This is a genomic window from Actinoplanes sp. NPDC051388 (genome assembly GCF_055586225.1).
The window spans coordinates 204,254-259,074 of record NZ_JBVJIP010000007.1; the positions used below are offsets into that span (position 1 = coordinate 204,254).

Annotated in this window: 54 protein-coding genes and 2 pseudogenes (1 of these 56 cut by a window edge); 32 read left to right on the plus strand and 24 right to left on the minus strand. The window is 71.9% G+C overall.

Annotated features, from left to right (window positions below; genetic code table 11):
* The 3 genes from ACZ6TI_RS19560 to ACZ6TI_RS19570 form a co-directional block, all read right to left on the minus strand.
* Positions 1–609: lytic polysaccharide monooxygenase auxiliary activity family 9 protein (locus ACZ6TI_RS19560; RefSeq protein WP_465346499.1), on the minus strand; the 609-nt coding region annotated here is incomplete at its 3' end.
* A 112-nt stretch (positions 610–721) separates the two neighbouring features.
* Entirely contained in the window at positions 722–2,050 is a 1,329-nt protein-coding gene (locus tag ACZ6TI_RS19565) for a sensor histidine kinase (protein ID WP_465346500.1), read from the minus strand.
* Positions 2,047–2,733 (minus strand): response regulator transcription factor, encoded by a 687-nt coding sequence (locus tag ACZ6TI_RS19570; RefSeq protein WP_465346501.1) that lies wholly within the window; start codon positions 2,731–2,733, stop codon positions 2,047–2,049. Before ACZ6TI_RS19570 ends, ACZ6TI_RS19565 begins: the two co-directional genes overlap by 4 nt.
* 47 nt (positions 2,734–2,780) lie before the next feature.
* Between ACZ6TI_RS19570 and ACZ6TI_RS19575 the strand changes: the two genes are divergently transcribed.
* Entirely contained in the window at positions 2,781–3,413 is a 633-nt protein-coding gene (locus ACZ6TI_RS19575) for a DNA mismatch repair protein MutL (protein WP_465346502.1), read from the plus strand.
* Here ACZ6TI_RS19575 and ACZ6TI_RS19580 read toward each other — a convergent pair.
* Genes ACZ6TI_RS19580 through ACZ6TI_RS19590 form a run of 3 tightly spaced genes read right to left on the minus strand, consistent with a single transcriptional unit; the run spans position 3,410 to position 5,166 of the window.
* The gene (locus tag ACZ6TI_RS19580) at positions 3,410–4,036 is read right to left on the minus strand and encodes a GOLPH3/VPS74 family protein (RefSeq protein ID WP_465346503.1); all 627 of its coding nucleotides are present in this window, start codon (positions 4,034–4,036) and stop codon (positions 3,410–3,412) included. The two genes, ACZ6TI_RS19575 and ACZ6TI_RS19580, sit on opposite strands and share 4 nt — an antisense overlap.
* Before the next feature lies 1 nt (position 4,037).
* Positions 4,038–4,250: a type II toxin-antitoxin system antitoxin gene (locus tag ACZ6TI_RS19585; protein ID WP_465346504.1), complete on the minus strand. Its 213-nt coding sequence runs from the start codon at positions 4,248–4,250 to the stop codon at positions 4,038–4,040.
* Between the two features lie 4 nt (positions 4,251–4,254).
* On the minus strand, positions 4,255–5,166 hold the full coding sequence (locus tag ACZ6TI_RS19590; RefSeq protein ID WP_465346505.1) for an SPFH domain-containing protein: 912 nt from the start codon (positions 5,164–5,166) through the stop codon (positions 4,255–4,257).
* 128 nt (positions 5,167–5,294) lie between these two features.
* Between ACZ6TI_RS19590 and ACZ6TI_RS19595 the strand changes: the two genes are divergently transcribed.
* A complete protein-coding gene (locus ACZ6TI_RS19595; protein ID WP_465346725.1) occupies positions 5,295–7,610 on the plus strand; it encodes a beta-L-arabinofuranosidase domain-containing protein in 2,316 nt (771 codons plus the stop codon).
* Here ACZ6TI_RS19595 and ACZ6TI_RS19600 read toward each other — a convergent pair.
* Positions 7,607–8,146, minus strand: a complete 540-nt coding sequence (locus ACZ6TI_RS19600; protein WP_465346506.1) for a TIGR03086 family metal-binding protein — start codon at positions 8,144–8,146, stop codon at positions 7,607–7,609. The two genes, ACZ6TI_RS19595 and ACZ6TI_RS19600, sit on opposite strands and share 4 nt — an antisense overlap.
* A gap of 64 nt (positions 8,147–8,210) precedes the next feature.
* On the opposite strand from ACZ6TI_RS19600, the gene ACZ6TI_RS19605 reads away from it, so the two are divergent.
* On the plus strand, positions 8,211–8,975 hold the full coding sequence (locus tag ACZ6TI_RS19605; protein ID WP_465346507.1) for an AraC family transcriptional regulator: 765 nt from the start codon (positions 8,211–8,213) through the stop codon (positions 8,973–8,975).
* A 90-nt stretch (positions 8,976–9,065) separates the two neighbouring features.
* Here the strand turns inward: ACZ6TI_RS19605 and ACZ6TI_RS19610 are convergent, their stop codons facing one another.
* Together ACZ6TI_RS19610 and ACZ6TI_RS19615 are read right to left on the minus strand one after the other, a co-directional pair.
* A complete protein-coding gene (locus tag ACZ6TI_RS19610) occupies positions 9,066–9,698 on the minus strand; it encodes a response regulator (protein ID WP_465346508.1) in 633 nt (210 codons plus the stop codon).
* Positions 9,695–10,822 (minus strand): sensor histidine kinase, encoded by a 1,128-nt coding sequence (locus tag ACZ6TI_RS19615; RefSeq protein WP_465346509.1) that lies wholly within the window; start codon positions 10,820–10,822, stop codon positions 9,695–9,697. The genes ACZ6TI_RS19610 and ACZ6TI_RS19615 overlap by 4 nt, the downstream gene beginning before the upstream one ends.
* Positions 10,823–10,941: 119 nt before the next feature.
* Between ACZ6TI_RS19615 and ACZ6TI_RS19620 the strand changes: the two genes are divergently transcribed.
* A complete protein-coding gene (locus tag ACZ6TI_RS19620) occupies positions 10,942–11,523 on the plus strand; it encodes a hypothetical protein (protein ID WP_465346510.1) in 582 nt (193 codons plus the stop codon).
* 23 nt (positions 11,524–11,546) lie between these two features.
* Here ACZ6TI_RS19620 and ACZ6TI_RS19625 read toward each other — a convergent pair whose 3' ends face one another.
* Entirely contained in the window at positions 11,547–12,719 is a 1,173-nt protein-coding gene (locus ACZ6TI_RS19625) for a serine hydrolase domain-containing protein (protein ID WP_465346511.1), read from the minus strand.
* A gap of 233 nt (positions 12,720–12,952) precedes the next feature.
* Between ACZ6TI_RS19625 and ACZ6TI_RS19630 the strand changes: the two genes are divergently transcribed.
* Positions 12,953–14,212, plus strand: coding sequence for a ThuA domain-containing protein (locus ACZ6TI_RS19630; protein WP_465346512.1), 1,260 nt, complete (start codon positions 12,953–12,955; stop codon positions 14,210–14,212).
* Between the two features lie 35 nt (positions 14,213–14,247).
* Positions 14,248–14,883 (plus strand): HAD family hydrolase, encoded by a 636-nt coding sequence (locus ACZ6TI_RS19635; protein WP_465346513.1) that lies wholly within the window; start codon positions 14,248–14,250, stop codon positions 14,881–14,883.
* Positions 14,884–15,046: 163 nt separating this feature from the next.
* Here the strand turns inward: ACZ6TI_RS19635 and ACZ6TI_RS19640 are convergent, their stop codons facing one another.
* From ACZ6TI_RS19640 to ACZ6TI_RS19650, 3 genes are read right to left on the minus strand one after another with little or no spacing between them, the layout of a single operon-like run.
* Positions 15,047–16,051 carry a DUF695 domain-containing protein gene (locus tag ACZ6TI_RS19640; protein ID WP_465346514.1) on the minus strand — a complete coding sequence of 335 codons (1,005 nt, stop codon included), beginning with the start codon at positions 16,049–16,051 and terminating at the stop codon, positions 15,047–15,049.
* A gap of 37 nt (positions 16,052–16,088) precedes the next feature.
* Positions 16,089–17,030 (minus strand): NAD(P)-dependent oxidoreductase, encoded by a 942-nt coding sequence (locus ACZ6TI_RS19645; protein ID WP_465346515.1) that lies wholly within the window; start codon positions 17,028–17,030, stop codon positions 16,089–16,091.
* A 21-nt stretch (positions 17,031–17,051) separates the two neighbouring features.
* On the minus strand, positions 17,052–18,290 hold the full coding sequence (locus tag ACZ6TI_RS19650) for an NAD(P)/FAD-dependent oxidoreductase (protein WP_465346516.1): 1,239 nt from the start codon (positions 18,288–18,290) through the stop codon (positions 17,052–17,054).
* 84 nt (positions 18,291–18,374) lie between these two features.
* Here ACZ6TI_RS19650 and ACZ6TI_RS19655 point away from each other — a divergent pair, with 84 nt between their 5' ends.
* The 4 genes from ACZ6TI_RS19655 (at position 18,375) to ACZ6TI_RS19670 (ending at position 22,579) form a co-directional block, all read left to right on the plus strand.
* Complete coding sequence (locus ACZ6TI_RS19655) at positions 18,375–18,986, plus strand: helix-turn-helix transcriptional regulator (RefSeq protein ID WP_465346517.1); 612 nt, start codon at positions 18,375–18,377, stop codon at positions 18,984–18,986.
* 65 nt (positions 18,987–19,051) lie between these two features.
* Positions 19,052–19,375 carry a hypothetical protein gene (locus tag ACZ6TI_RS19660; protein WP_465346518.1) on the plus strand — a complete coding sequence of 108 codons (324 nt, stop codon included), beginning with the start codon at positions 19,052–19,054 and terminating at the stop codon, positions 19,373–19,375.
* Positions 19,372–21,027 (plus strand): C1 family peptidase, encoded by a 1,656-nt coding sequence (locus tag ACZ6TI_RS19665; RefSeq protein WP_465346519.1) that lies wholly within the window; start codon positions 19,372–19,374, stop codon positions 21,025–21,027. Before ACZ6TI_RS19660 ends, ACZ6TI_RS19665 begins: the two co-directional genes overlap by 4 nt.
* Positions 21,028–21,097: 70 nt before the next feature.
* The gene (locus tag ACZ6TI_RS19670; RefSeq protein ID WP_465346520.1) at positions 21,098–22,579 is read left to right on the plus strand and encodes a glycoside hydrolase family 43 protein; all 1,482 of its coding nucleotides are present in this window, start codon (positions 21,098–21,100) and stop codon (positions 22,577–22,579) included.
* Here the strand turns inward: ACZ6TI_RS19670 and ACZ6TI_RS19675 are convergent.
* Entirely contained in the window at positions 22,569–22,898 is a 330-nt protein-coding gene (locus ACZ6TI_RS19675; protein ID WP_465346521.1) for a nuclear transport factor 2 family protein, read from the minus strand. The genes ACZ6TI_RS19670 and ACZ6TI_RS19675 overlap by 11 nt on opposite strands.
* A 47-nt stretch (positions 22,899–22,945) precedes the next feature.
* Between ACZ6TI_RS19675 and ACZ6TI_RS19680 the strand changes: the two genes are divergently transcribed.
* The 5 genes from ACZ6TI_RS19680 (at position 22,946) to ACZ6TI_RS19700 (ending at position 28,391) form a co-directional block, all read left to right on the plus strand.
* Positions 22,946–23,725, plus strand: coding sequence for a MerR family transcriptional regulator (locus ACZ6TI_RS19680; protein ID WP_465346522.1), 780 nt, complete (start codon positions 22,946–22,948; stop codon positions 23,723–23,725).
* 257 nt (positions 23,726–23,982) lie between these two features.
* Complete coding sequence (locus ACZ6TI_RS19685; protein WP_465346523.1) at positions 23,983–25,188, plus strand: serine hydrolase domain-containing protein; 1,206 nt, start codon at positions 23,983–23,985, stop codon at positions 25,186–25,188.
* 185 nt (positions 25,189–25,373) lie between these two features.
* Positions 25,374–26,909 carry a phytoene desaturase family protein gene (locus ACZ6TI_RS19690; protein ID WP_465346524.1) on the plus strand — a complete coding sequence of 512 codons (1,536 nt, stop codon included), beginning with the start codon at positions 25,374–25,376 and terminating at the stop codon, positions 26,907–26,909.
* 20 nt (positions 26,910–26,929) lie between these two features.
* A complete protein-coding gene (locus tag ACZ6TI_RS19695; RefSeq protein ID WP_465346525.1) occupies positions 26,930–27,412 on the plus strand; it encodes a nucleoside deaminase in 483 nt (160 codons plus the stop codon).
* 97 nt (positions 27,413–27,509) lie between these two features.
* Positions 27,510–28,391: an alpha/beta fold hydrolase gene (locus ACZ6TI_RS19700; RefSeq protein ID WP_465346526.1), complete on the plus strand. Its 882-nt coding sequence runs from the start codon at positions 27,510–27,512 to the stop codon at positions 28,389–28,391.
* On the opposite strand, the gene ACZ6TI_RS19705 is transcribed toward ACZ6TI_RS19700, so the two are convergent.
* A complete protein-coding gene (locus tag ACZ6TI_RS19705) occupies positions 28,373–29,629 on the minus strand; it encodes an outer membrane protein assembly factor BamB family protein (protein ID WP_465346527.1) in 1,257 nt (418 codons plus the stop codon). The two genes, ACZ6TI_RS19700 and ACZ6TI_RS19705, sit on opposite strands and share 19 nt — an antisense overlap.
* A gap of 109 nt (positions 29,630–29,738) precedes the next feature.
* Here ACZ6TI_RS19705 and ACZ6TI_RS19710 point away from each other — a divergent pair, with 109 nt between their 5' ends.
* A complete protein-coding gene (locus ACZ6TI_RS19710; protein WP_465346528.1) occupies positions 29,739–30,905 on the plus strand; it encodes a cellulose-binding domain-containing protein in 1,167 nt (388 codons plus the stop codon).
* Here ACZ6TI_RS19710 and ACZ6TI_RS19715 read toward each other — a convergent pair.
* From ACZ6TI_RS19715 to ACZ6TI_RS19730, 4 genes are read right to left on the minus strand one after another with little or no spacing between them, the layout of a single operon-like run.
* A complete protein-coding gene (locus tag ACZ6TI_RS19715) occupies positions 30,902–31,585 on the minus strand; it encodes an SDR family NAD(P)-dependent oxidoreductase (protein ID WP_465346529.1) in 684 nt (227 codons plus the stop codon). The two genes, ACZ6TI_RS19710 and ACZ6TI_RS19715, sit on opposite strands and share 4 nt — an antisense overlap.
* A gap of 10 nt (positions 31,586–31,595) precedes the next feature.
* Entirely contained in the window at positions 31,596–32,777 is a 1,182-nt protein-coding gene (locus tag ACZ6TI_RS19720; protein ID WP_465346530.1) for an RNA polymerase sigma factor, read from the minus strand.
* 3 nt (positions 32,778–32,780) lie between these two features.
* The gene (locus ACZ6TI_RS19725; RefSeq protein ID WP_465346531.1) at positions 32,781–33,137 is read right to left on the minus strand and encodes a YciI family protein; all 357 of its coding nucleotides are present in this window, start codon (positions 33,135–33,137) and stop codon (positions 32,781–32,783) included.
* Positions 33,138–33,164: 27 nt separating this feature from the next.
* Positions 33,165–33,596: a DUF6069 family protein gene (locus ACZ6TI_RS19730; RefSeq protein WP_465346532.1), complete on the minus strand. Its 432-nt coding sequence runs from the start codon at positions 33,594–33,596 to the stop codon at positions 33,165–33,167.
* Positions 33,597–34,024: 428 nt separating this feature from the next.
* Between ACZ6TI_RS19730 and ACZ6TI_RS19735 the strand changes: the two genes are divergently transcribed.
* The 4 genes and pseudogenes from ACZ6TI_RS19735 (at position 34,025) to ACZ6TI_RS19750 (ending at position 36,925) form a co-directional block, all read left to right on the plus strand.
* Complete coding sequence (locus ACZ6TI_RS19735; RefSeq protein ID WP_465346533.1) at positions 34,025–34,393, plus strand: hypothetical protein; 369 nt, start codon at positions 34,025–34,027, stop codon at positions 34,391–34,393.
* Entirely contained in the window at positions 34,390–35,889 is a 1,500-nt protein-coding gene (locus tag ACZ6TI_RS19740) for a caspase family protein (RefSeq protein WP_465346534.1), read from the plus strand. Before ACZ6TI_RS19735 ends, ACZ6TI_RS19740 begins: the two co-directional genes overlap by 4 nt.
* A gap of 110 nt (positions 35,890–35,999) precedes the next feature.
* Positions 36,000–36,149: pseudogene (locus ACZ6TI_RS19745) on the plus strand (hypothetical protein); the annotation flags it as partial.
* A gap of 554 nt (positions 36,150–36,703) precedes the next feature.
* The gene (locus ACZ6TI_RS19750; RefSeq protein ID WP_465346730.1) at positions 36,704–36,925 is read left to right on the plus strand and encodes a hypothetical protein; all 222 of its coding nucleotides are present in this window, start codon (positions 36,704–36,706) and stop codon (positions 36,923–36,925) included.
* Between the two features lie 3 nt (positions 36,926–36,928).
* Here ACZ6TI_RS19750 and ACZ6TI_RS19755 read toward each other — a convergent pair whose 3' ends face one another.
* Together ACZ6TI_RS19755 and ACZ6TI_RS19760 are read right to left on the minus strand one after the other, a co-directional pair.
* On the minus strand, positions 36,929–38,095 hold the full coding sequence (locus ACZ6TI_RS19755; RefSeq protein ID WP_465346535.1) for an RtcB family protein: 1,167 nt from the start codon (positions 38,093–38,095) through the stop codon (positions 36,929–36,931).
* A 65-nt stretch (positions 38,096–38,160) separates the two neighbouring features.
* The gene (locus ACZ6TI_RS19760) at positions 38,161–38,877 is read right to left on the minus strand and encodes an HD domain-containing protein (RefSeq protein ID WP_465346536.1); all 717 of its coding nucleotides are present in this window, start codon (positions 38,875–38,877) and stop codon (positions 38,161–38,163) included.
* 69 nt (positions 38,878–38,946) lie between these two features.
* Here ACZ6TI_RS19760 and ACZ6TI_RS19765 point away from each other — a divergent pair, with 69 nt between their 5' ends.
* Genes ACZ6TI_RS19765 through ACZ6TI_RS19785 form a run of 5 tightly spaced genes read left to right on the plus strand, consistent with a single transcriptional unit; the run spans position 38,947 to position 43,395 of the window.
* Positions 38,947–39,876 (plus strand): LysR family transcriptional regulator, encoded by a 930-nt coding sequence (locus ACZ6TI_RS19765; protein WP_465346537.1) that lies wholly within the window; start codon positions 38,947–38,949, stop codon positions 39,874–39,876.
* Between the two features lie 9 nt (positions 39,877–39,885).
* Positions 39,886–41,451 (plus strand): hypothetical protein, encoded by a 1,566-nt coding sequence (locus ACZ6TI_RS19770; protein WP_465346538.1) that lies wholly within the window; start codon positions 39,886–39,888, stop codon positions 41,449–41,451.
* 22 nt (positions 41,452–41,473) lie between these two features.
* Entirely contained in the window at positions 41,474–41,821 is a 348-nt protein-coding gene (locus ACZ6TI_RS19775; protein ID WP_465346539.1) for a metalloregulator ArsR/SmtB family transcription factor, read from the plus strand.
* On the plus strand, positions 41,818–42,297 hold the full coding sequence (locus ACZ6TI_RS19780) for an SRPBCC family protein (protein ID WP_465346540.1): 480 nt from the start codon (positions 41,818–41,820) through the stop codon (positions 42,295–42,297). Before ACZ6TI_RS19775 ends, ACZ6TI_RS19780 begins: the two co-directional genes overlap by 4 nt.
* An 18-nt stretch (positions 42,298–42,315) precedes the next feature.
* Entirely contained in the window at positions 42,316–43,395 is a 1,080-nt protein-coding gene (locus tag ACZ6TI_RS19785; RefSeq protein ID WP_465346541.1) for a serine hydrolase domain-containing protein, read from the plus strand.
* A gap of 295 nt (positions 43,396–43,690) precedes the next feature.
* Here the strand turns inward: ACZ6TI_RS19785 and ACZ6TI_RS19790 are convergent.
* Positions 43,691–43,840 (minus strand): annotated as a pseudogene (locus ACZ6TI_RS19790) (LexA family protein); the annotation flags it as partial.
* A 189-nt stretch (positions 43,841–44,029) separates the two neighbouring features.
* On the opposite strand from ACZ6TI_RS19790, the gene ACZ6TI_RS19795 reads away from it, so the two are divergent.
* From ACZ6TI_RS19795 to ACZ6TI_RS19825, 7 genes are all read left to right on the plus strand, one after another.
* Positions 44,030–44,992 carry an ABC transporter substrate-binding protein gene (locus tag ACZ6TI_RS19795; protein WP_465346542.1) on the plus strand — a complete coding sequence of 321 codons (963 nt, stop codon included), beginning with the start codon at positions 44,030–44,032 and terminating at the stop codon, positions 44,990–44,992.
* Positions 44,989–45,771: an ABC transporter permease gene (locus tag ACZ6TI_RS19800; RefSeq protein ID WP_465346543.1), complete on the plus strand. Its 783-nt coding sequence runs from the start codon at positions 44,989–44,991 to the stop codon at positions 45,769–45,771. Before ACZ6TI_RS19795 ends, ACZ6TI_RS19800 begins: the two co-directional genes overlap by 4 nt.
* Complete coding sequence (locus ACZ6TI_RS19805) at positions 45,768–46,541, plus strand: ABC transporter permease (RefSeq protein ID WP_465346544.1); 774 nt, start codon at positions 45,768–45,770, stop codon at positions 46,539–46,541. Before ACZ6TI_RS19800 ends, ACZ6TI_RS19805 begins: the two co-directional genes overlap by 4 nt.
* Positions 46,541–47,311, plus strand: a complete 771-nt coding sequence (locus tag ACZ6TI_RS19810) for an ABC transporter ATP-binding protein (protein WP_465346545.1) — start codon at positions 46,541–46,543, stop codon at positions 47,309–47,311. Before ACZ6TI_RS19805 ends, ACZ6TI_RS19810 begins: the two co-directional genes overlap by 1 nt.
* Before the next feature lie 77 nt (positions 47,312–47,388).
* On the plus strand, positions 47,389–48,696 hold the full coding sequence (locus tag ACZ6TI_RS19815; RefSeq protein WP_465346546.1) for a hypothetical protein: 1,308 nt from the start codon (positions 47,389–47,391) through the stop codon (positions 48,694–48,696).
* Positions 48,697–48,702: 6 nt separating this feature from the next.
* On the plus strand, positions 48,703–49,437 hold the full coding sequence (locus ACZ6TI_RS19820; protein WP_465346547.1) for a CHAP domain-containing protein: 735 nt from the start codon (positions 48,703–48,705) through the stop codon (positions 49,435–49,437).
* 94 nt (positions 49,438–49,531) lie between these two features.
* Positions 49,532–52,891: a 3-keto-alpha-glucoside-1,2-lyase-like domain-containing protein gene (locus tag ACZ6TI_RS19825; protein ID WP_465346548.1), complete on the plus strand. Its 3,360-nt coding sequence runs from the start codon at positions 49,532–49,534 to the stop codon at positions 52,889–52,891.
* Here ACZ6TI_RS19825 and ACZ6TI_RS19830 read toward each other — a convergent pair.
* Both ACZ6TI_RS19830 and ACZ6TI_RS19835 read right to left on the minus strand, forming a co-directional pair.
* Positions 52,861–54,012 carry a glycosyltransferase 87 family protein gene (locus ACZ6TI_RS19830; RefSeq protein WP_465346549.1) on the minus strand — a complete coding sequence of 384 codons (1,152 nt, stop codon included), beginning with the start codon at positions 54,010–54,012 and terminating at the stop codon, positions 52,861–52,863. The two genes, ACZ6TI_RS19825 and ACZ6TI_RS19830, sit on opposite strands and share 31 nt — an antisense overlap.
* Positions 54,009–54,821 carry the 3' portion of a hypothetical protein gene (locus tag ACZ6TI_RS19835; protein ID WP_465346550.1) on the minus strand. Its footprint extends 219 nt past the window's final position, so 813 of the gene's 1,032 nt are visible here — the last part of the coding sequence; its start codon lies beyond the right edge, outside the window; it ends in the stop codon at positions 54,009–54,011. Before ACZ6TI_RS19835 ends, ACZ6TI_RS19830 begins: the two co-directional genes overlap by 4 nt.

Consider the following 54,821-nt stretch of genomic DNA (forward strand, 5'->3'; position numbering starts at 1 on the left):
GTGGCGCTGGGCTACCCCCCCAACGGGGGGGGGGGTGGGGGGGGGGGGGGGGGGGGGGGGGGGGGGGGGGGGGGGGGACCCCCCCCCCCCCCCCCCGCCTCCGACGTTCACGTCGACACAGCTGTAGAACGCGTTCCCGGTGTCGCCGATGTTCCAGACGGCGAGCACCGTGTGCCGGCCGGGGAACGCGCTCAGGTCGACGGAGTGGTTGACCACCGCGTCCGGCTGCTCGTTGCGGCCGTCCTCGGTGGCGACCTTGCGGTCGTCGACGAAGTACTCCCAGTTGCTCGTCCGGTGCCGCGCGGTCATCACCCAGGTGAAGGTGACCTTGCCGCTCACCGACTTGGCCGGCCAGTTGCGGCCCTCGTCGCTCAGCACCGAGAACTGGCCGAGGCCGCCGTCGCAGGATTTCAGGCCCTTCGGACCCTCCACGCTCTGCGGCTCGAACTGGATCTGCCCGCAGCCGGCGACCGCGCCGGAGGCACACAGCGCCTGGCGGCTGGGCGGTGAGGAGACGTATCCGTGCGCGAGCGCCGGTGAGGCGACCACGACGGTCGAGGCGGCGGCGGCTCCGATCGCGACCAGTGGATAGGCGATCGCTCTGCGCATGACTGGGGTCTCCCTGCGTGAGGTCCGGTTACTGACCGCAGGAAGCTATCCAGCCCATTCATAAAGGAGCCTTAAAAGTGCCCGAGGGGATCATGAAACCCCGGACCACCAGTCATCGGGTACGCCGGCGGCGCCGTCCCGCCGGCCGCACGGACGCTTCCCCGACCGCCGGCGGCGGCGTCCCGAGCAGCAGCCCGATCCGGGCCCCGCCCAGCGGACTGCGATCGACCGCCAGCCGCCCGCCGGTCGCCTCGGCCACCCGCCGCACGATGTCCAGGCCCAGCCCGGTCGACCCGGCGCCGCTCACCCCGCGCCGCACGGCGGTGGCCGGGTCGGCGATGCCCGGACCGGCGTCGTCGACCAGCAGCCCGGCCGGTGAGACGCTCAACCGGAACGCCGCGCCCTCCGGGGTGTGCGCGAACACGTTGCCCAGCAAGGCGTCCACGGCCAGGATCAGCTCGCCACGCTCCACCGGCACCCACACCGGACGCTCGCCGCCGCGCACGTCGTACGGCCGCCCCTGGTCCTCGGCCAGGGCCGACCAGAAGGCCAGCCGGTCGGCCAGCACCTCGACCAGGTCGGAGGTCTGCCCGTCGCGGGAGGCGACGCCCGACCGGGCGGCGGTGATGATCTGCTCGAGCTCGTCGTCGAGCATGTCGCAGGCCTGCCGCATCCGATCCGCCACCGGCCCGGGCGGCATCGAGTCGGCGTCCAGCCGCAGCGCGGTCAGCGGGGTGCGCAACCGGTGGGACAGGTCGGCGGCCAGCTCGCGCTCGTTGTCCAGCAGCCGGCGCAGGTCGTCGGCCATCGAGTTGAACGCCTGCGCGGCGTCCTGGAACTCGGGCGGGCCGGACGGCACCACCCGCACCGTCAGGTCGCCGGCGCCGAGCCGGCGGCTGGAGCCGGCGAGCTCACGGGTGGCCCGCACCAGCCGGGCGCCGAGCCGGTCGGCCATCAGCAGGGACCCGGCGACCAGCACGACGGCGAGACCGGTCAGTGCCAGCCAGGCCGGCCAGACGCCGCGGGACATCTCCTCGTCCGGCACGTACACCTCGATCACCACCGCCCGGCCGTCGCTGAGCACGCTGGGCTGCAGATAGGCCAGGCCGCCGACGGCGGTCGCGGTGACCGGGCGGCGGGCCCGGTCGGCGAGCGACACGTCCTCCTCGGTGACGTGGGTGGCGCCGATCGGCGGCACGTCCGGCAGGTGCACGGCGAGCCGCCCGGCGCTGCCCGCCACGGTGCTGGCCACCGCGACGGTGAGCAGCTGCGGGTCGGCCTGCACGGCCAGCGCGGCGACCATCGCGGAGGCCTGCTGCCGGGCCTCGCCGATCGCCCGGTCGTGGGCGATCTGCCGGGTCACGACGATCAGCGGCACCAGGAAGGCCAGCGCCACCATGCCGGTGATGGCCAGCGCCAGCCAGTTGAGCGCGCGCCTCACCGCGGCTCGGCCATCATCACACCGACCCCGCGCACGGTGTGCAGATATCGGGGGGCCGCGGCGGTCTCGCCCAGCTTGCGGCGCAGCCACGAGACGTGCACGTCGATGGTCTGCTCCTCGCCGAAGTGGCTCTGGTTCCACACCTCGGCCAGCAGTTCCCGCCGGGTGACCACCTCGCCGACCCGCTCGGCCAGATAGGTCAGCACGTCGAACTCGCGCCGGGTGAGCTGCAGCGGGACGCCGTTCAGCGTGGCCTGCCGCTGCCGCGGGCTGATCGCCAGGTCACCGACGGTGATCACGGCGGGCGCGGTGTCCGGCGCCGTGCGGGCCCGGCGCAGCACCGCGGAGATCCGCGCGAGGATCTGCCCGGCCGAGAACGGCTTGGTCACGTAGTCGTCGGCGCCGGCGTCCAGCAGGCTGATCATGTCCGCCTCGGTGCGCCGCGCGGTGGCCACGATGACCGGCACCGCGGACACCTGCCGCATCATCCGCAGCGCGTCGGCGCCGTCGATGTCCGGCAGGCCGAGGTCGAGGATGACCAGGTCGGGCTGCCGCTCGGTGAGGATCTTCAGCGCCTCGGTGGCCTGGCCGACCGGGTGCACGACGTGCCCGGCATCGCCGAGCGCGCGCACCAGCGCGCCGGTGATGTTCCGGTCGTCCTCGACCAGCAGGATCAGCGCCATGGCACACACCCTAGGACTCTCCGCGATCAAGGTGAGAGCATGGCCCGGTGCGATCTCCCCGGAGGTGGGCGCCGCTCGCCGGCTGGCTCGCCGCGACGTTGACCAGCATCGTGCTGGCCTCGGTCGCCATGCTGCCGGTGCTGCGCACGGCCACCGGTGACGACAGCGGGCTGATCTCCGCCGACCAGTTGCGCCGCTCCGGGGCGGGCAGCCCGATCCCGTTGCCGCCGGTGCCGTCCCCCTCGGTGCCCACCCGGCCCGCGGCCACCACACCCCCGGCCCAGTCGCCGGCCGCCCCGGACGATGACGAGACGTCGTCGCCCGCGAAGACCTCCCGGCCGACATCGCCCCCGTCGTCGTCACCGCCGCCCACCACGTCCCGGACCTCGGAGGTCGAGACGCGGGTGGTGGACGGCTGGACGGTGACCACCGACGGCGCCGGCGTGGACACCTATGTGCGGTCGTTCCAGGTGGACGGCGGGCAGACGGTGATCCGGATCCGGGAGGGGCGGGTCACCGTGGTCACCGCGACCCCGGCCAACGGCTTCGAGGTGGCCACGGTGCAGAACAGTCCGGACAACCTGGCGGTCTACTTCAACGAGCCGAACCACAGCTTCATCATTCACGTGGCCTGGAACGTCGACCGCCCGTTCGCCCAGGTCGACGAGATCGGTGATTAGCCGGCGGCGGCCGCGGCGGCGTCGCGGATCGAGGCGCGCACGGCCGGGCCGATCGGTCCGCTGCGGTGGATGAGTTGCTTGATGCGTTGCTTGTGTGCTCGCCGGGTGCCGCGGTCGAGGACCAGCTTGAGGTCCGCGGCGGAGATGATGGCCACCAGCGCGACGTCGGCGGGATCGACCCGGTCGACGGGGGTCTTCAGGGCGCCGCTGACCCGGCCGAGGAGCGCCTTGCGCACGCGGGTGTCACGGATCGTCACCCGGGTCACGGGGAACAGCCCCAGGATCCGGCGAGACTCGAGGCGGACCCAGCCGCCGTCACTGAGTTGCGTGCGCACCGCGCGGACCGTGGCGCTCTGGCGGCGGTCGAGCCAGTATTGCCATTTGCGCGGCTTCGAGGCCGCGATCTCGTCGAGGAGCGCGTCCAGGACGGGATCGTGGGTGGCGCGCCGGGCCTTGAGGGTGGCGCGCCCGCGCTCGTCGGTGAGGTGGCCCTGGAGGCGGAGGTCGGCGGCGGCCGCGGCGCGGAGCATCAGGCCGAGGTGGGTGCCGAAGCGGACCCGGCCCCGCTCGGGGTCGTAGGCCAGCAGATAGATGCGCTGGGGCGTGCTCTCGGGTATGGCCATGTCATTCCTCCGGGTCGGTAGCGGCCGGGGGCCTGCCGGGTTTGCGGATCCGGCCGACTCCCCCGGGCAGGCGTCCGGCGTCGGCGAGCGCCTGGCGCAGGAGATATTCGATCTGGGCGTTGGTGCTGCGGAACTCGTCGCCGGCCCAGCGCGCGAGCGCGTCGTGCACGGCGGGGTCCAGCCGGAGGAGGAGCTTCTTGCGTTCGGTGGCCATCTGGTCAGGCGTAGAGCGTGCCCGCGTTGACGACCGGCTGGGCGTCCCGATCGCCGCACAGCACCACCAGCAGGTTGCTGACCATCGCCGCCTTGCGCTCCTCGTCGAGGTCGACGACGTGGTTCTCGGCGAGGCGCAGCAGGGCCATCTCGACCATGCCGACCGCGCCCTCGACGATGCGGGCGCGCGCCGCGACGATGGCGTTCGCCTGCTGCCGGCGCAGCATCGCGTGGGCGATCTCGGGTGAGTAGGCGAGGCGGGTCAGCCGGGACTCGATGATCTTCACGCCGGCCGCGGCGACCCGCACGCCGATCTCCTCGGACAGCCGCGCGGTGATCTCGTCGGCGTTGTCCCGCAGCGACATCAGGGTCGTGTCGTGCGAATCGTACGAATAGCTGTTGGCGATGTGCCGGACCGCGGTCTCGGTCTGGATGGCGACGAACTCGATGAAGTCGTCGACCTCGAAGACGGCGCGGGCGGTGTCCTCGACGTGCCAGACGACCACGGCGGCGATCTCGATCGGGTTGCCGTCGGCGTCGTTGACCTTGAGCACGTCGGTCTCGTGGTTGCGGATGCGGGTGGAGACCTTGCGCCGGGCGGTGACCGGGTTGACCCAGCGCAGCCCGTCGGTGCGGACGGTGCCGGTGTAGCGGCCGAGGAGCTGAACGACGCGGGCCTCGCCGGGCGCGACCGGGGTGAGACCGGCCGCGGCGATGAGGGCGCCCAGCACGAGCAGGACGCTGAGTCCGACGAGGCTCAACACGACGGCCGTCTCCGCCTGCCACACCCCGATGAAGAAGACGGCGACGCCGAGGACGAACACCACGACGGAGACGACGAGGATCGGCCAGCCCGAGACGCCCCGGGCAACGCGCTCCCGCACCTGCGGCGTGGGCAGATCGAGGTGTTCGGTCATGGCGGCCTCCGTCGTGTCGATGATTTCTAGACAGTATCAAAGTGATATCACATTCTCAAGCGTGAACGGCCGTTCCCACATTCGTGGGGGCCGCCGGGCCGGAGCGGGGTCAACATAGACGAATGCCTATGGAAGCGCTCCCACCCATCTCCCGACGTCATGTCCTGCAGCTGGCCGCCATCGGCGCCACGGCCTCCGCCGCGGGAGCCCTTGCCGAAGCCGCACCCGCGTTCGCCGACGAGCTGCCGCCCGCCCGGCCCGACCTCGGTGTCTCGGCCTACCCCTTCCCGCTCGGCCAGGTGCGGCTGACCGCGGGCCGGTTCCAGGACAACCAGTCCCGGACCCTGAGCTATCTGCGCTTCGTCGACGAGAACCGGCTGCTCTACAACTTCCGGGCCAACCACCGGCTGTCCACCGGCGGCGCCGGGGCGACCGGCGGCTGGGACGCGCCCACGTTCCCGTTCCGCACCCACGTGCAGGGGCATTTCCTGACCGCGTGGGCACAGGCCTACGCGGTGCTGGGCGACACCACCTGCCGGGACAAGGCGAACTACGTAGTGGCCGAACTGGCCCGCTGCCAGGCCAACAACGCCGCCGCCGGGTTCACCGCCGGCTACCTCTCCGGGTTCCCGGAGGCCGACATCACGGCGGTGGAGAACCGCACGCTGACCAACGGCAACGTCCCCTACTACTGCATCCACAAGACCATGGCCGGCCTGCTCGACGCGTGGCGCTACCTGGGCAACACCCAGGCCCGTACGGTGCTGCTCGCGCTCGCCGCCTGGGTCGACACCCGCACCGGGCGGCTCAGCTCCGCGCAGATGCAGGCGATGCTGGGCACCGAGTTCGGCGGCATGAGCGCGGTGCTGACCGACCTCTGCCAGCAGACCGGCGACACCCGCTGGCTGACCGTCGCGCAGCGGTTCGACCACGCCGCCGTGCTCAACCCGCTGGCCGCCGGTCAGGACCAGCTCAACGGCCTGCACGCGAACACCCAGGTGCCCAAGTGGATCGGCGCCGCCCGCGAGTTCAAGGCCACCGGCACCACCCGCTACCGCGACATCGCCGCCAACGCCTGGAACATCACGGTGAACGCGCACACCTACGCGATCGGCGGCAACAGCCAGGCCGAGCACTTCCGGCCGCCGAACGCGATCGCGGGCTACCTGACCATCGACGCCTGCGAGCAGTGCAACACCTACAACATGCTCGAGCTGACGCGGGAGCTGTGGCTGCTCGACCCCGGGCGGGCGGCGTACTTCGACTACTACGAGGCGGCGCTGCTCAACCATCTGATCGGCGCGCAGAACCCGGCCGACGGGCACGGTCACGTCACCTACTTCACGCCGCTCAACCCGGGCGGCCGCCGCGGCGTCGGGCCGGCCTGGGGCGGCGGCACGTGGAGCACCGACTACAACTCGTTCTGGTGCTGCCAGGGCACCGGGCTGGAGACCAACACCAAGCTGATGGACTCGATCTACTTCTTCAGCGGCACCACGCTGACCGTGAACCTGTTCGTGCCGTCGGTGCTGACCTGGGCGCAGCGCGGCATCACGGTCACCCAGACGACCACGTACCCGGTGAGCGACACCACCACGCTCACGCTGTCCGGGGCGCCGAGCGGGTCGTGGAGCATCCGGGTGCGCATCCCGGCCTGGACGTCCGGCGCCACGGTCAGCGTCAACGGGCAGGTGCAGAACATCGCCACGACGCCGGGCAGCTATGCCACCGTCACCCGCACCTGGGCGGCCGGCGACACGATCAGCGTGCGCCTGCCGATGCGGGTGATCATGAAGTCCGCGAACGACGACGCGGGCGTGCAGGCGATCACCTATGGGCCCGCCGTGCTCTGCGGCAACTATGGGAACACGGCGCTGAGCACCCGGCCGGCGCTGGATGTCGCGTCGATCTCGCGTACCGGAAGCGGCAGTCTGGCCTTCACCGCGACCGCCGGCGGCGCCGCGGTGAACCTCGGACCGTTCCACGACGCGCAGGGTTTCAATTACGCGGTCTACTGGAACACCGCGGCGACCTACCGGCTGACCAACGCCGCGTCCGGGCTGGTGCTCGGCGTGCAGAACATGTCCACAGCGGACGGTGGCCTGGCGGTGGTCTGGGGCGACACCGGGACCGCGGACCACAACTGGGTGCTGGTCACCGACGGCGGTGCGGTCCGGTTCCGCAACGTGCACAGCGGCAAGGTGCTGGGCGTGGAGAACATGTCCACCACCGACAACGCCCGGGTGCTGCAGTGGGCGGACAACGGCACCGCGGACCACCGGTGGACGCTGGTCGACAACGGCGACGGCACCCACCGGATCCGCAACGTCAACAGCGGCAAGCTGCTCGGGGTGCTGAACGGCTCGGCCACCTGGGGCGCGCAGGCGGTGCAGGACCCGGACAACGGCAGCGCCGACAACCGCTGGCGGCTGGTCCGGAACTAATTGGTCCAGTGCGGGTCGCGGCCGCTGAGCAACAGCGCCCGCTCGAAGGGCGACGTTTCGTCGGTGACCGGCAGCGCGGCCGCGAAGATGCCCATCTGCCGGCCCTGATCGCCGGTCTCGGCGACGAACCGGTGGGCGGTCTCGGCGGTCTCGTCGTCGCAGCGATAGCTCTGCCCGGTGGCCCGGGCCAGATCCCAGCCGTGGATGGCCACGTCGCTGACCAGCATCGCGGCCACCACGCGGGCGGGCATCGGGTAGTCGCCGAAGCGCACCTCGCCGTCCCACGCCGCGGGTTGCGCCCAGGCGGCGACCGCGGCCTTGGCCACGTCGTCGAAGGACTCGGCGGACAGGTCGCGCTGCCACAGATCGCCCGGCACCGGCTCGCCCCGGCCGGAGAGGGCGAGCGCGGTCGCGACCTGGTGCAGGTGGTTGACCAGGGTGCGGACGTCCCAGTCGCGGCACGGGGTCGGTGCGTCCAGGCGGGCGGGGTCGACGCCGCGCAGCACGGTCGCGGTCTCGGTGAGCGCTTCTTCCATGGCCGGAAGGCTAGGCGGGGCCACGCCGGGCGCTCTTGAAGAAACGCGACGGTAGCCTGAACGGATGCCGGCGATCCTCAACCCCGGCGAGGGCCTGCGGAAGTTCCGGTTCAGCACGATCGACGCGGCGCCGCCGCTGTGGCCGTTCGTCGCGCACTACTGGATCGTCGCGTGGGACCTGCGCGGCCGGCAGCCGCACCGGCAGCCGGTGCTGCCCTACCCGGCGGTCAACGTGACCTTCAAGGCCGGCCGCTGCCGGGTCGCGGGCGTGCCGCGCGGGCCGTTCCACGAGGTGCTCGAGGGCGCCGGCCGGGTCTTCGGGGTGCGCTTCCACCCGGCCGGCTTCCACCCCTTCCTCGGCGCGCCGGTCTCCTCGATCACCGGGCGGTTCCGGCCGGTCGAGGCCGTCTTCGGCGCCGCCGGCTCGCGGCTCGCCGACGCCGTGCTCGCCGCCGACGACCGCGCCGCGGCCGCGCTGCTGGACGAGTTCCTGGCTGCCCGGGCGCCGGCCGAGCCGGACCCGGCCGCCGTGCTGGCCGCGGCGATCGTGGCGCGCACCGGGGTCGGCCGGGTGGACGACCTGGCCCGCGAGTTCGGGCTGAGCGTGCGCGGACTGCAGCGGTTGTTCTCCGACTACGTGGGCGTCAGCCCCAAGTGGGTGATCCGGCGGCACCGCCTGCACGAGGCCGCCGCCCGGGCCACCGAGGGCACGCCGGTCGACCTGGCCGCGCTGGCCGCCGAGCTCGGCTACAGCGACCAGGCGCACCTGACCCGCGACTTCGCCGCCATGGTGGGCGTGCCACCGGCGCAGTACATCAAGGCGCAGTAGATCCCCTTCAGTGGCCGGCTCCCCTGCCGATGGTCCGACGCGGTGGACTATCACGGGCTCGACGACGCCGTCATCGACGGCCTGACGGCTTCAGATCAGGCCGTTGTCGCGGGCGTAGAGCGCCGCCTGGGTGCGATCACGCAGGCCGAGCCGGGCCAGGATGTGCGAGACGTGGTTCTTCACCGTGCCCTCGCTCACGAAGAGCTCGCCGGCGATCTCGCGGTTGCTCGCGCCGCGGGCGATCAGCCCGAGCACGGCGAACTCCCGCTCGGTCAGCTCGGGGCGCGGACCGGCCGGCGGCGCGGACCGGTCCAGTGCGGACACCAGCCGGCGGATCGCCGCCGCGTCGTGCTGATCCACGCCCGCGTGCGCGAGCCGGACGGCCTGCGCCAGCTCCCGCGCGGGCAGGTCCTTGAGCAGGTAGCCACCGGCGCCGGCGCGCAGCGCGCTCAGCACGTATTCCTCGTCGTCGAAGGTGGTCAGCATCAGCACCCGGCAGGACGGCAGGCGTTCGCGCAGCAGCTCGGCCGCGCGGATCCCGTCGAGCCGCGGCATCCGCACGTCCATCAGCACCACGTCGGGGCGGGTCCGCACGGCCAGTTCGACCGCCGCCGCGCCGTCCGCGGCGGTGCCGACCACCTCGATGCCCGGCTCGATGCTCAGCAGCGACGCGATGCCCTCACGGATCAGCGCCTGGTCGTCGACGACCAGCACCGTGGTCACGAGCCACCCACCCGGGCCGTCACCCGGGTGCCGTGGCCGGGCGCGGAGTCGATGGCGAGCCGGCCGCCGAGCGCGGTGACGCGCTCCCGCATGCCGCGCAAGCCGTTCCCGGTCGCTTCGGCTTCGGCGAACCCGCGGCCGTTGTCGGCCACCTCGAGCACCGCCGCGTCGGCGAACCGCAGCGCCACCCGCACCGCGTCGGCGTCCGCGTGCCGGCGGGCGTTGGTGAGCGCCTCCTGGGCCACCCGATAGAGCGCCTCCAGGTCGGCGCGGGCGTGCCCGGTCTCGCTGCCGGTGAGCTCGACGGAGACCCGGAAGCCGGCGTCGTCGAGGCCGTCGGCCAGTGTGGTGACGGCGGTGACCAGGGAGAACGGCTCGGCTTTCAGGGCGCTGACGGACTCTCGTACCTCTCGGAGGGCCCGGCTCGCGGCCTGACCCGCGTCGCTCACCGCGCGGTCCGCGACGGCCGCGTCCCGCTCGCGGAACGCCTCCGCCTTCGCCAGCTGCACGCTGATCGCGGTCAGGTGGTGGCCGACGCTGTCGTGGATGTCGCGGGCCAGCCGGTTGCGCTCGGCCGCCGCGCTCAGCTCGGCCACCTGCCGCTGCGCCGCGCTCAGCTCGGACACCAGCTCCTCGGCCCGCAGCCGGCTGCGCCGCTGCTCGGCCGCGACGGCCGCGGTCGCCACGGTGATCACCAGGCCGATGAAGAACATCAGCAGGTCGGACACGATCTCCGGATCAGAGCTCCACCCCGGGGTACGCGACGCGCGGACCACACCCGCAACCAGGTATGCCGCCGCCAGCCCCACACTCCACCGCCGCCCCAGCGAGAAGTAGGCGAAGAAGGGCACCACGATGGCCAGCGCCACACCGAATCCGGTCGTGTCGCACACCGCGACCACCTCGAGCAGCACGATGCGCGCCACCAGCCGCTTGACGCCCCGCCCCGGCCGCTCGACCTGCTCGATCGCCAGCAGGCCGAGCAGCGCCGCCACGAACCCGGCGAGCGCGGCCGCCGACCAGTCCGGCGCCAGCCCGGCGGCCTTGAAATAGAGCCCGGTGAGCAGCACGGCGCCGTAGAGCGTCGACGCCATCCAGCGCAGCGGAGGCGCGGTCCCGGCCATGTCCATGAGGCTAGCCTCTGTCTTCGCGGAGGCCATGTGCCGATGGTCATGGTCGCCGGCCGGCAGTCTTGGCCGGACGGCACTGTCCGCACCCCACGCGGCCCCGGCACGGTGACCGCATGCCAACCCACACGCTCTACCGCCTCGCCGGGATCGCCGGCCTGATCGGCGGTTTCCTGACCATCGTCGCCGCGGCCCGCCGGGCCGGCCTGCTGCCCGAGAACGCCTTCACGCACGCGCTCGCCCCGCCGGCCACCGCGCTGCTGCTGTTCACCCTGACCGCGTTCTACCTGATCCAGCGCGTTCCGGCCGGGCGGCTCGGCCTGGCCGGCTTCGTGCTCAACCACCTCGGGCTGAGCGGCCTGTTCGCCATCGAATTCCTCACCCACGCCGTGCTGCAGTTCCAGGACGCCGCCGGCCGCGAGCAGATCCTGACCGGCCCCGGCCGCCCGTACTTCCTGGTGGTGGCCCTGATCTTCCTGGCCGGGGTGCTGACCTTCGCGGTCGCGTCGTGGCGGGCCGGGGTGCTCCCCCGCGGCGCGATCGTGCTCTACGCCGCGGGCCTGAGCGCCGCGGCCCTGCGCACGACGGTCCCCGAGGGGGTCTATCTCGGCGGCCTGCTGATCGGCTCGGCCGGCGTGCTCTGGCTCTCCACGGCGCTCCTGCAGCGCGCCCCAGAGCCCGCTCACGCCACGTCGTAGACCGTGACCGGCGAGTATGCCGGTCACCCGCAGATGATGTCGTCCACGAGCTGGAGGACGCGGGTGTCGACGGCCGCCGCCGTCGCCTGGTCGGCGAAACCGGTGGTCCGGTAGAGCACCACGGCCTTGCCGCCGTCGCTCGTCACCCCGTTGAACGTGCTCACGCCGGGCACGTCGCCGGGGTGCGCCCAGTAGCCGCCGCAGCGGTTCGGCAGGTGGAAGATGCCCAGCCCGTACCGGAGGCCCGGCAACTGGTCCTGCATGCCGTCGGCGAGAACGGTCCGGTGCATCTCGGCGAACTGCGCCGGGCGCAGCAACTCGCCGCCCTGCAGCGCACGCCAGAAGCGGGTCAGGTCCGCGGTGCTGCTCACCATGCCGCCGGCCGCGTCCGCGGCGGTGGCGTTGAACACGGTGACGTCCACGGCCGGGCCGCCCGGCGCGAACTGCTGATAGGCCCGCGCGAAGGGCCGGGCGGGTGTGGGCCGATCACCCGGATAGTAGGTGTCGTGCAGGCCGAGCGGCCGCACGATCCGGTTTCGCACCTCGGTCGCCCACGGCCGCCCGGTGACCCGCTCGATGACCATCCCGGCCAGGATGTAGTTCGTGTTGGAGTACTCCCAGCGCTCGCCCGGCTCGGACGTGGGCGGGTGCGCCATCGCGATGGCCACGAGGTCCCCGGGTTCGTAGTGATCCATCCGGTGCTCGCGATAGGCCTCGGCGGAGGTCAGCGCCACCAGGTCCTCGGTGTAGTTGTGGATGCCGCTCTGGTGCTGCAGCAGCTGCCGCAGGGTGATCCGCGCGCCGTCGTTGCCGTTGCCGGACACCACGCCGGGCAGCCAGCGCTCGACCGGGTCGTCCAGCGACAGCTTGCCCTCGCCGGCCAGTTGCAGCAGCACGACCGCGACGAAGGTCTTGGTGTTGCTGCCGATCCGGAAGTTCCCGTCCATCGGCATCGGCGTGTGCGTGCCGCGCACCGCGACCCCGCTGCGGGCGACGACGTCCCGGCGGCCGGCCGAGATCTCCCCCTGCGCGCCGACCACGCCCAGATCGGTCAGGTCGTCGAGCGCGGCCCGCAGCCGGCCGCGCTCCGATCCCGTGGCGGTGGCGGTGGCGGTGGCGGGCACGGCACCGACTGCCGAGACAGCCAGGGTGGCGGCGGTGATCAGGGCGAAGGCCCGGCGTCGAGAGAAGTCCATGAAGTCCTCGTTCCACATCGGATGGGGACTCCAAGTCTGGGATTCCGGGGCCGGACCCCACCAGCCTGCTGACCCGCCGGCCCGTGGGGGTGCTAGCCCCCGCGCGGAAGAGATCGGAAGTTAATTTAACTATTAGGCTTGTTTACCTTGTGATGCCGGGGATCGATGACCGAGGATGTGTGCCAGCGGCGCCGCGCTCCCCCCACCGCTCTCATCCCCCGAGGTGTGCCACCGTGCTCCGACATCTGCTCCGGCCAGTTCTCGCCGCCCTTCTCGCGTTTGTGGGCGCTGTGTTCGTACCGGTCGCCTCTGCCGCCTGGGCGGCGCCTTTCAAGGTCCTGGCGTTCTACAACGGAACGTGGGACGCGGCGCACATCGACTTCACCAAGGAGGCCAAGGAGTGGTTTCCGGCGGCGGGCGCCCAGAACGGTTTCACCTGGGAGGCGACCACCGACTGGAGCCGGCTCAGCGCCACCGGCCTCGCGCAGTACAAGGTCATCATGTTCCTGGACGACGGGCCGCCGGCCGATCGGCGCGCGGCGTTCCAGCAATACATGCAGAACGGCGGCAGGTGGCTCGGTTTCCACGTGAGCGCGTTCACCACCGACGCGAACTCGTGGAGCTGGTATCACAACACGTTCCTCGGGTCCGGGAACTTCGCCACCAACACGTGGGGGCCGACCGCCGAGACGTTGCGCGTCGAGGACCCGGCGCACCCGTCGATGGCCGGCCTGCCGGCCACCTTTCCGTCCGCGGTCAGCGAATGGTATTCGTGGAGCCGCGACCTGCGGCAGAACCCGGACATCGACATCCTGGCCTCGGTCGACGCGTCCAGCTTCCCGGTCGGCACCGACCCGAACCAGCAGTGGCGCAGCGGTTTCTATCCGCTGATCTGGACCAACCGCAACTACAAGATGCTGTACACCAACTTCGGCCACAACGACATGAACTACGAGACCAACACGCGTAAGTCGTCGACCTTCGCGAGCGCCCAGCAGAACCGGTGGCTGATCCAGGGCATCAAGTGGCTGGCCGGCGAATCCGGCGAGACGCCACCGCCGCCCGCCGAGCAGTGGCACACGCTGGTGAGCAAGAGCAGCGGGAAGTGCGTCGACGCGCGCGCCGCGGGCACCACCAACGGCACGGCCATTCAGCAGTACGCGTGCAACGGCACCACCGCCCAGCAGTTCGAACTGGTCCCGACGAGCAACGGCCAGGTCCGCATCAACGGCCGCGGCAACAGCGCGCAGGCCCTCGACGTGACCAATGTGTCCACTGCCGACAACGCGCCGGTCCAGACCTGGACCTATGGCGGCGGCGCCAATCAGCAATGGCTCCCGGTCGCCGAGGCGGACGGCAATTACCACTATGTGAACCGCAACAGCGGAAAGTGCCTGGACGTCCCGGCCGCGAGCACCGCGGACGGCGTGCAACTGGTGCAGTACGCCTGCAACGGCACCGCGGCCCAGAGCTTCCGCCCCACCCCGCAGTGACCCGCCGGCGGCATGCCACGCCTTACCGTGGTGGCATGCCGCTGGCCCTCTTCGACCTGGACGACACGCTGATCGACCGCCGGGCGGCGTTCGCCGCCTGGGCCGAGGAGTTCGTGTTCGCCCACCGCCTCGACGACAGCGCCCTCGCCTATCTCGATCTGGCCGACGACCGCTCGTCCGGCCCGATGGAGGGCTTCTTCGCCGACGTCCGCGAGACGTTCGACCTCGCCGAGCCCGCGGACCGCTTGTGGGCGCAATATCGCCGCCGCCTGCCCCAGCTGGTGACCTGCGACGCCGCCACCGTCGAGGCGTTGCAACGCCTGCGCGGCGCCGGGTGGCGGATCGGCATCGTCACCAACGGGATGACCGACAACCAGTCCGCGAAGATCCGCAACACCGGCCTGGACGGCCTGGTCGACGGCTGGGCGATCTCCGCCGAGGCCGGCATCCGCAAGCCCGACCCGGGGATCTTCCGGATCGCCGCCGCGCGCTGCGGCGCGACTTTGGACCACGGCGGCTGGATGATCGGCGACAGCCTGCCGCTGGACATCGCGGGCGGGCGCGCGGCCGGCCTGCGCACCATCTGGGTGCAGCCCCGGCCGCACCCGAGCGACGAGCCCGACCGGACCGTCACCTCGGTCGCCGAGGCCGTCACCGTCCTGCTGGAGTGAGGAACGACTCCGAGCGCTCTCACAGCGCGCGAGGCGCTGATGGACGTCTACCTGAGCCTGATGGACGGCATGAAGACACGCATCCGGCTCGGCGGGCTGGGCGGCCGCGGGGTCGAGCCGACCGCCGCCGCGATCACCACGGTGTTCCTGCGCGGGCTCTCGCCTAAGCGCGCAGGTGGCGCACGCCGTCCCAGGTCGGGTCGGCGGTCACCGTGATGCGGACGCGACCCTCGGGCCAGGACGTGACCAGGGGCGCCAGCGCGTCGGCGGCGGCCTGGCGTTCCGCGTACAGGTGGAAGGTCCGCAGTTTGTTCGAGGTCTCGTGCGCGACCAGCACGGGACCGTACTCGTCGGCGAAGACCCGGTCCTCGAAGGCGCGCAACGCGATCAGCGACTCCTCGGCGGGCAGCCCGCCCGGGTTCGCGCGGCGGAACGGGACGTCGACCCGCACGTGCAGGTCCGCCGCCGGGAAGCGGGCCGCCTTCAGCGGCGCGGAGACCGTGGCCACCAGCGGATGGCCGCCGCGCTCACCGCTCAGCAACTGCCACTGCGGCGTGAGCGCCTGCACCGAGGTCATCAGCTCCTTGGCGGACATCGCGGGACCGCTGTCGGCGGTGGCGTCGATCTCCCGGATGAAGATCTCCACCTCGTCCTCGCCGAGCAACCAGTCGAGCGCCAGGAAGGCGATCCGCACCCGCGAGTCGTGCGGCATCCCGGCGAACTCGGGATGCCACACCCGCACGTCGACCTGCACCGCCTGCTCGTCCAGCTCGGCCGCGAAGAGCAGGCCGGACAGCTCGATCTGCCGTCCGCCGATGTCCAGCCGCGACTCCAGCGCGGCCGGCATCGCCTGGCGCGCGGCCGCGAAGGCGAACGTCGCGTCCGGCGCCGGCGCGGCCCGCAGCCAGCGCTCGGCGGTGCCGCGCAGTGACCGGTCGCCGTCGGCGGTGACCACGAGCAGATGCCTCGACCGGGTGCCCGCGCCGAAGTCCCAGGCCAGGCCGGGGGCGATCGCCTCGACGAGGTCGCTGAACTCGCCGACGAGATCGTCGTCCCACCGGCCGTCCGCGATCGCCCGCTCGACCCGCGACCGGCCGGTCGCCCACCACGCCCAGAACGCCGCGATCGCCGCCGCCGGCTTGTCCTTGGCCCGCCGCCCGAAAATCATCGCGCGAGCTTATCGCCGTCCGCCACCACGCGAAGGCCTAGCGGTCTCTGCTGACCGTGTGTGACAGGGCGGCGCCGTCGCGCAGGGCGGCGTAGTTCTCCGCGATGCGCGCCGCCGCCCCGATCGGGCGTCCGCCGGCCGCGTGCGGGCTGACGATCACGTTCGGCTCGTCCCACAGGCCGGAGCCGACCGGCAGCGGCTCGGTCTCGAACACGTCCAGCGCGGCGCCGGCCAGGCGACCGCCCCGGATCGCGTCGAGCACCGCCCGTTCGTCCACTGTGGCGCCACGGCCGACGTTCACCAGCCAGGCGTGCGCCGGCAGCAGCGCCAGCCGCTCGGCGTCGAGGGCGTGCTCGGTCTCCGGCGTGGCGGGCAGGATCGAGATCAGCACGTCGGTCTCCGGCAGCAGGGCAGCCAGGTCGGCCTCGGTGACGACCGGGAAGCCGTGCCGCTCCCCCGCGCTGCGCGCGATGCCGGTGACCCGGGCGCCGAGCGCCGCGAGCAGCGGCGCGAGTGTGGCGGCGATCCCGCCGAAGCCCCAGACCGCGACCCGCGCGTCGCGCAGCGTCCGGAAGCTGCCCGGCTCGCTGACCGGCTGCAGGCCACCCCACTCCTGCGCCCAGCGGCGGCCGATCTGCGCGCGGACCAGCAGGTTGAGCCGCCGGGCCGCGGCCAGCGTGAGGGCCAGCGCGTGTTCGGCGACGGTCACGTCGTGCAGGCCGGTGCCGCCGGTGATCACGACCTCCGGCGCGAAGCCGGCCGCCAGCACCGCGTCCGGGCCGGCCGCGAGCGTCTGCACCCAGCGCAGGCCGGTCAGCCGCTCGGCCGCGTCCCGCAACTGCCACCCCGGGTTGCCCCACACCACGAGCGCCTCCGCGTCCGCGTGTTCGGCGGGGATCGGCTGGTCGATCGGGTAGACGATGCCCTCGATCCCGGCGGGCAGGTCGAGGTCGATGCTGTCCGGCAGCAGAAGCTTCATGCCGATCATGCTGCCACGGGCTCAGCGGGCCAGGCTCTCCAGCGGGATGTCGGGGTTCGCCAGGTCGGCCGGATCATGCTTGGCGCCGTTGAGGCCGGCCCGGATCAGGTCCTGGATCGCGTCGTTGACGTCCCAGACGTTGACGTTCATGCCCGCGGCGACCCGGCCGCCGACGGTCCAGAACGCGACGAACTCGCGCCCCTTCAGGTCGCCGCGCAGGACCACTTCGGCGTCGGCGCCGGGCGGGACCCAGCCGGCGTACTCCATGCCCAGGTCGTACTGGTCGGTGAAGAAGTAGGGCAGCCGGTGGTAGCTGACGTCCTCGCCGAGCATCGCGCGGGCCGCGGCCGGGCCGGCGTGCAGGGCGTTGCCCCAGTGCTCGACGCGGATCCGGGCGCCGAGCAGCGGATGGTCGACGTTCGCGACGTCGCCGGCCGCGAAGATGTCCGGGTCCGCGGAGCGCAGGGCGCTGTCCACCAGCACGCCGTTGTCCACCGGCAGCCCGGAGCGCTCGGCGAGGCCGGTGTTCGGCGCGGCGCCGACGGCGATCAGCACCAGGTCGGCGTCGAGCACCCGGCCGTCGCCCAGCACGACCTGCGAGACCCGGCCGTCGCCGCGCAGCTCGCGGGTGGTCGCGCCGAAGCGGAACTCCACGCCGTGCTCGCGGTGCAAATCCGCGAAGACGGTCGCCAACCGATCGCCCAGAACCCGTTGCAGCGGCAGGTCCGCGGTCTCCGCGACGGTGACGTGCGCGCCGCGGGAGCGGGCCGCGGCGGCGATCTCCAGGCCGATCCAGCCCGCGCCGATCACCACCAGGCGGGTGCCGTCGCCCACCGCCCGGGAGATCCGGTCGCTGTCCGCGAGGCTGCGCAATTCGAGTACGCCGTCCAGGCCGGCGCCCGGGATCGGCAGGGATCGCGGGGTGGCGCCGGTGGCGAGCAGCAGCTTGTGATAGCCGATCTCCGCGCCGCCGGCCAGCCGCACCCTGCGGGCGGGCCGATCCAGATCCTCGACCGTGGCGCCGGTGCGCAGGTCGACGTCGTGCGCGGCATACCAGCCGGCCTCGTGCACATAGACCGACTGCCGGTCGTCGGAGCCGAGCAGCAGTCCCTTGGAGAGCGGCGGACGCTCGTACGGTCGCTCGGACTCGGCGCCGAGCAGGACCACCCGGCCGGTGAATCCGTGGTCGCGCAGGGTCTCGGCGGCCTTGGCGCCGGCCAGCCCGGCGCCGACGATGACGAAGGTGCGCTGATCGGTCATGGGGTCCATCCCTTCCCGCGTCATTCCACCCTGCACCCCGCCCGGCGTAATTTCAATAGCGCTCGTTGGTGATAATCTGCCGCCATGGACGACCGCTGGAGCACCCTGGCGAAGCTGGTCGACGCCTCCCGCCGGGCGCTCTATGACTATGTGCGCAGGCAGGACCACCCGGTGGCGCGCGAGGAGGCGGCCGCGGCGACCGGCACGTCCCGCGGCCTGGCCGCTTTCCACCTCGACAAGCTGGTCGACGCCGGACTGCTCACCGCGCGCTACGAGGCGCCCGCCGACCGGCCGCGCGGCCGCGGCCGCACCCCGAAGGTCTACGAGCCGGTCGGCGACGGCCTCGCGGTCACGATGCCCGAGCGGCGGTACGAGCTGATCGCCGACATCCTCGCCGAGGCCGTGGACACCGGCCGGGCGCCGGCGCGGGTGGCCCGGCAGCGCGGCGCGGAGCTGGCCGCCCGGGGCGCCGACACGTTCGGCGCGCTCGCCGGGCTGGGCTTCGAGCCACACGTCAGCGGCACGGCCGTGCGGCTGCGCAACTGCCCGTTCCGAGCCGTGGCGGCCCGGCACACCGAGCTGGTCTGCGGGCTCAACCTCGAGTTCGTCACCGGGCTGCTCGCCGGGCGCGCCGACGCGCGCCTGGTCCCGCGCCCGGGCGCCTGCTGCGTCGAGGTGTCGACCGCCGGGGTGTGACGCTCCGCAGTCGGTGTTCGGACGCTTCGTGTTCGCCGGGCGTGCCCCGTCGCTAGGGTCGGCCCGTGACCGACGAATCGCAGGAACCGCTGACCGCCCGGGAGCTGCGTCGCGCCCTGGACGAGGCCGGCGCGCCCTGGCGGCTGGAGACCTCGACCGACGACGACGCGCAGCCACCGCGCTTCCCGGTCGGCGGCGCGCCGCCGCCGGACACCCCGCGGGGCGACGACGCCGAGCCGACCGACTTCCGCGCGCTGCTGCGCGAGAACCCGCCCGCCGACCCGGATCTGGCGCAGGCCTGCATCGAGGCCGGCCTGCTCGACCGGGACGCGGCCCCGGCGGCGCGACGCCGCCCGCCGGACCGGAGCGCGGACGAGGAGAAGCGATGAGCGTCGACTGGCGCAACCGGTTCGGCCGGAACTACATCACCACCGCAACGAACCAGGCCTGGACGAACTTCTGCTGGGGTTTCGCGCCGACCGCACTGGTCGAGGCGATGGTCCGGATCGAACACAACGTGTGGTGCGTGCGGTCCGAGGGCGACCTGATGAAGGGCATGCACTCGCACGCCTTCCAGGGCGGCTGGCCGGATCCGATGGTGTTCGACTTCTTCGTTTCCGACGGGCTGGCCGATCCCGACTGCTTCCCGTTCAGCGAGGTCGATTCGCCGTACACGCATCCGTACTCGGCGTCGGCGGACCGGCCGGGACGGGCGGTGCGCCTGCCCGCTCGCGCCCGGGCGGTGGCGAACGCCGACCAGAAGACCTGGCTCGACACGATCGGCCCGATCGTCGCCGCGTTCGACGTCTTCCAGGACTTCGACTGGTACTGGTTCGGCGGCTCCGGGGTCTACAAGCACGTCGCCGGCAGCCCGCGCGGCACCCACGTGGTGCTGATCGTCGGCTACGACGACGTGCAGGCGTGCTGGATCGCCAAGAACTCGTGGGGACCGGGCGGCGGCCAACAGGGCTTCTTCCGGATCGGCTTCGGCGAGTGCAACATCGACGCGTACCCGAAGTTCGGGCTGTCCGGCACCAACGCGGATCCGTGGTCCAAGCGGCGCGCACATGCCGGCGGGCTGATCCAGAGCGGCAACGGGCCCGGCCACCACAACTTCGAACTGGTCGTCCGCGACGGCGACCACTGCCGTCAGTACTTCTACGAGTTCAACCAGGCCAGCTGGGTGAAGCTCGGCCAGTTCGGCGACATCCACGTGGCCGGTGACGCGGATTTCGGCGCCCAGCCCGCGATGTCCTCGACCACCTACAACCGCAACTTCGAGCTGGTCACCCTGCGCACGCCCGGCGGCCTGCGGCACTGGACCTTCCGGCAGGGCGTGGGGTCGTGGAACTGCAGCACGGCGGGGTCGCAGGGCTTCGGCCCGGCGGACGCGACCGGCACGCCGGGCTTCGTGCAGTCCAACCGCGGCGCGCCCGGCGACTTCGAGGTCGTGGTCGGCACCTCGGCCGGCACCCTGGCGCACTGGACCCGGCAGAACAGCCCGCCCTGGGACCGGCCGCCGGGCCAGTGGTTCGAGCGTGCCCGGTTCGGCGTCGCGGTGCGCCACAGCGGCCCGGCGCTGGTGCAGTCCCGGCAGGGCATCGGCGACCGCGCCGAGAACGGGCAGGGCCGCCTGGAAGTGGTGTGCGTCCTGCAGACCGGCCAGTTGCAGCACTGGGCCCGCGATCCCGGCCCGGCGACGCCGTGGCTGCCGATCGCGACCTTCGGGTCCGGCGCCGACGGCCCGCCGTTCATGATCGAGGGGAACCTGGGCGCGACGCAGACCGACGTCGGCGCGTTCGAGCTGGTCGTCGTCGCCGGTCAGCAGGTGCAGCACTGGCGGCGGCCGAACGTGCCGGGCGCCGGCTGGTCGCCGGCCGGCACCTTCGCGTCCGGCGTAGCCGAGGTCGTCGGGCTGCTCCAGGCGAGCTACGGGTTCGACCTCGAGGTGGTGCTGCGGCACACCGACGGGTCACTCACGCACTGGTTCAGCGACACGCCCAACCCCGGCTGGTTCCACTGGAGCGATCTGCCCGCCTGAGGCAAGCCTGTCCGGCGGCCCATCGGCTAACATCGGACTTCATCTATCTCTCGGTATCTCCGGAGGAAGCGTGAAGCAGACCGGTCGTGTCGCCGTCGGAGCCCTCGTCGCCCTGCTCGCCGTCACCTCGCCCGCCGGTCCCGCCTTCGCGGCGCTGCCGGAATACAGCACGGCCGAAGCGGGCAACCCGTTCGCCGACGGCTGGTACGCGGACCCGGACGTGGCGATCTACAACGACCGTTTCTACGTCTTCCCCACCGCCTCCCGCCCGTACGCCGAACAGACCTACCTCGACGCCTTCTCCTCGACCGACCTGATCACCTGGACCAGGCACCCGAACGTCCTCACCACCGCGAACGTGAGCTGGGCGCGCTACGCTGTCTGGGCGCCCGCCCCGATCCAGCGCAACGGCCGCTACCACCTCTATTTCGCGGCCAACGACATCCAGAGCAACGACGCCCTCGGTGGCATCGGCGTGGCCGTCGCGGACCGGCCGGAAGGCCCCTACACCGACGCGATCGGCCGCCCGCTGATCGGGCAGTTCGTCAACGGCGCACAGCCGATCGACCAGGACGTGTTCATCGACGACGACGGTCAGGCATACATCTACTACGGCGGCTGGGGACACGCCAACGTGGCCAGGCTCAACGCCGACATGACCAGCCTGGGCCGGTTCGACGACGGCAGCACCTTCAAGGAGATCACGCCGTCGGGCTACGTCGAGGGTCCGCAGATGTTCAAGCGCAACGGCCGGTACTACCTGATGTGGTCGGAGGGCGGCTGGACCGGCCCGGACTACTCGGTCGCCTATGCCGTCGCGGACTCACCCACCGGACCGTTCACCCGCCTCGACAAGGTGCTCGCGCAGGACGCCGCGGTGGCCCGTGGCGCCGGGCACAACGCGGTGCTCAACATCCCCGGCACCGACACCTGGTACATCGTCTATCACCGGCGGCCGCTGAGTCAGACCGACGGCAACGCCCGCCAACTCGCCTACGACCGGATGCACTTCAACCCGGACGGCACCATCCGGCGGGTCACCATGCTGGTGAAGGACAACTTCGAAGACGGCAACGCGTTCGGCCGGCGCACGTTCGGCGGGTCCTGGTCGGTGTCCGGCGGGCAATACCGCACCACCGCCTCGTACGGCGGGAAGTCGCTTCTCGACGACAACCACGGGAACGCGCACCATGAGGCCGACGTGACCGTCACCGCCGGGACGGGTGACGCCGGGCTGGTCTTCCGCGCCACCTCCGCGGCGGTCGGCGCGGACAGCTACCGCGGCTACTACGCCGGCATCACCCCGGCCGGACGGGTCATCCTGGGCAAGGCGAACAACAACTGGACGCAGCTCGGCTCGGCGCCGCTGACCGTCACCCCGGGCGTCCGGTACCGGCTGCGGGTCGAGGCGGCCGGCACCACGCTGCGGGTCTTCGTGAACGACGCCCTGAAGATCACGGTCACCGACGGCTCCTATGCCTCGGGCGCCTCCGGGGTGCGCGTCTACAACGCCGCGGCCGCTTTCGACAACCTGGTGATCACTAACCGATGACGAGCTCGGCGATCTCCGCACCGCGCAGGGTGAAGGTCTGATCGAGGTCGACGACGTTGCCGGGAAAGTCGCCCTCGAGGTGGATCGTCACGACCCACACCCGCGCGGACCGCCGGTCGACGCCGGTGACCTCGGAGGTGTAGGTGAACTCGGACGCGGCCGCGTGGCGCCAGGCCCGGATCTCGCCGATGCCGCGGTAGGTCTTGCCCTCGTCGGTGACGAGGGCATCAGCGGCGAAGGGTGCGACCGCGGCGTCGAAGTCACGCCGGTCGGTCGCCTCGAGATAGGTGCGGACGGGAGCGGGAAGTTGATCGGTCATGGGCCGATCGTGGACCCTCCCGCGGGGAGAGGGTGAAGACTCGACCCGTGCCTGTTTCGCTCACCATCGGCGAGTTCGCTCAGCTCACCCACCTGAGCATCCGCACGCTGCGCCGCTACCACGAGAGCGGGCTGCTCGCGCCGGCCCGGGTCGACGACCACACCGGCTATCGCTACTACGACGCCGCTCAGATCCCGGCGGCGCAGGTGATCCACCGCCTCCGCGAGCTGGACGTGCCGCTCGCCGACGTGCGGCACATCATGGCCACCCCCGATCCGGCCGAGCGGTCCGGCCTGATCGCCGGCCACCTGCGGCGGCTGGAGGAGCAGCTGGAACGCACCCGCGCCGCGGTGACGTCGCTGCACCGGCTGCTGCGGCCGGATCCGCCTGCCCTGGGCGTCGAGCTGCGCCGGGTGCCGCCGCTGACGGTCGCCGCGGTCGCCGACACGGTCGATCTGGCCGACGTGCTGAGCTGGTACTCCGGGGCGATGGCCGAACTGGACGCCGCGGTGCCGGAGCCGGCCGGGCCGCCGGGCGGGGTCTACGACAACGAGCTGTTCACCGCCGGGCGCGGCCACGTGCTGGTCTACCTGCCCGTTCCGGAGGGCGCGACGACGCTGCCCGAGGCCGAGCTGGCGGTCGCCGTGCACGCCGGCGAGCACGACACGATCGACGTGACCTACGGCGAGCTGGGCCGCTGGGTCGCCGAGCACGCGCTCGCCGTGGCCGGCCCGATCCGCGAGCGCTACCTGTGCGGGCCGCGCGACACCGCGGACAGCTCGGCCTGGCGCACCGAGATCGGCTGGCCGGTGTTCCGGATCAGCTGAGCAGAGCGCTGAAGACCACCGACGCCGGGCGAGCTGTCCGCGGTAGCGCAGGATGCCCGGCGGCCGGGAGTCGCGGCGCAGCACGTGGGTGAGGTCGGCCGGTGTCTCGCCGTCGAACGGGCCGGTCACCGTCCGCATCAGACAATCATGCCGGGCGACGGCTCAGCTGAGGGGTCCGGTCTGGTAGTGCCAGCGGTACCTCGTTCCGGTAGCAGGCGGGATGGGACCCGGCGGAGATCGTCAATAGCGTTCCTCCCATGAAGACATCGAAGAGAGTCATCGGCGTCGCCGCCGTCGCGACCGCTCTGGCCGTGTCCGCCGTTCCGGTCGCCGAGGCGGGCACCGGGCACGGCCACCGCCTCCAGCAGACTCTGCAGCGGGACGCGGACGCGATGCTGATCCAGGGCGCGCCGGGCGTGCTCGCCGAGCTGGACACCACGCGCGGCGACATCCGGGTCCGGAGCGGGTTCGGCGACGTCGAGGCGGGCACGCCGGTGCCGTGGGACGCGAAGTTCCGGATCGGCAGCTACACCAAGACCTTCGTCTCGGCCACCGTGCTGCAACTGGTCGGCGAGCGCCGGCTGGCACTGGACGACAGCGTCGACAAATGGCTGCCCGGCGTGGTGCGCGGCAACGGCAACGACGGCCGCAAGATCACCGTGCGCCAGGTGCTGCAGCACACCAGCGGCCTACCCGAATATCTGGCCGGGCTGCCCGACCTGTTCACCGAGGAGGGCTTCCAGCGCACCCGCTTCGACACCCTCACGCCGGAGCAGGCGATCACCCTCGCGATGAAGTTCGAGCCCGAGTTCGCGCCCGGCACCAGCTGGAGCTACTCCAACACCAACTACATGCTGGCCGGCATGATCATCGAGCGGGTCAGCGGGCACGCCTGGCAGCAGGAGGTCCAGCGCCGCATCATCAAACCCCTCAACCTGAGAAACACCTTCACCCCGGGTACGGACCACCGCATCCCGGACCCGCACGCGGTGGGCTACGAGCGCTTCCCCGGCGAGGGCGCCACCCCGGACGACCCCCGGTACGGCGAGCCGATCGACGCCACCGAGCTGAACCCGTCCTGGGGCGGCGCGGCCGGCGAGATGATCAGCACACCGAGCGACGCCAACCGGTTCCTCCGTGCCCTGCTCGGCGGCCGGGTGCTGCGTCCGGCCCAGCTCGCCGAGATGACCCGCACGGTGCCGACCAGCGACGAGTTCCGCTCGAACTGGCCCGGCGCCCGCTACGGCCTCGGCCTGATGTACGTGCCGAACGACTGCGGCGGGTCGTGGTCCCACGGCGGCGACATCATGGGCTTCATGACCCGCAACGGCGCCACCCGCGACGGCTCTCGCAGCGTCACGATCACGCTCAACACCGACTCGCTGAAGCCGCTGCCGGGCGCGCCGGAGCGGACCACCGACCTGACCATCCCGCTGATCAACCACGCCCTCTGCGGCCGCTGATCCACGATCGAGGCCGGGACCCGAGGGGGGTCCCGGCCTCCAGGCTGTGCGCATCCGGACGTGGCGGGTGCGCTGCGCACCGGGCTCAACTGCTCGTCAAACGTTTGCGCACCGATTTCGAAAGAACGAAAATATTCGCTGGCTGAGGCCTATGCAAACGACTGCGGTTGTTGCACGATCGGGCGATGGCGATCCTCGAGGAAGCGGATGTCGTGGTCATCGGCGCCGGGCACAACGGGCTGGTCTGCGCCGGCTACCTGGCCGAGGCCGGGCTCAGCGTGCAGGTGCTGGAGGCCGGGCGGCTGCCCGGCGGGAACACGGTGACCGAGGAGCTCACGCTGCCCGGCTTCGCGCACGACTCCTGCTCGTCGGCGCACGTGCTGATCCAGTCGAACCCGCTGCTCGCCGACGACGAGCTCGGTCTGCTCTCCCGCTGGGGCCTGCGATATGTGCACACCGACCCGGCGGTGGTGCTGCCGCGCGCCGACGGCGACCCGATCGTCGTGCACCGCGACCTGGACGCCACGGCGGACGAGATCGCCCGCTGGTCGCCGGACGACGCGAAGGCGTTCCGCACGCTGATCGAGGAGTGGACCGGCGGTCTGGGGGCGGTGCACGGGCGCTGGTCGTCCGGCTTCGACCTGGGTGATTCGGCGGGGGCCCGCGCGTACCGGGAATTGCGGGCCGATTCGGCCTGGAACGTCGTGCACGAGCGCTTCGCCCACCCGGCGACCCGCGATCTGATGTTGTGGTTCTCGCTGGCGACCATCCAGGATCCGCGCCGGCCGGGCACCGGTGTGCTGCCCTCCTCGATCGCGGCCGGGCGCCTGCGGTTCGGCTGGTCCACCCCGGTCGGCGGGTCCGGCGCGCTGCCGGCCGCGCTGATCCGCCTGCTCGAGGCGCGCGGCGGCGCGATCGAGTGCGACGCCGCGGCCGGCCACGTCGAGGTGCGCGACGGGCGGGCGGTGGCCGTCGACACCACCGACGGGCGCCGGGTGCGGGCCCGCCGGGCGGTGGTCACCAGCGGCCATCTGACGAAGCTGCCGGAGATGCTCGACGACGTGCCGGACGATCTGGCCGCGGCCCGCGCCGCCTGGCGGCCCGGGCTGAGTGTCTTCGCGGTGCACGCCGCGCTGCGCGGCAACCTCACCTTCGAGGGCGCTCCCCCGGCGGCCGCGGCCGGGCTCGGCGGCGCCGCCGGCATCGCGCGCCAGCTGGACGCCTTCCACCGCGGCGAGACCGACGCGACCGACCCATGGCTGCTGGTGGTGAACCAGACCGTGGTCGATCCGACCCGCGCGCCCGAGGGCGCCGGCACTTTCAAGATCCTCACGGTGGCGCCGTGGGAGCGCGCCGACGGCCGCCCCTGGTCCGAGGCCAAGGACGAGTACGCCGAGCAGATCGTCCAGCTGGTCCGAGCCCGCGCCGGCGGCCTGGACCCGGACGACATCCTGGCGATGCGCGCCGAGTCCCCGGTCGACGTGGCCGCGCACAACACCCACAACCTGGGCGGTTCCTGCCACGGCGGCGAGTTCCAGCTGCCCGGCGGCGACTGGCTGGTCGGCTGGCCCGACTACGCCACGTCGATCGACGGCCTGTTCCTGACCGGTTCGACCAGCCACCCCGGCGGCAGCGTCAGCGGCCGCCCGGGCCGCAACGCCGCCCGCTCGGTGCTGAGCGCTCTCGATCTGGACCCGGCCGCCGTGATGGGCCCGCGCTGACCATCGTCTAGGGTCTTGCGATGACGACGGATCCGCGCGATCTCGCGCATTTGCGGCGCTGCCTGGAGCTCGCCGACGAGGCCCTGGCGAGTGGCGACGACCCCTTCGGCTCGGTGCTGGCCGGCCCGGACGGCGAGCAGTTGGCCGAGGGCCACAACCTGGAGACCACCTCCGCCGACCCGACCGCGCATCCCGAGCTGGCCCTCGCGCAGTGGGCGGTGGCCAACCTGTCGCCCGCCGACCGGGCCGCGTCGACCGTCTACACCTCCGGCGAGCACTGCCCGATGTGCGCCGCCGCGCACGCCTGGGTCGGACTCGGCAAGATCGTCTACGCGGCGTCCAGCAGCCAGCTCGCGGGCTGGCGGGCCGGCTGGGGATTGCCCGCCGGGCCGGTGGCCGCGCTGCCGATCGGGGTGGTCGCGCCCGGCATCACCACGGTCGGCCCGGTCGCGCCGTTCGACGAGCAGATCCGGTTGCTGCACGAGCGCGCCGCGCTGCGCTGATCCCTGCTTCCGCAGGACGACCTTCACCCGGGAGGTCGTCGTGGAGGACCCGGCCGGTTGGCCACTTTCTGTCGGACCCCGCCCGTATTCTCGTCGCATGACCGAACCGCAGACGCACACTCTCTCCGTGCCGGGCGCCGACCTGGTCTATGACGTGCGGGGCCCGGTCCCGCCGGCGGACGGGCAGCCGGTGCTGCTGATGATCGGCCAGCCGATGTCGGCCGAGGGCTTCACCGCGCTCGCCCCGCATTTCGCCGATCGCACGGTCGTCACCTACGACCCACGCGGGCTCGGGCGCAGCAAGCGCACCGACGGCCGGCTCGACAACACGCCGCAGCAGCAGGCGGCCGACCTGCACCTGCTGATCGAGGCGCTCGGCGCCGGCCCGGTCGACCTGTTCGGCAGCAGCGGCGGCGCGGTGACCGGCCTCGAGCTGGTCGCCACCCACCCCGGCGACGTCCGCACGCTGGTGGCGCACGAGCCGCCGATCAACGCCGCGCTGCCCGACGCCGCGGCCGCCGAGCGGGCCCGGGCCGGTTTCCACGAGGCCTACCAGGCGCGGGGCAGCGGCGCGGGGATGGCCGCGTTCATCGCGATGACGTCCTGGCAGGGCGAGTTCACCGACGAGTTCTTCGCCCAGCCGGCGCCCGACCCGGCGACGTTCGGCATGCCGGCCGACGACGACGGCACCCGCGACGACCCGCTGCTGTCGAAGCACTCGTGGGCGATCTCCGACTACCGCCCCGACGCGGCCGCGCTGACCGCCGCGCCCACCCGCATCGTGATCGCGGTCGGCGAGGAGTCCGCGGGGACCTACACGGCACGCACGGCCTTGGGCATGGCGGCGTTGCTCGGCCAGGAGGCGACGGTCTTCCCGAGCCACCACGGCGGCTTCCTCGGCGGCGAGTTCGGTTATGCGGGCAAGCCCGAGGAGTTCGCGGTCAAGCTGCGCGAGGTGCTTCAGGACCCGACGGCGTAAATGCCGTAGGTGCCCTGTTCGACGCCGCCCTTCTCGGTGAAGGTGACCGCGTGCCGGTCGTCCACGGCCTTCAGGGCGCCGGGCAGGCCGGCGGTGACTCCGGTGCAGAGAGCGTCGGCCCCTCGCACCAGCAGCGGGCGGCAGGCGCCGCTGCCCGCGACGACGGTGGTGGTCACCGTGTCGCCGGTGCGGGTCACCGCCAGCGCCTCGTCACCGCCGATCTCGGCCGGCGCCTGGCAGGCGAACAGCGCCTCGGTGCGCCGGCATCCGAAGAGGCTCCCGGGCGCCGTGCCGACCTCCCGGCCGGTGGCGAGGTCGGCGAAGACGGTCGAGCTTCCCCGCCGCACGACCGCCGTGTCATCGTCGGCGAACACGATCCGGCCGGGCAGTTCCCACTTCGCCCGGCCGGTCCGCAGGTCCAGTGCGGACGCGGTGGCCGGCGCGCGGAGCGACTCCTTGGCCGGCAACTTCGGCCGGTCGACGAGCGCCAGATCACCGGCGATCGCCCGGGGTGAGGCGCCCTTCGCGACCCATCGCTGCCGTCCGGTGGCCGGGTCGAAGGCGATCGTCCGGGTCGCGGTGGTGCCCTTGTCGACGTGCAGGGACTCGATCTCGACCAGGACCGTGGACTCGGCGGCCGGGCCGGCCAGCATCACGTTCATCCGGGTCCACGGGCAGGTGCAGCGCGACTCGCGCTGCACCGGGATGCGCCAGAGCGGGCGGCCGTCCCGGCCGGAGAGGCCGAGCAGGCCGTCCTCGACGTCGTCGCCGCCCAGCTTGCGCTCGGAGGTGACCACGACCGACCAACCGCCGGCCGGATCGCCCACCACGGTCGGTGAGAGTCCGTGGAACTCGGCGCCGCCGCCACCCGGCACCTTCTCGCCGGCGGTGGCCGACCAGCGCAGCTTGCCGGTCGCGGCGTCGTGCACGGCGAGCCGGTCGCGGCCTTTCTTGCCCGGCACATAGCCGGTCGCGAGCAGGGCGTCGCCGACCAGCTGAACGGACCGCACCCGATCGAGCGGCGCCTTGGTGGCGGGCTTCGGGTGATGGGAGGCGCTCTCCAGCGTCCACAGCGGAGCGGCTCCGAGGCGGAGCGCGGGCGCCGGTGCGGCAGAGAGTGCCACCGAGGCGGACGGTCGGGTGGGCGGCGGGACGGGCGGCGGCTCATCGGAGGAGGACGAGCACGACGTCAGCAGCAAAGCACCGGCGACCAGGGCCGCCGTCATTCGTACCCGCATGATCTCTCCCCGTCCGATCGTCACGCGGACGCGGAGCCTACCGGGATCCCGGCCCATGGCGGGTCCCCATTTATTGATAGACGTCGATGCTGGCTCTAGTATGGCTGGAATGCAGACAAAGTATGCGCACTTCACAGCGGCTGCGTTGATCGCAGCAGGAAGCATCGCCGTCGCCGCAGCACCCGCCCAGGCCGCCGCGGCCGGGTGCCGGGTGGACTACGCGGTGGCCAGCCAGTGGGGCGGCGGCTTCACCACGAACGTTCAGGTCACCAACGTCGGCGACCCGATCACCGGCTGGCAGCTGACCTTCGCGTTCGGCGGCGGGGAACGGGTCGTCCAGGGCTGGAACGCGACCGTCACCCAGTCCGGCGCCCAGGTGACCGCGGCCAACGCGTCCTACAACGGCGCGCTGGCCACCGGCGCGAGCACGAGCTTCGGCTTCCAGGCGAGCGTCTCCACCACCCACACGCCGCCGACGGCCTTCGCGGTGAACGGCGTGGCCTGCACCGGAGCAGTGCCGCCGAGCACTCCCCCGGCCGACGGCTGGAACCCGCCTAGCAACCTGGTGACCGCACTGAACCAGGTCTGGCAGCACCAGGAGAGCACCTACCCCAACCTGTACGGGTTCCGGAACTACGGCTGGGACCAGGTGTTCGCCAACGGCGGCTACCTCAACTACTGCGTCCGCTGGGACTCCGCGGCGCACGTGACGGCCGCCCAGCGCGACGCCATCCACGCGGCGTTGAAGCGCCAGGTCAAGAAGTGGATGGACGTGCTGGCCGGGCACAACGGCTGGCCGTACGCCGAGGTGCCGGTGAACGTGGTCGGCTGGGCGGTGCGCGACCGGGCGCAGCTGGAGTGGACGGACAGCTCGGTGGACATCTACGTCAACGACATCAACGAGAACGCGCCGCAGTGCTCGCGGCCGTGCGGTCGGTTCTTCAACCAGTCCGGCAGCTACCCCAACTGCCCGGGCGGCGCGGCCCACCACTACGACCAGTCACTGTGGCTGACCGCCGGCTTCGGTGGCGGTGCGGGCGGCGACTGGGGTCAGCGGGTCGGCAGCGAATACTTCGTCGGCGCGCTCAACCAGGAGAACATCCACATCTTCCTGCACGAGGTGGGCCACACGTTCGGCCTGGACGACTTCTACGACTGGAGCCCGGACGTCGGCGGCTTCCTGATGAAGGCCGGCAGCGCCACCCAGATCACCGAGTTCGACAAGTGGATGTTCCGCGACTGGTGGCGGCACCTCAAGTCCCGCTACGGCCTTTAATACGTGGCTCGGCCGCCGCTGATGTCGTACACCGCGCCGGTCGAGAAGCTGACCCGGTCGGAGGTGAGCCAGGCGATCAGCTCGGCCACCTCCTCGGGCCGGCCCACCCGCTTCATCGGGATCAGGCTGACGATGTGCGCGAGCGCGTCCGGGCCGGTGGTGGCGTTCATCGGGGTCTCGATCACCGCCGGGGCGATGGCGTTGGCCAGCACGCCGCTGGTGGCCAGCTCCTTGCCCAGCGACTTGGTCAGGGCGATCACCGCGGCCTTCGACGCCGAATAGGCCGACATCGCGGGGTTGCCGTCCTTGCCGGCCATGCTGGCGATGTTCACGATGCGTCCCCAGCCGCGCTCGCGCATGCCCGGGACGAACGCCTTGCAGGTGTTGAAGGTGCCGCGCACGTTCACCGCGAAGGTGCGCTCCCAGCCGTCCAGCGGCATCTCCCAGAGCGGCACGTTGGGTCCGACGATGCCGGCGGAGTTGACCAGGATGTCCACCGGGCCGAGGCGGGCGGCCGCGTCGCGTACCGAAGACTCGTCGGTGACGTCGACCCGCAGATCCGCGCCGCCGGCGATGTCCAGGGTGACCACCCGCACGCCGTCCTCGGCCAGGCGCGCGGCGGCGGCCGCGCCGAGTCCGCTCATGCCGCCGGTGACCACCGCGGTCCGCGAATCGCTCATGAGAGCGAACTTAGCCGAGAGTGGCGCGGCGGGACTCGAGGAAGTTCCGCTCGGTCTCGTTGCCGGCCAGCGCGATCGCCTCGTCGTAGGCGACCGCGGCCTCGGCCGCGCGGCCGAGCCGGACCAGCAGGTCGGCCCGGGTGGCCGGCAGCAGGTGGTAGCCGGGCAGCTCGACCGACTCCAGCGCGGCCAGCGCCATGGCCGGCCCGTGCACCTCGGCGACCGCGACCGCGCGGTTGAGCGCGACCACCGGCGACGGCATCAGCGCCTGCAGCTGGTCGTAGAGGGCCAAGACCTGGGCCCAGTCGGTGGCGGCCCCGTCGGTGTGCACCGCGTTGATCGCGGCCTGAATCTGGTACGGCCCCGGCCGGTCCCGCCGCAGACAGCGCCGCACCAGCTCGTGCCCCTCGGCGATCAGCGCGCGGTTCCAGAGCGACCGGTCCTGGTCCGGCAGCAGCACCAGCTCGCCGTCCGGACCGGTCCGGGCCGGCCGCCGCGCCTCGGTGAGCAGCAGCAGCGCGAGCAGGCCCAGCACCTCGGGCTCGTCCGGCATCAGCGCGGCCAGCTCGCGGGCCAGCCGGATCGCCTCGGCGCAGAGGTCGGTGCGGATCAGCGACCCGCTGGTCGCCGCGTAACCCTCGTTGAAGATCAGGTAGAGCACGGTGAGCACCGGCGGCAACCGGTCCGGCAGTTCTTCCTCGGCCGGCACCCGATAGGGAATGCCGGCATCGCGGATCTTCTTCTTGGCGCGCACGATGCGCTGGGCGATGGTCGCCTCCGGTACGAGGTACGCCCGCGCGATCTCCGGCACCTCGAGCCCGCCGAGCAGTCGCATGGTGAGCGCCGCGCGGGCGTCCGGGGACAGCGCCGGGTGGCAGCAGGTGAAGATGAGCCGGAGCTGGTCGTCGCGCACCGGACCCACCTCCTGTGGTTCGCCCTGCTGGTGCAGCAGCATCGCCTGGGCGTGCCGGGCCTCGCGGGTCGACTCGCGGCGGAGCCGGTCGATGGCCCGGTTGCGTGCGGTGGTGACGATCCAGGCGCCCGGGTTGGGCGGCAGCGTCTCCCACTTCTCCAGGGCGACCGCAAAGGCGTCCTGGACGGCCTCCTCGGCGAGGTTGATGTCGCCGAGGAGGCGGACGAGCGTGGCCACGCAGCGGCCGTACTCGGCTCGGTAGACGGTGTCCAGATCCATGGCTCAGTTGTCGGGCTCGTCCTCGAAGGGCCGCACCTCGACCGGTTCCAGGCAGGCCTCCGCGCACTTGCGTGCCCAGGTCAGCGCCTCGTCGAGGTCGGCGCAGCGCAGCACCCAGAACCCGCCGAGCTGCTCCTTCGTCTCGGCGAACGGCCCGTCGGTCATGGTCGTCGCGCCGGCCTGCGCTCGCAGCACCGTGGCCGTCTCCGGCGGCAGCAGCCCACCGCCGAAGACCCACACGCCGGCCGCCCGCATCTCGTCGTTGACCTTCCCGACCTCGCCGCGGAGGGCATCCGCGTCCGGGTCGCCGGGTCGCGCCGGTCCATAGTTGTGCTGCACGGCGATCAGATACTGCTTCATGGTCCTCCCCCTCGGTCGAGAGCATTCTCAGGCGGACAGGCGGCGCGCGATCGCGGGAACCACGATGACAGCCGCGACAATGTGGGTCAGCATCAGGAGGGCCTTGGTGGCCGGCGCGGCGTCGGCGATCAGGTCCGGCACCAGCGACAGGACGGTCAGCACGACGGTGGTGCGGACGAAGGCGCGGCGCGGGCTCCGCGCGAAGCGCCACAGGGCGATCGCGAGCACCAGGCCGACGATGGAGAACACGGCGGTCAGGGTGGCGAAGCCGGCGACCGGGATCGGCGCGCCGCTCACATCCAGGCTCACCCCCGCGGCGTGGCCGGCGGCGGCGACGGCCATGGTCGCGACGCTGGCGACGGCCGTGGCGGCGACGCCGGTCAGGGCCAGCTTGCCGAGGCCCGTGCGGGCGGTGCGAGTGGTCCGGACGGTGGTCGTGGGGTTGGCGGTCGTGGTCATCGTGGCCTCCGGTGATGGAACCGGGCCGGCTCGGTGCCGGCCTCTCACTATGGCTACGAAGGGCCGCCGCCCGGATCGACATCTCCGCTAAGATAACTTTGGGTGACCGGCGTCCGCGCTTGTCGTGACCGTTTCGCGGGCTACTCCAAATCGACGAAACGATCTACCTAAGCGAAACCGTTGCAGATCGATGGACGACGTTCTGGAAGATCCATTGACAATTGTTCCGCACAGCCTCTGATCTGGCGCTTCTTTCCATTGCGCCGGTTCACCTCGGCCGACCGGAAAAGATCATTTGGACCGGCAGGAAAGACACCCCGCCGGTCGGCCCGGAATTGAAGACGATCAGCAGGTCGTCAGCCGTGCGGGCGATGTGTACGGTGCAGAACGGCCCAGCCAGGGCTGACTCTCAGTGATCGGTGTGATCCATGGAATCGGGAACGTTCGGGATCCGGGTGCTCTGTCCCGGCGCCGACGACGAGTACCTCGCCGACCTCGTCCTCAACCTGCGCGAGAGCGTCCTCGACACGAAGGTCGACGACGTCCGGGCCGCCACCACCGGCCCGGCGCCGAACGGTGCCAAGTCCGGCGAGGCGCTCGCCATCGGCGCTCTGGTGGTGACGCTCGCGCCGACCGTGGCCGAGAGCCTGCTGACCATCGTGTCGTCCTGGTTGAGCCGCCAGCCGAACGACATCGAGATCGAGGTCGACGGTCAGCGGTTCCGGGGCCGGGTGACCCGCGCGCAGCGCGAGGCGCTGGTCGCCGGGTTCCTGCGCCGCCTCGACCGCGACTCATGACCGAGGGGGCGCCGCGACGCCGTGCGCTGTTGCTCGGCTGCGGCATGTTCACTGACGAGTCCCTGCCGGACCTGCGGGCGCCGGGCGAGGACGTGCACGCCCTGGCCCACCTGCTGCGCGACCCCGCGAAGTGCGGCTACGAGGTGACCACCGGGGTCGACCACACCAGCGGGGAGGCGCAGCGCGCGATCGAGAGCTTTCTGTCCTCCGCTCGGATGACCGACGGCCTGAACCTGCTCTACCTCTCCTGCCATGGCCTGCTCGACCAGCGTGGCCGGCTGCACTTCGCCTTCACGAACACCGAGCGTGACCTGCTCGGCTCGACCGCGGTGTCGGCCGAGTGGGTGCGCGACCGGATCAACTCCAGCCGGTCCAAGTCGACGGTCGTGCTGGTCGACTGCTGTTTCAGCGGCGGATTCATCAAAGGCATGCGGATGCGGTCGGCCGGAGCGGGCGTCGAGGCGCTGGTGCAAGATCTGCCGCAGGGCAGCGGGGTCGCGGTGCTGACCGCCTCGGGAGAGACGGAGGCCAGCTTCGAGGACGCCGACGCGCCGCTCGCCCGGCCGTCGTATTTCACCGAAGCCGTGCTCAAGGGGATCTCGTCCGGGGCCGCCGATCTCGATGGGGACGGGCGGATCACCGTCGACGAGCTCTACGAGTATGTCTTCGACCAGGTGACGCGCGGGCCTTCGCCGCAGCGGCCACGTCATCTTGGCGCCGGCGAGGGCCGGCTGGTGGTCGCCGAGGCCTCCCCGTGGCGCCGGGCGAACAACCCCGGGCCGCCGGCATCCCCGCGCCGCCGGACGGCGTCACCGCGACGCAAGCGGACTGCGCTCATCGTGGTGGCGGCCGTCATTGCCGGTGCGGCTGCCTTCGTCGCGCCGGGGCTCGCGAAATACGCGCCGGGCGGCGGACAGGCCAAGCGTGGGAGCAGCACGGCCCCCGCGCCCCCCGGTGAGGTGGTCAGCCCGGCGGCGTCGACCAGCGTCCGGCCGCCCGCGCCGAGTGCGTCCACGGCGATTCCGACCATCCCCGCGGTCGCTCCGACCACGCCGAAGCGCACCACCAAGCCGCCGGCCACGTCGCGGCCGCCCACAGCGCCATTCAAACCGACCGGGAGCATCTCGGCGCCGGTGGCGGACGCCAAGGTCATGAACTGCGAGTATTTCTCCGGCAGCTCTCGGCTGGCCTCCGGGAAGACGCTGATCCTGGCCGTGCGCAACCTCAGCAACGGCGACCCGCGCCGCTACGTGCAGGACGTCTTCGACTGGGACGAGCCCGAGACCCTGGCGTCGTGGCGGGGCGCCCAGTACTTCAGCGGCGACCCCGGACAGCGCTACCGGGTGCAGCTGATGTCCGTCGACCTCGCGGCCGTGCGCGCGGCGCAGGGAAACAACGACGAGTTCGACGCGCTGGCGGACCAGGGGACGCTGCTGGCCACCCGCGACGTGGAGCGGACCGAAGGCGACAACGGTCACGTCTGCCCAGGCTCCTGACTCAGCGATCCGCGGAAGCGGCCGATCAGGTCAGGGTGAACCTTGCCGCTGTCCTGATCGTCAAGGATGAGGCGGAGCTGCTGCCCGCCTGCCTCGAATCGCTGTCCGGTGTGGTGGACGAGGTTCGTGTGCACGACACCGGCTCGCGGGACGGCACGCCGGAGGTCGCCGCCCGCGCCGGGGCCACCGTGACGCACGGCGAGTGGTGTGACGACTTCGCGGCCGCTCGGAACGAGGCCGTCGCGGGCTGCCGGGCGGACTGGGTGCTCGCGGTCGACGCCGACCACCGGGTGACCGGCGACCCCGCGGCGCTGCGGCGGTTCCTGGCGGCGGACACCGACGCCGTGCGGGTCGACGTCGACGACGCCCATCACGCCGACCCCTACCGGCAACTGGAGACCCGGCTCTATCGGCCCGCGGCGCTCCGCTGGACCGGCCGGGTGCACGAATGGCTGGTCCGCCCGGACGGGTCTCCCCCGGCCCGGTCGGCTGCGCCCGCGGCCGTGCTGTCGCTCCGGCACCTCGGGCACGCCACGTTCGGCGACCGGATGCGCCGCGCCGAGCGCAATCTGGCGCTCGTGTTGCGTACCGTCGACGAACTCGCCGCCGAACGGCCCGCGGCCGACCCGCAGCGGGTCGCGATCACCCTGCTCGGGTTGGGCCGGGACTGCGCCGCCGCGCAGCGGTGGCAGCAGGCGGTGGACACCTTCGAGATGGTGCGCGAGCTGTTCCCGGGCACCCGGGAATGGATGCGGGCGACCGACGCGCTGGCCCGCGTGGTGCTGGCGCGTCCGGCTATGACAAGGTCTGCCTCGTGCTGGTCGAACAGCTGCGCGAGGCCGGCGCGGCGCCCGCCTATTGCGACTGGCTGGCCGCGCAGGCGATCGCCCAGCTCGGCGACCCGCACCAGGCCGCCGAGCTGCTGGCCGGCATCACCGAGGTGGTCGACACCACCGGCCGACGCCGCGACCCGACCGCGCTGCGCGAGCTGTCCACCCTGGTCGATCAGCTCCGCACCCTGTCGCCACGGCGCTGAGTCTCAGTCGCCCTTGACGTTGACGATCTGGCGCAGCGTGTGGCGCACCTCCACCAGGTCGTCCGCGTCCCGCATCACGACGTCGATCGGCTTGTACGCCTGCGGAATCTCGTCCAGGAACGCGTCCGTGTCCCGGTATTCGATCCCCTTCATCGCCTCGCGCAGCTGCTCCCGGGTGAAGGTCTTGCGGGCCTTCGACCGGGAGAACGCCCGCCCCGCACCGTGCGGCGACGAGTTCAGCGCCAGCCGGTTGCCCTTGCCGACGACCACATAGGACGCATCGCCCATCGAGCCCGGGATCAGCCCCGCGACGCCCTCCGCCGCGTTGATGGCGCCCTTGCGCGACAACCAGACCTTCTTGCCGAAGTGCTGCTCCTGCTCGGTGTAGTTGTGGTGGCACTGCACCCGCTCGAGCTCCCGGACCGGCGCGCCGACGAACTCCGCGAAGCAGCCGATCACCCGGTCCATCATCTCGTCGCGGTTGGCCAGCGCGAAGTTCTGTGCCCACCGCAGCTCACGGATGTACTTCCAGAACTCGTCCGTGCCCTCCGGCAGGTAGGCCAGATCCGGGTCGGGCAGGCTGATCCACCAGCGCTTCATCGCCTCCTGCGCGACCTTGATGTGGTGTCCGGCGATCTTGTTGCCGACGCCGCGCGACCCCGAGTGCAGGAACAGCCAGATCTCGCCCTTCTCGTCGGTGGAGACCTCGATGAAGTGGTTGCCCGAGCCGAGCGTGCCGAGCTGCAGCGCCCAGTTTCCGGCGTAGCGCGCTGGATCGAAGCCGGCCTTGTCCGCCTGCGCGGTCAGCGACTCCACCCGGCGCCGGGCCGTCTCGGTCAGCTCGGTGTTGTAGACGCCGGCCGACAGCGGCACGGCCGCCTCGATCGCGGTGCGCAGCGGCGACAGGTCGTGCCGGAGCTCGTCGCGGTGGAACTGGGTGCGCACCGCCGCCATGCCGCAGCCGATGTCCACGCCGACCGCGGCCGGGATGATCGCGCCGAGCGTGGGGATCACCGACCCGACGGTGGCGCCCTTGCCGAGATGCGCGTCCGGCATCAGGGCGAGATGCGGGAAGATGAAGGGCATCTGCGAGGCCTTCTCGGCCTGCTTCAGGGTCTCGCCCTCCAGCATGCTCGCCCAGTTCACCAGACGGTCGTTGATCCGCTCCATCGCACCTTCCCCCGTTTCCTTCCGGCCGTCACCGTAGCGGTCGGCGACCGGCCGCCGCGCCCGATTTAGGCAGCCAGGATCGCCGTGAACCGCTCCTGGGCGAGCCGCAGATGCCGGCGGACGCGGGCCTTCACGTCCTCGGCCAGCGGGGTGTCCGGCCGGTCGAGCAGCTCCCGCAGGATCGGCACGGCCGGGTGGTATTTGCGGGCCGAGCGGGTCACCAGCGGGCCGATCGCATAGACGATGCCGACGCCGTTGTCGGTGAAGTCGGACAGCTTGATCACCCGGGCCCACGGCTCGGTCTCCAGGCCCGCGCCCAGATGGCCGACGTAGTGCCGGATCCGGTCGGCGCCGGGTGGCCGGGCCGGCACGGTCACCGCGGCCACCAGTCGCGCGACCCGCGGGTTGTGCCGCTCGGCGATCGCGGCGAGCGCGGCGGCGGCCGGTGGCGGCCCGTGCTCGGTGACGCCGGCGACCGCCCACGGCTGATCCTCGACCACGTCGTGCAGCAGCCCGGCGGCCAGCACGTCGGGGTCGGCCACCCGGTAGTGGCAGAGCATCCGCAGGGTGACCCGGAGCGGATGGTTCAGATAGGGCTCGCGGGTGCGGCGTTGATCCGCGTGGAGTTCGGCCGCCCAGCGGGCGGCGGCGCCGACCGCGTACCGGTGGTCCGTGGGCAGCGCGTGGATCTCGAGCTCGAGGCGGCGGCGCAGTCCCGATTGTCCGTAGACCTCGGTGATGGCGTGCAACGGCATGACCTTCAACTGTGCGTCGGTGTGCATGCCCTGATCCTTGTCGCACTTCTAGTGCGGCAGAACTATCCGATGGCCGGGTGCCTATAGGGTTGTTCTATGACCGAGCCGCGGGTGTCATCCGACGCGCTGGCCGCCTTCGCCGTCTTCGCCGAGCACCTCAACCTCACCCGGGCGGCGAAGGACCTGCGGATCAGCCAGCCGTCGCTGCATTCGAAGCTGGCCACCCTCGCGCGCGAGCTCGGCCGTCCGCTCTACGAGCGCACCGGCAACCGCCTGCGGCTCACGCCCGACGGCGAGCGGGTGGCCCGGTTCGCCCGCGATCACCAGGAGCGGCTGTCGTTGTTCCTGGACGAGTTGCGTGGCACCACGTCCACCCGCCCGCTGGTGATCGCGTCCGGCCACACGGCCTATCTCTACCTGCTCGGCGACACCATCCGCGCGATGCTGGCCGAGCAGCCCGGCAGCCTGCGGCCGATGCACACCAACCGCGGGCAGATGCGGGCCGCGCTGCTGACCGGACGCGCCCACCTCGGCGTCTTCACCCTGCATGTGCTGCCCGACGACCTGGTGACCGTGCCGATCGCGACGTACCCGCAGACGCTCCTCATGCCCGCAGGCCATCGGCTGGCCCGCAAGCGCGGTCTCCGCCTGGCCGATCTGTCCGGCGAGGAGCTGATCGTGCCGCCACCGGCCCGGCCCCATCGGATCAATCTGGAGCAGGCCCTCACCGCGGCGGGCGTGCCGTGGCGGGTCGCGGTCGAGGCCGAGGGACTGCCGATGACGCTGGACTTCGCCGCCCTCGGCGTCGGTCTCGCGGTCGTGGCCGGCTGCGTCGAGCCGGCGCCGGGGCTGGTGGCGCGGCGGATCACCGATCTGCCGCTGATCACCTTCCACGCGGTGCATCGGCCGGGCGCGCTGGACGATCCGCGGGTGGCCGACCTGCTCGCCCGGGTCAAGGCCGGCCTGCCGACGGCGGCTCGCCGTGCCGCGGCCCGACACGCCCGGCCGGCGATGAAAGCACCGTAGGCTTCCGCGGTGAACTCGGACATCGACTCGACGGTCCTCGCGGAGGTGCTTCCCGGGATCGCCGTCGTCTTCGGGAAGGTCCCGCCCGCACTCCGGCTCGACCTGATCGACTTCGGTCTGGTGCCCGTCGGCGATCGCGAACACCTCGCCACGGTCCTCGCCTCCATCGGAGACACCGCGACCGCGGCCGGCCACCTGGGCCACGCCTTCGCCGCCGCACAGGGGCTCTACCGGATCAGCGACGCGACCCAGGCCCTGCTGAAGTCCGGCGGCATGCTCGCCGTCAAGGACGGCGCGAACCTCGGCACGGTGATGTCGTCCGGCCACATCGTCGCTCAGGCCCGGTTCATCCCGGTGACCGCCGTGAGCGCGGCTCAGGCCGCCGCCGCGATCGGGCCCGCGCTGGGCATGATCGCGCTGCAGATGCAGCTGAGTGAGATCACCGGCCTGGTCCGGACCAACATCGCGCTGACCGGCCAGGTGCTCACCGCCATCCGGCACGGGCAGTGGGCCGAGTTGACCGCGCTCGCCGCCACCATCGATCACGCGGTCGACCAGGCGCGGGAGGTCGAGTCGGTGCCGACGTCCCTGTGGGACACCATCGCCGGCAAGAGGGCCGATCTGCGCACGCAGGTCGATCTCTATCGGCTGAACGTCGGCGCGCACATCCGCCAGGTCCATCGGCTCGACCGGCGTGCCCGCCGGGAATATCTGGAGACGAACGCCGAGGCGGTCCTCTTCGACGCGAACGCCCTGCTGTCCTCGCTCAAGGCCTGGACCGGATATCAGGCGCTGCACGCCGCGCGGGCGCGAGCCGCCGGGCCGGGCGACGCCGCGGAGGCCCGCCTGGTCGAGGACATCGTGCGCCGCACCGGCGAGGAGCTGACGTCCGCTCTCGCCGAGACCACCGGCCTGGTCGACTCGCTCACCCGCGAGCTGCGCATCATCGCCGAGCTCCCCGGCCGCGACACGCTGCCACTGCCGGGCCGGCGGCGGGAAGCGAACGCCGCTCGCCAGACCTCCGCCCGCCTCCTGCAGGCGATCGAGCCGCTCGCCGACGCTCTACATCCCCCGGCCCCGGCGCTCGAGACGCCGGGCGTCGTCGCCGCGCCCGGATCGACGGCTCTCGAGCCGCACCTTCGCATCCTGCGCTGGTTCCTCGAGGACGACGAGACCCTGCGCGTGCTCGCCTTCCCCGATCAGGTCGACGCGTCCGGGGCCCTGTCCGCGATCTTCACCGGAGCGAAGGACAAGCTCGCGGCGGTGCGGGACAAGGCGGCGGCCAGGACCCTGGTCGCCGTCACGGATCGCCGGGTCATCACGGCCCGGACGAACGCCTTCCTCGAGCAGGGCGAGATCCGCCGGGACATCCCGATCGACCTGGTGCGATATGTCCGAGCCACCACCCGGGACAGCGGCGGGCGCCTGGCGATCGACCTCATCACCCGCGACGAGAACATCCGCTGGCTCTTCTCGGCCGACATCGACCGCGCCCGGGTGGATGCGCTCGCCGCCGTGCTGGCCGAGTCGATGACGATCCCGGACGCGGAGCGCGAGGCGTTGCGTAACGCGTAACGCATTGGTTACGCTTCCGGGCGTGGACGAGGTGGCCGGGGCGATCGCCGACGCGGTGCGGAGGGAGATCCTGGTGATGTTGCGTGCGCAGCGGCTGAGCGCCGGAGAGATCGCCGACCGGTTCCCGATCAGCCGGCCCGCGGTCAGCCGGCATCTGCGCGTCCTGCGGGAGGCCGGGCTGGTGGCCGATGCCGCGGACGGGCGGCGCCGGGTCTACGCGCTGGTCACCGAGCCGCTCGAGGAGCTGGCCGGCTGGCTGGACGAGCTGCGGCGCCCGACCGGCTGGCAGCACCATCTCGACGCGCTGGAGACCGAGGTCTATCGCACCCGCCGGGAACGGCGGCAGACGAAACATGAGGAGACCGGATGAGCCCGACACCGACCGGACGACTGATCGGCGACGATCTCGTGCTGACCCGCACGTTTCGCGCGCCCATCGACGACGTCTGGGCCAGCCTCACCGATCCGGAGCGCACGGCCCGGTGGTACGGCCCGTGGCAGGGCGACGCCGGGCCGGGTAACAAGATCCAGGTGCAGATGATCCAGGAGGAGGGCAAGCCCTGGACGGACATGACGATCGACGCGTGCGAGCCGCCACGCCGGCTGGCCCTCTCCTCGGTGGATGAGCAGGGTGAGTGGCGCCTGGAGCTGGTGCTCGCCGAGACCGCCGGCGTGACCGAGCTGCGGTTCACCCAGCATCTGACCGGCACCGAGGGCGTCGGCGAGGTCGGGCCGGGGTGGGAGTTCTATCTGGACGCGCTGGTCGCCTCCCGCGACGGCGAGCCGATGCCGAGCTTCGACGACTACTACCCCTCGATGAAGAAACACTTCGAGGCGCAGCGATAAAGCTGCCATCATCGCCCGATGACCAAGGTGCGGGACGCGTTCGAGGCGAATCTGGCGAGCGGCGAGGACGTCGGGGCGTCGTTCTGCGTGACCGTGGAGGGCGCGACCGTGGTCGACCTGTGGGGTGGATTCGCCGACGCGGCCCGCACCAGACCCTGGCGTGAGGACACGATCGTCGGGGTCTACTCCACCACCAAGACCATGACCGCGCTGACCGCGCTGCTGATCGCCGACCGCGGCGAGCTCGACTTCGCGGCGCCGGTGGCGCGTTACTGGCCGGAGTTCGCGGCCGCCGGCAAGGCCGGCGTCACGGTCGCCCAGCTGATGAGCCATTCGGCCGGGCTGTGCGGCTGGCGGGAGCCGATCACCAGGGACGACCTGTACGACTGGGACAAGGCGACCGCCCTGCTGGCCGCGCAGGAGCCGTACTGGCAGCCTGGCACGCGGTCCGGCTATCACGCGATGACCCAGGGCTACCTGGTCGGCGAGGTGGTGCGCCGGATCACCGGCCGGTCGCTGGGCACGGTCTTCCGGGAGGAGATCGCCGAACCGCTCGACGCGGACTTCCACATCGGCCTGCCCGCCACCGAGGACGCCCGGGTGGCCGAGCTGATCGCCCCCGCGGAGCTGCCCACGATGGGCGACAACGAGCTGCAGGTGAACGTGGCCACCAACCCGGAGCTGGACGTCGAGATCACCCGCACGAGGGCGTGGCGGGCCGCCGAGATCCCGGCGGTGGGCGGCATCGGCAACGCCCGGGCGGTGGCCGAGATCCACGCGATCCTGGCGAACGGCGGCCTGGCGAACGGACGGCGGGTGATGTCCGAGGCCGGCTGCCGGCGGGCGCTGGAGCCGCAGGTGGAGGGCGTGGATCTGGTCCTCGGCGTGCCGATCACGTTCGGGCTGGGTTTCGCGCTGGGCTCGGGCTTCATGCCGAACCCGAACACGCTCTACTGGGGCGGCTTCGGCGGCTCCCTGGCCATCGTCGACCTGGACGCGCGCACCACCATCGCCTATGCCATGAACAAGATGTCCGGCACCACGACCGGCGACTTCCGCGCGTTCGGCCTCGCGATGGCCTTCTGGGAGTCGGTGTAGAACGGTCAGGTGCGGCGGAGCACGGAGACGACCTTGCCGAGGATGATGGCCCGGTCGCCGTCGATGTTCTCGTACCCGGAATTGCGGGCCTCGAGCACGGCAGGGTGAGCACCTCGTCGTGGGTCTGCTCGGCCAGGATCGGCGTGCCCGCGGCGATGTCACCGAGCACCGGCACGCCCACCGTGTCGGGCGCGCGCCGCTCGGCGGGTCGCAGGAACATCCGGATGTCGATCGGGCGGGTCGCCGTGCGGCCGCGGCGCAGGAACCCGAGGTCGTCCAGGGCGCGCAGGTGCCGGCTGACCGACGAGGTGGAGGCCAGTCCGAGCGCGTCGCCGATCTCGCGGGTGGACGGCGAGTGGCCGTGCCGCAGCGCCCAGTCCCGGATCACCGTCAGCACCTGCCGCTCGGTCAACGTGGACGTGTCGAAATCCTCATCGGCCAACATGCCCCGATTTTCCCCACCCGGCCGCCCGATCAGGACCGGACGCACCGGCGTTCACCGTCCGGTGGCGGTGGGCGCTCCGGCAAAGATCGACAGCCATTGACGCCGCGTGTCCCGTGGATCTAGGTTCGACGGGCATCTCCCACCGCGTGAAAGCCCATTCGCGACCGTCCTGAAGTGAATGGAGTTCCGATGCGACGATCTCCCCTGCTCGCGTTCCTGGCCGCGACCGCGCTCGTGCTCGCCGGCTGCGGCGGCTCCGGCGACGACGACGGAGGTCCGGCGCCCGGCGGCCCGGACAAGGTGAACACCGGGGTGATCGCGATCGTCGACGTCGCGCCGATCTATCTCGGCAAGGAGAAGGGCTTCTTCAGCAAGCGGAACATCGACCTCACACTGACCACCGCACAGGGCGGCGCCGCGATCCTGCCGGCCGTCCTGAGTGGGCAATACCAGTTCGGATTCAGCAACACCATCTCGCTGCTGCTCGCCACGTCGCAGAACGCGCCGATCAAGGTGGTCTCGAACGGGAACAACTCGACCGGGGTCGACGGCAAGGACTTCGCCGGGCTGTTCGTCAAGGCCGGCAGCCCGATCGCGAGCCCGAAGGATCTGGCCGGCAAGACGGTCGCGGCGAACACCCTGAAGAACATCGTCGAGACCAGCGTGCGGTCGTCGGTGAAGAAGGACGGCGGCGACGCGGCGGCGGTCAAGTTCACCGAGCTGCCGTTCCCCGAGCAGCTTCCGGCGCTGCAGGCCGGCCGGGTCGACGCGATCTTCGTGGTCGAGCCGTTCCAGCAGGCCGCGGTCGCGGCCGGCGCGAAGAAGATCGCGTCCAGCTATGTCGACGCGGCGCCGGACCTGACCGTCGCGATGTACTTCACCTCGCAGCAGCAGATCGCCAAGGACGCCGATCTGGTCGGCCGCTTCACCGAGGCGATGAAGGAGTCGCTGGCCTACGCGGACTCGCATCCGGACGAGGTGCGGGCGGCGCTCGGCACGTATACGCAGATCCCGCCCGCGGTGCGCGACGCGCTGGTGCTGCCCAAGTGGCCGCCGGACGTGAACCGGGCCTCGGTCGAGGCGCTCGCCGACCTCGCGGTGACCGACGGGCTGGTGCCGCAGAAGCCGGACATCGGCAAGCTCCTGCCATGACCGGCCGGGCGGTCCCGGCTGCCCTGGGCCTGCTCGGGCTGGCGACCTTCGGGCTGCTGCTGGAGATCGCGCCCCGGCTCGGCGTGGTGCCGATCGAATACGCGCCACCGACCAGCCGGATCCTCGCCGCGGCGGCCGATCTGCTGGGCCGCGGCGAGTTCCACGTGGCGCTGGCCGACACCCTGATCACCTGGGGGCTGGGCCTCGGCATCGCGGTGGTCGCCGGCATCGTGGCCGGCGTGCTGATCGGCGCGACCCCATTGCTGCGCGCGGCGACCGCGACCACCATCGAGTTCCTCCGGCCGATCCCGTCGGTCGCCCTGATCCCGCTGGTGATCGTGCTCTACGGCTCGACCATCCGATCCACCGTGGTGCTGGTGGTCTACGCCGCGTTCTGGCAGGTGCTGGTGCAGGTGCTCTACGGCGTGGCGGACGTGGACCCGGTGGCCCGGGACACCGCTCTGTCCTACGGCCTGGGCCGCGGGCAGCGGCTGCGGTGGCTGCTCTGGCCGACCGCGCTGCCCTATGTGGTGACCGGCGTCCGGCTGGCCGCCGCGGTCGCGCTCATCCTCACCGTCACCGGCGAGCTGGTGATCGGCTCCCCCGGCCTGGGCAAGGAGATCGACCTGGCCCAGCAGGGCGGCGCGGTGCCGGACGTCTATGCGCTGATCCTGGTCACCGGCCTGCTCGGCGTGCTGGCCAACGTCGGCCTGCGGCTGGTCGAGCGCCGCGCGCTGGCCTGGCACCCGGCCACCCGGCGGGAGGTGGCGCCGGCATGAGGATCCTGGCCCGGGTGGGTCTCGCGCTCGGCCTGCCGGCCGTGCTGGTGGCACTGTGGTGGGTGCTCAGCGCGGGCAGCACCGACTTCTACCGGCCACCGCTCTCGGCCATCCTGACCGCGTTCGCGGACACCTGGACCTGGGACCGCATCCGCGCCGAGGTGCTGCCCAGCCTTGCCCGCCTCGCGGTGGGCTATGCGGTCGCGCTGATCGCCGGCATCGGGCTGGGCGTCGTGATCGGCGCCAACCGGTACGTGCGGGCCTTCCTGGAACCGCTGCTCGAATTCCTGCGCGCCATCCCGCCGCCGGTTCTGGTGCCGGTGTTCATCCTGCTGTCCGGGCTGGGCGACCGCACCAAGGTGCTGGTGATCGCGTTCGGATGCATGTGGCCGATCCTGCTGAACACGGTGGAGGGCGTTCGTGGACGCGACGAGGTGCTGAGCGACACCTGCCGGACCTATGGGATCACCGGCGGCCTGCGCCTGTGGCACCTGCTGCTGCGCTCGGCCAGCCCGCGGATCGTGGCCGGCGCCCGGCAGGCCCTGGCCATCGCGGTCATCGTGATGGTGATCAGCGAGATGATCGCCGCCGACAACGGACTTGGCTTCACCGTGCTGCAGTTCCAGCGCGGCTTCCAGATCCCGGCGATGTGGAGCGGCGTGCTGCTGCTCGGCCTGATCGGCGTACTGCTCGCCTGGGGCTTCCGGGCGGTCGAGCGACGCGTCCTCGGCTGGTATCTCGGCCAGCGGGCCGGGCGACGGGAGTGGTGATGCTCGAGGTCGGCCATCTCAACAAGACGTACGACGGGCACGGCCGCCGGGTCGAGGCCGTCGGCGACCTCACGTTCACCGTGCCGGAGGGGCAGTTCGCCTGCGTGGTGGGGCCGTCCGGCTGCGGCAAGACGACCCTGCTGCGGGTGCTGGCCGGCCTGCTGCCGCCGACCTCCGGCGAGGTCCGCGTGCAGGACCGGCCGGTGACCGGGCCGCCGCCGGGTCTCGCGGTGGTGTTCCAGGAGTACGGCCGCAGCCTGTTCCCCTGGCTGCGGGTCCGGGACAACGTCGAGTTGCCGCTGCGGGCGCAACGGGTGCCCCGGGCGCAGCGGCGGCGGGTGGCCGACGAGGCGCTCGAGGCGGTCGGGCTGGGCGGGGCCGCCTCGGCGTACCCGTGGCAGCTCTCCGGCGGCATGCAGCAGCGGGTGGCGATCGCCCGGGCGGTCGCCTACCAGCCGCGGGTGCTGCTGATGGACGAGCCGTTCGCGGCGGTGGACGCGCAGACCCGCGCCGATCTGGAGGACCTGATCCGCTCGGTCTGGCAGCGGCTCGGCGTCACGCTGCTGTTCGTCACGCACGACATCGACGAGGCGGTCTATCTCGGACAGCGGGTGATCGTGCTGTCCGCGTCACCCACCCGGGTGACCGAGGATCTTTCCATCGACCTTCCGGGTGACCGCGACCAGCTGACCACCCGGGCCGACCCGCGATTCACCGAATTGCGCGGGCGCATCTACGCCCAGATCCAAAAGACCAAGAAGCCTGACTGACCGGCCGACTCTCCGCAGAGGATGGCCGCACTATCCTCATCGTCCGCACTGCGAACGGCGGCGAACGAGGGAGTCCGATGGTGTCCAATCCATCCGGTGGGCGACCGCCGTGGCCCGAGCACTGGGCCGTCCAGGCCGATCTCGAGGCGGATCGGGTGCAGAACCGGCTGGCGATCGCGACCGCCCGGCCGCTGACCCCGGCCGAGGAGGCGACGAGGGCCGCGGTGCTGAGCCACGTGGCCGAGACGCGGGCCGCCTGCCGGCCCACCGGGCGCCGCAAGCGCCGCGGGCCGGGCGACCGGTGGCGTGGGGCGTCGGTCGAGCGGGCCTACCTGCACCTGCACGCCGCCAAGATCTTTCTGGTCGACGTCCTGCCGGAGGGCGAGTTCGCGGCGCTCATCCCGGAGGTGTCGACCCGGCTGGGCATGGCGCTCGACCGCAACGACCCGCGGCGGGTCGAGGGCGAGCGGATGATCCAGAACAGCACCGGCGCGGCCCGGCGGGCCGCGGTCAAGCAGGCGATGGAGACGGCATACGACGCGTCCGACGAGGAGTACGTGCGGCTGCGCGACTTCCGCAACATCATCGTGCTGGCCGCCGCCGCGATCACCGTCCTCACCGGCCTGCTGATCTGGTTCGTCGCGCAGACGCCGGACGCGATCCCGCTGTGCTTCGACCCGGCGGTGGCGGCGCCGGGCGAGCCGGGCCAGGCCGCGGGCACCGTGTGCCCCAGCGGGAACGGGCAGGGACCGACCTTCGGCGACATCCTGATCGTCGCCGCGCTCGGCGGGCTGGGCGGGGCGCTCGGCGGGCTGATCGGCATCCGCAAGCTGCGCGGCACGTCGACGCCCTATTCGGTGTCCACCGCGCTGGCCGTGCTCAAGGTGCCGTCCGGCGCGCTGACCACGATCATCGGGATGCTGCTGCTGGCCGGGGGCTTCGTGCCCGGCCTCACCAACCTGGACAGTCAGCGGCAGATCCTCTCGTACGCCCTGCTGTTCGGCCTGGCCCAGCACCTGGTCACCCGGGTGGCGGACAACCGGGCGCAACAACTGCTGGACAACCTGCCCAGCAAGGACCCGGAGGCGAAGCAGGCCCAGCCGCCGGTGGTGGTGCCGCCGGCCGAGACACCGGCCGAGACGCCCGCCGAGACACCGGCTGAGACACCGGCCGTGGTGGTGGTGACGACGCCGCCGGCCGAAGCGGAGGTGCCGGACGAGTTCCTGCCGGCGCCGGAGGTCGAGGACCTGATCGCCGGCGTGGAGGGGATGGCCGCCGAGGAGTTCCCGCTCGATCCGGAGGAGTCCGACGAGTTCCCGGACGACGAGGGCGTGCCCGAGGTGGACGACGAGATGGCCGCGCAGACCGGCACGGACAGGGGCTGAGCCGAGATGGCGAGGACCGCCGCCGACGTTCTCAAGATCGCCCGCTCGCAGATCGGCTACGAAGAGGGCCGCAACAACGCGAACAAGTACGGCCGGGCGTACGGAATGGATCATGTCTTCTGGTGCCAGCAGTTCGTCTGGTGGGTCTTCAAGCAGGCCGGGGCGGGCAGCGAGATGCCGAAGACGGCGGTGACCCGGGTGGCGTATCCGTGGTACCGGCGGCACCGCTTCCTGGTGCGGGTCCGGGACGCCAAGCCCGGCGACGTGGTGTGGTTCGACTTCAGCAGCAAGCTCAAGCCGGTCTCGCACGTCGGCATCGTGGAGAAGAACCTCGGCCGCGGACGGCTGCAGACGATCGAGGGCAACACCAACAAGGCCGGGTCGCGCTCCGGCGGCGCGGTGCTGCGCAAGGTCCGCTCGTCCCGGATCGTCGCGATCGGACGCCCCCGCTATGCGGCGCCCGCCAAGAAACCGGCCATCGGGGTGGCCGACATGCGCTACCCGGGGCACACGATCCGGCGGAACAGCCGCGAGCACAACACGGTGAAGTGGATCCAGGCGCGGCTCAACTTCGCGGCGGGCAACAAGCACCGGGTGCTGGGCGGCAGGCCGCTGGAGGTGGACGGCGATTTCGGGGCGCAGACGGCCAAGGTGCTGCGGGAGTTCCAGCGTCGCCGCGGCCTGGCCGGGCTCGGCGTGGCCGGTCCGAAGACCTGGCCACTTCTCAACGCCATTCGCTGACTTTCGCCTCAACATACGAAAGTTGTGGACGTGGGACCAGAAGGCGCTTAACGTGTTCAGGCATCGATGCTTATCGAAGTCGGAGAGCGCTCTTATGAAGAATCTGGCGTTACTCAGCGCGGCCGTCCTCGCCGCGACCCTCCTCCCCGCCACACCCGCGACCGCAGCGGCCGTCCCTCCACAGGAACCCGGCGTCACGCTGCGCACCTTCGACCTGCAGACGGCACGTGACGCGATCTGCACGCTCAAGCCCGGCCAGACGCCGAACGTCGACAAGTTGATGTCCACCGTCAACTGGACGACCGCCGCCGACTTCGGCTTCGAGGACCGCTTCCAGGCCGAGGTGATCGGCAACGTCAACATCGCCACCGCGGGGGCGTACACGTTCCGGCTGACCAGCGACGACGGCTCCCGGCTGCGGATCGACGACACCACCGTGATCAACAACGATGGCCTGCACGGCGCGGTCGCGGTGGAGGGCGCGATCACGCTCACCACCGGCTACCACGCGCTGCACGTCGACTTCTTCGAGCGCGACGGCGGCCAGCAACTCACCCTGGAGTGGCGGCCACCCGGCGCGAGCGCGTTCGTGCTGGTGCCCACCTCGGTGCTGAGCACGGACGCCGGCGTGGTGCGGGTGACCGCGCCCGGGCGCAAGGAGTGCGAGGGCAGCGGGGACAGCCCGGGCGACGGGCTGCCACTGGACTCGGTGCACCCCGGTTACACGCTCACCAACCTGCGGCCATCCGGCTTCCAGCCGCAGGTCAGCGCCATGGACTGGTACCCGGACGGGCGCCTGGCGATCGCCACCTGGGGCGGCAGCGACACCATCGCCGGTGAGGTGTACGTGCTCAGCGGCGTCACCGGCGCCACGTCGCCGGGCCAGGTCACGTACCGGAAGATCGCGACCGGCCTGCGTGAGCCGATGGGCCTGAAGATCGTCGACGGCAAGATCTACGTGTCCCAGAAGCATGAGCTGACCGAGCTCAACGACACCAACGGCGACGGCAACATCGACCAGTACCGGACGGTCGCCACCTGGCCGTTCGACGGCAACTTCCACGAGTTCGCGTTCGGCCTGCTCTACAAGGACGGCTTCTTCTATCTGAACCTGTCCGTGTCGATCGACCTGGGCGGCGCCACCACCGAACCCCAGGGCTCACCGAACCGCGGCACCAGCCTGAAGATCAACCGCTCCACCGGCGCGGTCCAATACGTGGCCGGCGGCCTGCGCACCCCGGACGGCCTGGGCTGGGGTCCGGAGGGCGACATCTTTGTCACCGACAACCAGGGCGGCTGGCTGCCCGCCTCCAAGCTGGTGCAGATCAAGCAGGATCGCTTCTTCAACCACTACACCAACCCGGACGGGCCGTTCGACGGTCAGCCGGTCACCCAGCCGGTGCTGTGGCTGCCGCAAAATGAGATCGCCAACTCGCCGAGCACCCCGCTGCTGCTCGACACCGGTCCCTATGCCGGGCAGATGCTCTTCGGCGACGTCACCTACGGCGGCGTTCAGCGGGCCTTCCTGGAGAAGATCAACGGGCAATATCAAGGCGCGGTCTTCCGGCTCACCCAGGGCCTCGAGATGGGCGTGCTGCGACTCAGCCAGGGCCCGGACGGCGCGCTCTATGCCGGTGGGCTCGGCGCGGGCGGCAACTGGGGCCAGGAGGGCAAGCTGACGTACGGGTTGCAGAAGCTCACCCCCAACGGCGCCGCGGTCTTCGACATCAAGGCGATGCGCGCGATCGCGGACGGCTTCGAGCTGGAGTACACCCAGCCGGTCTCCACCGCCACCGCCGCCTCGCTCGCCGCGCGCTACCAGGCCAAGCAGTGGCGCTACGTGCCGACGGCCGAATACGGCGGTCCCAAGGTGGACGAGGAGACGCTGCCGGTGGCCTCGGCGACGCTCTCCGCGGATCGGCTCAAGGTGACTCTCAAGCTGTCCGGGCTCAAGCCCGGCCGGGTCGTGCACGTCCGCTCCCCCAGGCCGTTCACCTCGACGTCCGGCGCGTCACTGTGGAACACCGAGGCCTGGTACACGCTGAACAGCCTGGTCGACGGCACCACGGTGCGGTCCGGTCTGGTCGAGGCCGAGCACTCCGGGCTGAGCGGCACCGCGTCGCGGGCCACCGACCACACTGGATACACCGGCACCGGGTTCGTCGCCGGATACAACTCCGTCGGCGCGGCCACCACGTTCACCGTGAACGTGCCGTCGGCCGGCTCGTACCCGATCGCGCTGCGCTACAGCAACGGGCCGAACCCGTCGGCAGGCGCGAAAACCGTCAGCCTCTATGTCAACGGCAGCAAGGTGAAACAGGTCAGCCTGGCGAGCACCGTCAACTGGGATACCTGGGCCACCGCGGCCACCGAGACGGTCAGCCTGCGGGCCGGCGGCAACACCGTCGCCTACCGGGTGGACACCGGCGACGTCGGGCACGTCAACCTGGACAGCCTCACCGTCGGCACCACCGCGACGCCGAGCGCGCCGAAGACCGGATCCATCACCGGGATCGGCGGGAAGTGCCTCGACGTGAACAACTCCGGCACCGCGGACGGCACGAAGATCCAGCTGTGGACCTGCAACCCGTCGTCGGCGCAGAGCTGGACCCGCGAGGGTGACAGCCTGCGGGCGCTGGGCAAGTGCCTGGACATCGACAACGGCGGCACCGTCAACGGCACCAAGGTGCAGCTCTACACCTGCAACAACAGCGCCGCGCAGGTGTGGCAGGCGCAGGCCAACGGCTCGCTGCTCAACCCGCAGTCCGGCAAGGTGCTGGACGTCGCGGGCGGGGCCACCACGGATGGCACCCAGGTGCAGATCTGGGAGTGGGCGAACGTCGCCCAGCAGCGCTGGACCCACAACAACCCGACCCGGGTCACGCTGTTCGACGGCGGCAGCCTGAACGCCTTCCAGAACGCCGACGGCAGCGCGCCGACGTGGCCGATCTCCGGCGGCTCGGCCGAGGTGCTCGGCGGCGACATCCGCACCAAGCAGACCTTCGGCGACTTCAAGCTGCACGCCGAATTCTGGCTACCCAACCTGCCGTCCGACGTCACCGGACAGGCGCGCGCCAACAGCGGCATCTATCTACAGGACCGGTACGAGCTGCAGGTGCTGGACACCTTCGGCAAGGCGGTGCTGGCGAACAACGACAGCGCGTCGATCTATCTGAAGGCGGCGCCGAGCTCGAACGCGGGCACGGCGCCGGAGACGTGGCAGACGTACGACGTCACCTTCCGTGCGGCCCGCTGGAGTGGCGGCACGAAGACCGAGAACGCCCGCGTCACCGTGGTGTGGAACGGCACCACGGTGCACAACAACATCGCGATCGACGGCCCGACCGGCGCCGGTGCGGCCGAGGGACCCAACGCCCTGCCGATCCGCCTGCAGGATCACGGCGACCCCGGCGCGAACGTGCGCTACCGCAACATCTGGATCGAACCCGCGTGATCCCGGGGCGCCTCGAGCCGGTGGTCGATCGCCGGCTCGGGGCGCACCGGCAGGCGCCAGACCAGCACGAGCATCATCAGCACGAAGGTGTTGGCCGCCAGCAGGTTGTCGCCGGCCCACCAGATCGGCGACAGCACGCAGAGCCCGTAACAGGCCGCCGCCGGCACGATGTCGCGCCACCGCCCCGATTTCGCCAGCACGATCAGGGCGATCGGCAGGAAGACCAGGTGGTGGGTCCAGGCGATCGGGGTGATCAGGTTGGCGGTGAGTCCGACCAGGGTCAGGGCGGCCACCTCCTCCCCGTACCCGTGAGCCTGTGCGGCCCGGCGCAGTCCGGCGACGGCGACCGCCGCGCACACCGCGACCCAGACGACAGCCGGCGCGGTTTCGGTCTCGGACAACCGGGCGAGCAACCCGGACAGCGCCTGGTTGGCCACCGCGTCGGCCGCTCCCACCCGGCCGGTGCGCCAAACCAGTCCCCCGAAGTACTGCCACGTCTCGCGCGGCACCAGCAGACCGGTCGCGGCGGTGAGGCCGGCGAAGGTGGCGGCGGCGACCCCGGCGGCCCGCCAGCGCCGGGTGACGAGCAGATGGACGATGAACAGCGCCGGCGTGAGCTTGATCGCGGCGGCGATGCCCACGCCGATGCCGGTCCAGCGCGAGCCACGCCGGCCGAGCACCATCAGGTCGAGCACCACCAGCGCGAAGAGCAGCAGGTTCACCTGGCCGAGGCCGAGGGTCTGCCGGATCGGCTCGGTGGCCAGCAACGCCACGAAGGTGAGCGCCAGCACGGCCTTGCGGCGCACCCCGAGCGCCCACAGCGCGACGCCGAGGGCGAGCATGCTCAGCACCGTGCTCAGGGCGCCGGCCACCGCGGTCGAGACCATCGCGGTGGGCATCAGCACCAGCGCGGCGAACGGCGGATAGGTGAAGCCGAGCAGCCCGCGCACCGGCGCCCGATATCCGTAGAGCTCGCCGTCGCCCAGCCACCACCGGATCGCGCCCTGATAGATGGCCATGTCGAAGTAGCGGTAGTGCCGGTCGAACACCCACACGACGAGCAGCACCAGCAGAACGGCGAGTCCACTGCGGACGATCAGCTGGCGACGGCCCGGGGTCACGGGGTGTCGCTGCTGGTGACGCCGGTGACCGCGGTGCTGTACTGCACGGCTCCGGGGGTGAGCGTCGCGTTCGCCGGACCCGGCCGGCGTACGACCGCCTGGGTGAAGCCGATCTGATCGGAGCCTTCCCGCAGGAAGATCTGCCAGTCGATCAGCCCGTGGCGTGGCGTCTCCCCGGTGTAGGCGAGGCCGATCGCGGGCCGGCCGAGGGGATCCGTGGCGGTGTCCAGGGTCCGCACCCGGGTCAGGCCGGCCAGGGTGCGGAAGACCTTGGCCCGGTCCGCGCCGCTGAGCGAGTTGGTGAAGGTGTCCAGCAGCCTGGTGCACTCCCGGAAGAGCCATCCCTGCGCGTCGACCGGCGTCTCGCCGGTCAAGGCCACCCGGTCGATCATCGCGTCGGCCGCCGCGGCCGGATCCTCCGGCAGGTCGCCCACCGCGCCGTCGAACTCGGGATCGCCGGCCAGGTCCGGCGACAACCCCTCCTCGGGCGCGGGCGGCAGGTCGGCCGCGTCCGGCGAGCCGTCCCGGCGGTACGCCGCGGCGTCCCCCGCGGTCAGCGGCCGCACGCTCGACCCGTCCTCGCCGATGGCCAGCCAGCCCTCGCCGGGCCGCCCCTCGGCCGGCTGCACGCCGCGCACCGAGTCGACCCGGATCACGTCGTAGCCGCCGGCCGAGGACAGGTGCACGACCCGCCCGGTGGTGCCGGCGACGTGCAGGAACTGACCCTGGGCGTGGCTCTGCCCGGCCACAGCGGCGGCGGCCGTGAAGACGGCCGGCGGCGCCGCGATCGTGGCCTGTTCAGCGACCGG

What these genes read in the sequence shown, in the direction of transcription:
- ACZ6TI_RS19620 (WP_465346510.1), top strand. Translation starts at nt 10,942, where the DNA reads ATGCCAACCCACACGCTCTACCGCCTCGCCGGGATCGCCGGCCTGATC.
- ACZ6TI_RS19645 (WP_465346515.1), bottom strand. Translation starts at nt 17,030, where the DNA reads ATGAAGCTTCTGCTGCCGGACAGCATCGACCTCGACCTGCCCGCCGGG.
- ACZ6TI_RS19590 (WP_465346505.1), bottom strand. Translation starts at nt 5,166, where the DNA reads ATGACCGAACACCTCGATCTGCCCACGCCGCAGGTGCGGGAGCGCGTT.
- ACZ6TI_RS19625 (WP_465346511.1), bottom strand. Translation starts at nt 12,719, where the DNA reads ATGGACTTCTCTCGACGCCGGGCCTTCGCCCTGATCACCGCCGCCACC.
- ACZ6TI_RS19695 (WP_465346525.1), top strand. Translation starts at nt 26,930, where the DNA reads ATGACGACGGATCCGCGCGATCTCGCGCATTTGCGGCGCTGCCTGGAG.
- ACZ6TI_RS19580 (WP_465346503.1), bottom strand. Translation starts at nt 4,036, where the DNA reads ATGGCCATACCCGAGAGCACGCCCCAGCGCATCTATCTGCTGGCCTAC.
- ACZ6TI_RS19615 (WP_465346509.1), bottom strand. Translation starts at nt 10,822, where the DNA reads ATGGCCGGGACCGCGCCTCCGCTGCGCTGGATGGCGTCGACGCTCTAC.
- ACZ6TI_RS19705 (WP_465346527.1), bottom strand. Translation starts at nt 29,629, where the DNA reads ATGCGGGTACGAATGACGGCGGCCCTGGTCGCCGGTGCTTTGCTGCTG.
- ACZ6TI_RS19760 (WP_465346536.1), bottom strand. Translation starts at nt 38,877, where the DNA reads ATGCACACCGACGCACAGTTGAAGGTCATGCCGTTGCACGCCATCACC.
- ACZ6TI_RS19805 (WP_465346544.1), top strand. Translation starts at nt 45,768, where the DNA reads ATGAGGATCCTGGCCCGGGTGGGTCTCGCGCTCGGCCTGCCGGCCGTG.
- ACZ6TI_RS19795 (WP_465346542.1), top strand. Translation starts at nt 44,030, where the DNA reads ATGCGACGATCTCCCCTGCTCGCGTTCCTGGCCGCGACCGCGCTCGTG.
- ACZ6TI_RS19635 (WP_465346513.1), top strand. Translation starts at nt 14,248, where the DNA reads ATGCCGCTGGCCCTCTTCGACCTGGACGACACGCTGATCGACCGCCGG.
- ACZ6TI_RS19785 (WP_465346541.1), top strand. Translation starts at nt 42,316, where the DNA reads ATGACCAAGGTGCGGGACGCGTTCGAGGCGAATCTGGCGAGCGGCGAG.
- ACZ6TI_RS19820 (WP_465346547.1), top strand. Translation starts at nt 48,703, where the DNA reads ATGGCGAGGACCGCCGCCGACGTTCTCAAGATCGCCCGCTCGCAGATC.
- ACZ6TI_RS19655 (WP_465346517.1), top strand. Translation starts at nt 18,375, where the DNA reads ATGGACGACCGCTGGAGCACCCTGGCGAAGCTGGTCGACGCCTCCCGC.
- ACZ6TI_RS19585 (WP_465346504.1), bottom strand. Translation starts at nt 4,250, where the DNA reads ATGGCCACCGAACGCAAGAAGCTCCTCCTCCGGCTGGACCCCGCCGTG.
- ACZ6TI_RS19595 (WP_465346725.1), top strand. Translation starts at nt 5,295, where the DNA reads ATGGAAGCGCTCCCACCCATCTCCCGACGTCATGTCCTGCAGCTGGCC.
- ACZ6TI_RS19780 (WP_465346540.1), top strand. Translation starts at nt 41,818, where the DNA reads ATGAGCCCGACACCGACCGGACGACTGATCGGCGACGATCTCGTGCTG.
- ACZ6TI_RS19665 (WP_465346519.1), top strand. Translation starts at nt 19,372, where the DNA reads ATGAGCGTCGACTGGCGCAACCGGTTCGGCCGGAACTACATCACCACC.
- ACZ6TI_RS19810 (WP_465346545.1), top strand. Translation starts at nt 46,541, where the DNA reads ATGCTCGAGGTCGGCCATCTCAACAAGACGTACGACGGGCACGGCCGC.
- ACZ6TI_RS19685 (WP_465346523.1), top strand. Translation starts at nt 23,983, where the DNA reads ATGAAGACATCGAAGAGAGTCATCGGCGTCGCCGCCGTCGCGACCGCT.
- ACZ6TI_RS19765 (WP_465346537.1), top strand. Translation starts at nt 38,947, where the DNA reads ATGACCGAGCCGCGGGTGTCATCCGACGCGCTGGCCGCCTTCGCCGTC.
- ACZ6TI_RS19710 (WP_465346528.1), top strand. Translation starts at nt 29,739, where the DNA reads ATGCAGACAAAGTATGCGCACTTCACAGCGGCTGCGTTGATCGCAGCA.
- ACZ6TI_RS19725 (WP_465346531.1), bottom strand. Translation starts at nt 33,137, where the DNA reads ATGAAGCAGTATCTGATCGCCGTGCAGCACAACTATGGACCGGCGCGA.
- ACZ6TI_RS19800 (WP_465346543.1), top strand. Translation starts at nt 44,989, where the DNA reads ATGACCGGCCGGGCGGTCCCGGCTGCCCTGGGCCTGCTCGGGCTGGCG.
- ACZ6TI_RS19815 (WP_465346546.1), top strand. Translation starts at nt 47,389, where the DNA reads ATGGTGTCCAATCCATCCGGTGGGCGACCGCCGTGGCCCGAGCACTGG.
- ACZ6TI_RS19755 (WP_465346535.1), bottom strand. Translation starts at nt 38,095, where the DNA reads ATGGAGCGGATCAACGACCGTCTGGTGAACTGGGCGAGCATGCTGGAG.
- ACZ6TI_RS19735 (WP_465346533.1), top strand. Translation starts at nt 34,025, where the DNA reads ATGGAATCGGGAACGTTCGGGATCCGGGTGCTCTGTCCCGGCGCCGAC.
- ACZ6TI_RS19730 (WP_465346532.1), bottom strand. Translation starts at nt 33,596, where the DNA reads ATGACCACGACCGCCAACCCCACGACCACCGTCCGGACCACTCGCACC.
- ACZ6TI_RS19825 (WP_465346548.1), top strand. Translation starts at nt 49,532, where the DNA reads ATGAAGAATCTGGCGTTACTCAGCGCGGCCGTCCTCGCCGCGACCCTC.
- ACZ6TI_RS19690 (WP_465346524.1), top strand. Translation starts at nt 25,374, where the DNA reads ATGGCGATCCTCGAGGAAGCGGATGTCGTGGTCATCGGCGCCGGGCAC.
- ACZ6TI_RS19570 (WP_465346501.1), bottom strand. Translation starts at nt 2,733, where the DNA reads ATGGCGCTGATCCTGCTGGTCGAGGACGACCGGAACATCACCGGCGCG.
- ACZ6TI_RS19700 (WP_465346526.1), top strand. Translation starts at nt 27,510, where the DNA reads ATGACCGAACCGCAGACGCACACTCTCTCCGTGCCGGGCGCCGACCTG.
- ACZ6TI_RS19720 (WP_465346530.1), bottom strand. Translation starts at nt 32,777, where the DNA reads ATGGATCTGGACACCGTCTACCGAGCCGAGTACGGCCGCTGCGTGGCC.
- ACZ6TI_RS19740 (WP_465346534.1), top strand. Translation starts at nt 34,390, where the DNA reads ATGACCGAGGGGGCGCCGCGACGCCGTGCGCTGTTGCTCGGCTGCGGC.
- ACZ6TI_RS19640 (WP_465346514.1), bottom strand. Translation starts at nt 16,051, where the DNA reads ATGATTTTCGGGCGGCGGGCCAAGGACAAGCCGGCGGCGGCGATCGCG.
- ACZ6TI_RS19675 (WP_465346521.1), bottom strand. Translation starts at nt 22,898, where the DNA reads ATGACCGATCAACTTCCCGCTCCCGTCCGCACCTATCTCGAGGCGACC.
- ACZ6TI_RS19715 (WP_465346529.1), bottom strand. Translation starts at nt 31,585, where the DNA reads ATGAGCGATTCGCGGACCGCGGTGGTCACCGGCGGCATGAGCGGACTC.
- ACZ6TI_RS19600 (WP_465346506.1), bottom strand. Translation starts at nt 8,146, where the DNA reads ATGGAAGAAGCGCTCACCGAGACCGCGACCGTGCTGCGCGGCGTCGAC.
- ACZ6TI_RS19605 (WP_465346507.1), top strand. Translation starts at nt 8,211, where the DNA reads ATGCCGGCGATCCTCAACCCCGGCGAGGGCCTGCGGAAGTTCCGGTTC.
- ACZ6TI_RS19650 (WP_465346516.1), bottom strand. Translation starts at nt 18,290, where the DNA reads ATGACCGATCAGCGCACCTTCGTCATCGTCGGCGCCGGGCTGGCCGGC.